Origin of the sequence: Mesorhizobium sp. M0217 (assembly GCF_040321955.1) — a bacterium.
Classification (GTDB): domain Bacteria; phylum Pseudomonadota; class Alphaproteobacteria; order Rhizobiales; family Rhizobiaceae; genus Mesorhizobium.
The window spans coordinates 451,204-507,005 of record NZ_JAMYSN010000002.1; the positions used below are offsets into that span (position 1 = coordinate 451,204).

At 64.1% G+C, this 55,802-nt stretch carries 56 protein-coding genes, 2 tRNA genes and 1 riboswitch (2 of these 59 only partly in view); of the genes, 24 read left to right on the forward strand and 34 right to left on the reverse strand.

Translation table 11 applies throughout. The annotated features are described in order from the left end of the window. Window positions 1-674 carry the 5' portion of a TauD/TfdA dioxygenase family protein gene (locus NKJ18_RS06715; protein ID WP_352758003.1) on the reverse strand. It extends 259 nt beyond the left edge of the window, so the window shows 674 of its 933 coding nt (coding positions 1-674); it begins with the start codon at window positions 672-674; its stop codon lies off the left edge, out of view. A 399-nt stretch (window positions 675-1,073) separates the two neighbouring features. Between NKJ18_RS06715 and NKJ18_RS06720 the strand changes: the two genes are divergently transcribed. Together NKJ18_RS06720 and NKJ18_RS06725 are read left to right on the forward strand one after the other, a co-directional pair. Beyond that, the gene (locus NKJ18_RS06720) at window positions 1,074-2,153 is read left to right on the forward strand and encodes a sensor histidine kinase (protein ID WP_352758004.1); all 1,080 of its coding nucleotides are present in this window, start codon (window positions 1,074-1,076) and stop codon (window positions 2,151-2,153) included. 234 nt (window positions 2,154-2,387) lie between these two features. Then, window positions 2,388-2,621: a GcrA family cell cycle regulator gene (locus NKJ18_RS06725; RefSeq protein WP_352519642.1), complete on the forward strand. Its 234-nt coding sequence runs from the start codon at window positions 2,388-2,390 to the stop codon at window positions 2,619-2,621. A gap of 197 nt (window positions 2,622-2,818) precedes the next feature. Here the strand turns inward: NKJ18_RS06725 and NKJ18_RS06730 are convergent. Beyond that, a tRNA-Leu gene (locus NKJ18_RS06730) sits at window positions 2,819-2,903 on the reverse strand. 338 nt (window positions 2,904-3,241) lie between these two features. Between NKJ18_RS06730 and lipB the strand changes: the two genes are divergently transcribed. Continuing rightward, on the forward strand, window positions 3,242-3,985 hold the full coding sequence (lipB, locus tag NKJ18_RS06735) for a lipoyl(octanoyl) transferase LipB (protein ID WP_352758005.1): 744 nt from the start codon (window positions 3,242-3,244) through the stop codon (window positions 3,983-3,985). A 21-nt stretch (window positions 3,986-4,006) separates the two neighbouring features. Here lipB and NKJ18_RS06740 read toward each other — a convergent pair whose 3' ends face one another. The 27 genes from NKJ18_RS06740 to NKJ18_RS06870 all read right to left on the reverse strand — a co-directional run bounded on the left by NKJ18_RS06740 (window position 4,007) and on the right by NKJ18_RS06870 (window position 30,357). Further along, entirely contained in the window at window positions 4,007-5,257 is a 1,251-nt protein-coding gene (locus NKJ18_RS06740) for a site-2 protease family protein (protein ID WP_352758006.1), read from the reverse strand. 462 nt (window positions 5,258-5,719) lie between these two features. Then, complete coding sequence (locus NKJ18_RS06745; protein WP_023685211.1) at window positions 5,720-6,403, reverse strand: ABC transporter ATP-binding protein; 684 nt, start codon at window positions 6,401-6,403, stop codon at window positions 5,720-5,722. Continuing rightward, window positions 6,400-7,638, reverse strand: coding sequence for a lipoprotein-releasing ABC transporter permease subunit (locus NKJ18_RS06750; protein ID WP_031194713.1), 1,239 nt, complete (start codon window positions 7,636-7,638; stop codon window positions 6,400-6,402). Before NKJ18_RS06750 ends, NKJ18_RS06745 begins: the two co-directional genes overlap by 4 nt. Window positions 7,639-7,742: 104 nt before the next feature. Beyond that, window positions 7,743-9,071 (reverse strand): proline--tRNA ligase, encoded by a 1,329-nt coding sequence (gene proS, locus NKJ18_RS06755; RefSeq protein ID WP_352595434.1) that lies wholly within the window; start codon window positions 9,069-9,071, stop codon window positions 7,743-7,745. 729 nt (window positions 9,072-9,800) lie between these two features. Further along, on the reverse strand, window positions 9,801-10,085 hold the full coding sequence (locus NKJ18_RS06760; RefSeq protein ID WP_023670803.1) for a DUF1467 family protein: 285 nt from the start codon (window positions 10,083-10,085) through the stop codon (window positions 9,801-9,803). After that, the gene (mce, locus tag NKJ18_RS06765) at window positions 10,082-10,486 is read right to left on the reverse strand and encodes a methylmalonyl-CoA epimerase (protein WP_023685207.1); all 405 of its coding nucleotides are present in this window, start codon (window positions 10,484-10,486) and stop codon (window positions 10,082-10,084) included. Before mce ends, NKJ18_RS06760 begins: the two co-directional genes overlap by 4 nt. Before the next feature lie 97 nt (window positions 10,487-10,583). Next, entirely contained in the window at window positions 10,584-12,257 is a 1,674-nt protein-coding gene (locus NKJ18_RS06770; RefSeq protein WP_352447589.1) for a ribonuclease J, read from the reverse strand. A gap of 32 nt (window positions 12,258-12,289) precedes the next feature. After that, window positions 12,290-13,111: a biotin--[acetyl-CoA-carboxylase] ligase gene (locus NKJ18_RS06775; RefSeq protein ID WP_023670806.1), complete on the reverse strand. Its 822-nt coding sequence runs from the start codon at window positions 13,109-13,111 to the stop codon at window positions 12,290-12,292. 4 nt (window positions 13,112-13,115) lie between these two features. After that, window positions 13,116-14,552 carry an NADH-quinone oxidoreductase subunit NuoN gene (nuoN, locus tag NKJ18_RS06780; protein WP_023706136.1) on the reverse strand — a complete coding sequence of 479 codons (1,437 nt, stop codon included), beginning with the start codon at window positions 14,550-14,552 and terminating at the stop codon, window positions 13,116-13,118. Window positions 14,553-14,570: 18 nt separating this feature from the next. Next, entirely contained in the window at window positions 14,571-16,076 is a 1,506-nt protein-coding gene (locus tag NKJ18_RS06785) for an NADH-quinone oxidoreductase subunit M (protein WP_023690959.1), read from the reverse strand. Further along, window positions 16,076-18,049, reverse strand: coding sequence for an NADH-quinone oxidoreductase subunit L (nuoL, locus tag NKJ18_RS06790; RefSeq protein WP_023833862.1), 1,974 nt, complete (start codon window positions 18,047-18,049; stop codon window positions 16,076-16,078). Before nuoL ends, NKJ18_RS06785 begins: the two co-directional genes overlap by 1 nt. Window positions 18,050-18,059: 10 nt before the next feature. Next, on the reverse strand, window positions 18,060-18,368 hold the full coding sequence (nuoK, locus tag NKJ18_RS06795) for an NADH-quinone oxidoreductase subunit NuoK (RefSeq protein WP_023670810.1): 309 nt from the start codon (window positions 18,366-18,368) through the stop codon (window positions 18,060-18,062). 1 nt (window position 18,369) lies between these two features. Next, entirely contained in the window at window positions 18,370-18,990 is a 621-nt protein-coding gene (locus tag NKJ18_RS06800; RefSeq protein ID WP_023690957.1) for an NADH-quinone oxidoreductase subunit J, read from the reverse strand. Between the two features lie 123 nt (window positions 18,991-19,113). Then, window positions 19,114-19,605 (reverse strand): NADH-quinone oxidoreductase subunit NuoI, encoded by a 492-nt coding sequence (nuoI, locus tag NKJ18_RS06805; RefSeq protein WP_023685203.1) that lies wholly within the window; start codon window positions 19,603-19,605, stop codon window positions 19,114-19,116. Continuing rightward, window positions 19,605-20,648 (reverse strand): NADH-quinone oxidoreductase subunit NuoH, encoded by a 1,044-nt coding sequence (nuoH, locus tag NKJ18_RS06810; RefSeq protein WP_023735918.1) that lies wholly within the window; start codon window positions 20,646-20,648, stop codon window positions 19,605-19,607. The genes nuoI and nuoH overlap by 1 nt, the downstream gene beginning before the upstream one ends. Before the next feature lie 2 nt (window positions 20,649-20,650). Then, window positions 20,651-22,732: an NADH-quinone oxidoreductase subunit NuoG gene (nuoG, locus tag NKJ18_RS06815; RefSeq protein WP_352758007.1), complete on the reverse strand. Its 2,082-nt coding sequence runs from the start codon at window positions 22,730-22,732 to the stop codon at window positions 20,651-20,653. Further along, window positions 22,732-23,013 (reverse strand): pentapeptide repeat-containing protein, encoded by a 282-nt coding sequence (locus tag NKJ18_RS06820; RefSeq protein WP_023690954.1) that lies wholly within the window; start codon window positions 23,011-23,013, stop codon window positions 22,732-22,734. The genes nuoG and NKJ18_RS06820 overlap by 1 nt, the downstream gene beginning before the upstream one ends. A gap of 11 nt (window positions 23,014-23,024) precedes the next feature. Further along, window positions 23,025-23,717 carry a helix-hairpin-helix domain-containing protein gene (locus tag NKJ18_RS06825; protein ID WP_023690305.1) on the reverse strand — a complete coding sequence of 231 codons (693 nt, stop codon included), beginning with the start codon at window positions 23,715-23,717 and terminating at the stop codon, window positions 23,025-23,027. Window positions 23,718-23,789: 72 nt separating this feature from the next. Further along, complete coding sequence (gene nuoF, locus NKJ18_RS06830; protein ID WP_023670819.1) at window positions 23,790-25,094, reverse strand: NADH-quinone oxidoreductase subunit NuoF; 1,305 nt, start codon at window positions 25,092-25,094, stop codon at window positions 23,790-23,792. Window positions 25,095-25,097: 3 nt separating this feature from the next. Then, window positions 25,098-25,301 (reverse strand): hypothetical protein, encoded by a 204-nt coding sequence (locus NKJ18_RS06835; protein WP_023712707.1) that lies wholly within the window; start codon window positions 25,299-25,301, stop codon window positions 25,098-25,100. Then, window positions 25,301-26,632 (reverse strand): NADH-quinone oxidoreductase subunit E, encoded by a 1,332-nt coding sequence (locus NKJ18_RS06840; RefSeq protein ID WP_352499750.1) that lies wholly within the window; start codon window positions 26,630-26,632, stop codon window positions 25,301-25,303. Before NKJ18_RS06840 ends, NKJ18_RS06835 begins: the two co-directional genes overlap by 1 nt. Beyond that, window positions 26,633-27,145 (reverse strand): DUF7674 family protein, encoded by a 513-nt coding sequence (locus tag NKJ18_RS06845; RefSeq protein ID WP_023700376.1) that lies wholly within the window; start codon window positions 27,143-27,145, stop codon window positions 26,633-26,635. Further along, window positions 27,145-28,335, reverse strand: a complete 1,191-nt coding sequence (locus NKJ18_RS06850) for an NADH-quinone oxidoreductase subunit D (RefSeq protein WP_023685196.1) — start codon at window positions 28,333-28,335, stop codon at window positions 27,145-27,147. The genes NKJ18_RS06845 and NKJ18_RS06850 overlap by 1 nt, the downstream gene beginning before the upstream one ends. A gap of 66 nt (window positions 28,336-28,401) precedes the next feature. After that, a complete protein-coding gene (locus tag NKJ18_RS06855; RefSeq protein ID WP_031193090.1) occupies window positions 28,402-28,779 on the reverse strand; it encodes a four helix bundle protein in 378 nt (125 codons plus the stop codon). 33 nt (window positions 28,780-28,812) lie between these two features. Beyond that, window positions 28,813-29,415, reverse strand: coding sequence for an NADH-quinone oxidoreductase subunit C (locus NKJ18_RS06860; protein ID WP_023685194.1), 603 nt, complete (start codon window positions 29,413-29,415; stop codon window positions 28,813-28,815). Window positions 29,416-29,419: 4 nt separating this feature from the next. Beyond that, a complete protein-coding gene (locus NKJ18_RS06865) occupies window positions 29,420-30,001 on the reverse strand; it encodes a NuoB/complex I 20 kDa subunit family protein (RefSeq protein ID WP_023670824.1) in 582 nt (193 codons plus the stop codon). After that, window positions 29,992-30,357: an NADH-quinone oxidoreductase subunit A gene (locus NKJ18_RS06870; RefSeq protein WP_352758008.1), complete on the reverse strand. Its 366-nt coding sequence runs from the start codon at window positions 30,355-30,357 to the stop codon at window positions 29,992-29,994. The genes NKJ18_RS06865 and NKJ18_RS06870 overlap by 10 nt, the downstream gene beginning before the upstream one ends. Window positions 30,358-30,684: 327 nt before the next feature. On the opposite strand from NKJ18_RS06870, the gene NKJ18_RS06875 reads away from it, so the two are divergent. From NKJ18_RS06875 to NKJ18_RS06910, 8 genes are all read left to right on the forward strand, one after another. Further along, entirely contained in the window at window positions 30,685-31,887 is a 1,203-nt protein-coding gene (locus tag NKJ18_RS06875) for a winged helix-turn-helix domain-containing protein (RefSeq protein ID WP_352758009.1), read from the forward strand. Between the two features lie 29 nt (window positions 31,888-31,916). Next, a riboswitch (cobalamin riboswitch) is annotated at window positions 31,917-32,121 on the forward strand. A 38-nt stretch (window positions 32,122-32,159) separates the two neighbouring features. Further along, window positions 32,160-32,585 carry a DUF1636 family protein gene (locus NKJ18_RS06880; RefSeq protein WP_023700378.1) on the forward strand — a complete coding sequence of 142 codons (426 nt, stop codon included), beginning with the start codon at window positions 32,160-32,162 and terminating at the stop codon, window positions 32,583-32,585. A gap of 2 nt (window positions 32,586-32,587) precedes the next feature. Further along, window positions 32,588-33,640: a cobalamin biosynthesis protein CobW gene (gene cobW / locus NKJ18_RS06885; RefSeq protein ID WP_023733810.1), complete on the forward strand. Its 1,053-nt coding sequence runs from the start codon at window positions 32,588-32,590 to the stop codon at window positions 33,638-33,640. Window positions 33,641-33,658: 18 nt separating this feature from the next. Continuing rightward, window positions 33,659-37,333, forward strand: a complete 3,675-nt coding sequence (gene cobN / locus NKJ18_RS06890) for a cobaltochelatase subunit CobN (protein ID WP_352758010.1) — start codon at window positions 33,659-33,661, stop codon at window positions 37,331-37,333. Next, window positions 37,330-38,808 carry a precorrin-3B synthase gene (gene cobG, locus NKJ18_RS06895; protein ID WP_352758011.1) on the forward strand — a complete coding sequence of 493 codons (1,479 nt, stop codon included), beginning with the start codon at window positions 37,330-37,332 and terminating at the stop codon, window positions 38,806-38,808. The genes cobN and cobG overlap by 4 nt, the downstream gene beginning before the upstream one ends. Before the next feature lie 2 nt (window positions 38,809-38,810). Then, the gene (locus NKJ18_RS06900) at window positions 38,811-39,443 is read left to right on the forward strand and encodes a precorrin-8X methylmutase (protein ID WP_352758012.1); all 633 of its coding nucleotides are present in this window, start codon (window positions 38,811-38,813) and stop codon (window positions 39,441-39,443) included. Next, entirely contained in the window at window positions 39,440-40,213 is a 774-nt protein-coding gene (locus NKJ18_RS06905) for a precorrin-2 C(20)-methyltransferase (RefSeq protein ID WP_352758013.1), read from the forward strand. Before NKJ18_RS06900 ends, NKJ18_RS06905 begins: the two co-directional genes overlap by 4 nt. Beyond that, entirely contained in the window at window positions 40,210-40,974 is a 765-nt protein-coding gene (locus NKJ18_RS06910) for a precorrin-3B C(17)-methyltransferase (RefSeq protein ID WP_023727701.1), read from the forward strand. Before NKJ18_RS06905 ends, NKJ18_RS06910 begins: the two co-directional genes overlap by 4 nt. Here the strand turns inward: NKJ18_RS06910 and NKJ18_RS06915 are convergent. Further along, window positions 40,938-41,705, reverse strand: coding sequence for a cobalt-precorrin-6A reductase (locus NKJ18_RS06915; RefSeq protein ID WP_023727702.1), 768 nt, complete (start codon window positions 41,703-41,705; stop codon window positions 40,938-40,940). The two genes, NKJ18_RS06910 and NKJ18_RS06915, sit on opposite strands and share 37 nt — an antisense overlap. A gap of 1 nt (window position 41,706) precedes the next feature. On the opposite strand from NKJ18_RS06915, the gene NKJ18_RS06920 reads away from it, so the two are divergent. The 8 genes from NKJ18_RS06920 (at window position 41,707) to NKJ18_RS06955 (ending at window position 48,521) form a co-directional block, all read left to right on the forward strand. Then, window positions 41,707-42,942: a bifunctional cobalt-precorrin-7 (C(5))-methyltransferase/cobalt-precorrin-6B (C(15))-methyltransferase gene (locus NKJ18_RS06920; RefSeq protein WP_023700384.1), complete on the forward strand. Its 1,236-nt coding sequence runs from the start codon at window positions 41,707-41,709 to the stop codon at window positions 42,940-42,942. After that, window positions 42,939-43,325, forward strand: coding sequence for a cobalamin biosynthesis protein (locus tag NKJ18_RS06925; protein ID WP_023700385.1), 387 nt, complete (start codon window positions 42,939-42,941; stop codon window positions 43,323-43,325). The genes NKJ18_RS06920 and NKJ18_RS06925 overlap by 4 nt, the downstream gene beginning before the upstream one ends. Continuing rightward, a complete protein-coding gene (cobM, locus tag NKJ18_RS06930; protein ID WP_352758014.1) occupies window positions 43,322-44,086 on the forward strand; it encodes a precorrin-4 C(11)-methyltransferase in 765 nt (254 codons plus the stop codon). The genes NKJ18_RS06925 and cobM overlap by 4 nt, the downstream gene beginning before the upstream one ends. Continuing rightward, on the forward strand, window positions 44,083-44,889 hold the full coding sequence (gene cobA / locus NKJ18_RS06935; RefSeq protein WP_023670838.1) for a uroporphyrinogen-III C-methyltransferase: 807 nt from the start codon (window positions 44,083-44,085) through the stop codon (window positions 44,887-44,889). Before cobM ends, cobA begins: the two co-directional genes overlap by 4 nt. After that, window positions 44,886-46,199, forward strand: a complete 1,314-nt coding sequence (locus NKJ18_RS06940) for a cobyrinic acid a,c-diamide synthase CobB (RefSeq protein ID WP_352758015.1) — start codon at window positions 44,886-44,888, stop codon at window positions 46,197-46,199. The genes cobA and NKJ18_RS06940 overlap by 4 nt, the downstream gene beginning before the upstream one ends. Next, a complete protein-coding gene (cobS, locus tag NKJ18_RS06945; protein ID WP_031194701.1) occupies window positions 46,196-46,963 on the forward strand; it encodes an adenosylcobinamide-GDP ribazoletransferase in 768 nt (255 codons plus the stop codon). Before NKJ18_RS06940 ends, cobS begins: the two co-directional genes overlap by 4 nt. 24 nt (window positions 46,964-46,987) lie before the next feature. Then, window positions 46,988-47,998, forward strand: a complete 1,011-nt coding sequence (gene cobT, locus NKJ18_RS06950; RefSeq protein ID WP_023744658.1) for a nicotinate-nucleotide--dimethylbenzimidazole phosphoribosyltransferase — start codon at window positions 46,988-46,990, stop codon at window positions 47,996-47,998. 250 nt (window positions 47,999-48,248) lie between these two features. Next, the gene (locus NKJ18_RS06955) at window positions 48,249-48,521 is read left to right on the forward strand and encodes a hypothetical protein (RefSeq protein ID WP_155923538.1); all 273 of its coding nucleotides are present in this window, start codon (window positions 48,249-48,251) and stop codon (window positions 48,519-48,521) included. A gap of 169 nt (window positions 48,522-48,690) precedes the next feature. Here NKJ18_RS06955 and NKJ18_RS06960 read toward each other — a convergent pair. Then, window positions 48,691-48,766 (reverse strand) — tRNA-Lys (locus NKJ18_RS06960). Between the two features lie 106 nt (window positions 48,767-48,872). Continuing rightward, window positions 48,873-49,781: a PhzF family phenazine biosynthesis protein gene (locus NKJ18_RS06965; RefSeq protein ID WP_352499738.1), complete on the reverse strand. Its 909-nt coding sequence runs from the start codon at window positions 49,779-49,781 to the stop codon at window positions 48,873-48,875. Between the two features lie 113 nt (window positions 49,782-49,894). Here NKJ18_RS06965 and NKJ18_RS06970 point away from each other — a divergent pair, with 113 nt between their 5' ends. From NKJ18_RS06970 to NKJ18_RS06985, 4 genes are all read left to right on the forward strand, one after another. After that, window positions 49,895-51,181, forward strand: coding sequence for an efflux RND transporter periplasmic adaptor subunit (locus NKJ18_RS06970; protein WP_023744656.1), 1,287 nt, complete (start codon window positions 49,895-49,897; stop codon window positions 51,179-51,181). A gap of 4 nt (window positions 51,182-51,185) precedes the next feature. Beyond that, a complete protein-coding gene (locus tag NKJ18_RS06975) occupies window positions 51,186-51,890 on the forward strand; it encodes an ABC transporter ATP-binding protein (RefSeq protein WP_023744655.1) in 705 nt (234 codons plus the stop codon). Continuing rightward, a complete protein-coding gene (locus NKJ18_RS06980; RefSeq protein WP_023685173.1) occupies window positions 51,887-53,104 on the forward strand; it encodes an ABC transporter permease in 1,218 nt (405 codons plus the stop codon). The genes NKJ18_RS06975 and NKJ18_RS06980 overlap by 4 nt, the downstream gene beginning before the upstream one ends. A gap of 129 nt (window positions 53,105-53,233) precedes the next feature. Further along, complete coding sequence (locus NKJ18_RS06985) at window positions 53,234-53,476, forward strand: hypothetical protein (protein WP_023744654.1); 243 nt, start codon at window positions 53,234-53,236, stop codon at window positions 53,474-53,476. Here NKJ18_RS06985 and NKJ18_RS06990 read toward each other — a convergent pair. After that, the gene (locus tag NKJ18_RS06990) at window positions 53,473-54,192 is read right to left on the reverse strand and encodes an NUDIX hydrolase (RefSeq protein WP_352758022.1); all 720 of its coding nucleotides are present in this window, start codon (window positions 54,190-54,192) and stop codon (window positions 53,473-53,475) included. The two genes, NKJ18_RS06985 and NKJ18_RS06990, sit on opposite strands and share 4 nt — an antisense overlap. A gap of 5 nt (window positions 54,193-54,197) precedes the next feature. After that, entirely contained in the window at window positions 54,198-55,310 is a 1,113-nt protein-coding gene (locus NKJ18_RS06995) for an endonuclease/exonuclease/phosphatase family protein (protein WP_023744652.1), read from the reverse strand. A 157-nt stretch (window positions 55,311-55,467) separates the two neighbouring features. Between NKJ18_RS06995 and NKJ18_RS07000 the strand changes: the two genes are divergently transcribed. Continuing rightward, on the forward strand, window positions 55,468-55,802 hold the 5' portion of the coding sequence (locus NKJ18_RS07000; RefSeq protein ID WP_023744651.1) for a BA14K family protein. It continues 259 nt past the right edge of the window; only the first 335 of its 594 coding nucleotides appear in the window; it begins with the start codon at window positions 55,468-55,470; its stop codon lies beyond the right edge, outside the window.

Below are 55,802 nucleotides of genomic sequence, written 5' to 3' on the forward strand. Positions count from 1 at the left end.
GTTTTGGAAAGACCGATCAGCCGTTGCACGAAATTGCCGAGCAGCAGCGAGCGCTCGCCTGTTTCGGGATGGACGCGGACAACGGGATGCTCGGTCTCGTAGATCGTCGAGGTGAAGATTTCCTCGAAGTGCTTCTTTTCCGCAGCACTCGCACGCGGCCGCACCGCGGCGTAATCGTAGGCGTTGCTGTGCACCGCCCAGAGACTGTCGGCCAGCAGCTTCAACGGCTCGGGCAGGTCCTGGTAGGCGGCCGCGGTGTTCGACCAGATGGTGTCGCCGCCGGCCGGCGGTATGACGACGCCGCGAAGAACGGAGAATTTCGGATAGGCGTCGACGAAGGTGACATCGGTATGCCATTGGTCGGCGCGACCGCCGCCACGGCTGGAATCGAGTTCGAGAATGGACGCCGTTCCCTTGACGGGACCTTGGGTCGGATGCGGGACGAGGTCGCCGAGACGCTGGGCAAAGCGCTCCTGCCCGGCATCGTCGAGATGCGCCTGGTCGCGGAAGAACACCACCTTGTGCCGCAACAGGATCTGGTTGATCGCCGCGACCGTCTGCTGTGGCAGGTCGCCGGAGAGCCGAATGTTCCTGATCTCTGCGCCGACGCGTCCGGTAAGCGGGACAATATCGGAAACCGGGATGATCTGCTCTACGGGGGTAAGTCTGGTCATGGGAACCTCTTCCTCTAAAGCCGCGGGCTGGTGGCAATGCTCCGCCGTCTGCCGGCCGCATAGCGATCGGCGGAGCAACTCCCTCATCGGGAGCCGACTTGCTTGGCAACGAGAGCACTGATCTCAACTCAGGAGGCGAAGGCCGCCAAGGCTTGCGAGCAGTACCGAGATCCCATTCAAAGCGTAATTCTACAAATTCCATAGACATTTCTTTTCAAAGTTCGGCGGCCCTGAGAAAAATGCCTTCTGTCCAATTCGTTCGTGAGCGGCAGGCGGTGGAGCGCTGCGCGACGCGGCCCGCACCAGTAGTGACGCTGTCGTATCCCCTTCGATATTGGAGATAGCGGGTGAATTGCATGCCTGATATTGATGGCTTCCACGCATCACGCAGGCCCCGAGATGACAGACTCCGAAAAGGCTGAGGCTGTCGAGCAATTGCTCGATACGCCTGACCTTGCCACCGCGCTGGAAAGCGACCAGTTCAAGAAATTTCTCGACCAGATGCCGATCGCGATCGCCGTCTCGGAATTGATCGCGAAGGAGCGTGTCGTCTACGCCAACCCCGAATTCGAGAAGCTCTCGGACCTCAAGGCGCCGAAGCTTGCGCGGGAAAACTGGGCGGCCCTTTCCGGCAGGGGGCTTCATCGGCAGAAGGACAGGCCGCTCGCCGAGGCTGTCGTTGAAGACACCGATTTCGTCGGCACATTTCGCCTCGAGCGCGGCGAGGACAAGCCGGCAATCGTCGACGTTTATTCCAACGTGATCGAGGACGACAACGGCAAGCTCTGCTTCCGGCTAGTGGCGCTTGTCGACGTCACGGCCCACGGCGAGACCGAGGACGCGCGACCCGCAGAGGAGCTAATCCGGGAGAAGGACACCCTGTTGCGCGAACTGCAGCACCGGGTGAAAAACAATCTGCAGATGATCACCGCTTTGATCCGGATGGAAACCCGCAACGCCACCGAACCGGACCAGAAGCGCTTCGAAAGGCTTGCCGGCCGGGTAGACGCATTGGCAATCCTCTACCAGACCTTGTCGGCTGACCAGCAGAAGGATGAGGTGGATCTTGGCGTGTACCTTAGCCAGATCGCGTCCGCCGTCATGGCGTCGCACGCAGTCGAAGGTATCCGCCTCGACCTTAAGGTGGATACCTATCCGGTATCCATCAACGTTGCCATGCCGACAGGCCTGGTCGTCAATGAGTTGCTGACCAACGCTCTCAAACATGCATTCGTCGGGCGCGACGGCGGCACGATCACGCTGCACAGCGTCGTCAGCGGCGATGGTTGCCGGGTGACTGTCGCCGATGATGGAATCGGTCTGCCGACGGGTGAGACCTGGCCCAGGCCAGGCAAGCTCGGCTCCCTGATCGCGCGGTCGCTGACCGAAAATGCCAAGGCGCAATTCGACGTCAAGTCGAGTGCCGGCGAGGGAACCAAGGTCACCATCGTCTTCAAGCGATCGGCGGCGACGGACTGAGGCTATGTAACGACGCGCCGGCAAATCCCGGCCGGACAGGTGCTTCGGGCGCTCGCGGGTGTGGCCTTAAGTCGCAAACGATTTGGCTGCAGAAGCGGGGCGCCGGGCTTCTTTGACGGTGCGATCAGCACCATATGTGGTCCACAGCCCTCCAAACGAGAGAAGCTAGCTCCGACGGGTCGCACCGCGGTCGTCAGCCGGCAATGGCTATGAACCAGGAAACTGAAAACCATCATGCGTGAAAATATCAGACCAGCGTCGAGAGACGTCCCCCTCATTCAGCTAGGCCTCAACCAGTGCCGCTTCCCGGTGAGCGAAGACCGCTCGGTACCCGGTGGCTACCGTTTTTGTGCCGGGCCGACGTCGCCGGATCGCGTCTACTGCGATCACCACCACACCGTCGTGACGGCCGTTGACCCTCGTCGAGCCCGTCCGGGTCTCCATTTCACGCAACGACGCGCCGCTTAGGTCACCCACATCCCTGCCCGCCACCGCCAAAGCCGGGGACTCGGGTGCAGGAGGCTGGCCGGTGCGAGCCAAGCGGCGTTCGCGTGCGGCTCTGCAACCTCTTGTTGCAACTCTGCTGGCCGGTTCAAGCGCCAAAGGCGATGATTTGGCGTCGACGGCCTGAGAAGTCGCAATGATTTCAATGGCCGAAAAATAACTGGTGCGGTCGAGAAGACTCGAACTTCCACGGGTTGCCCCACAGCGACCTCAACGCTGCGCGTCTACCAATTCCGCCACGACCGCCCGTGGTAGGAGCCGGAACGAACCGGCTCGCGGCGTGTAGCAAATCGTTTCCGGCGAAACAAGGGCGCGGCGCGCAATAATCGCCGCGAATTGGCATATCGGCCTCTACAGCGCCGCGCGTCCTGTGGGACGCGCAAAGGACGCTGCAGCACTTTGATTTGGCGCATGATCCTTTCCGAAGATCGTTCCTATCTTCGGGGTCGTGCGCGAAGGCCGAAATGCGTGGCGAACTGGACGTTTCAGCCGGATACCGCCATATGAAGGGCAAATGCATTTGGCCCCAGAGCGCAAGGCGGTTTCGCCAAGCCGGCGTGCATCACGCGAAAAACGAAAAAGCCATGACCGAACGCAGCCAGATCGCCACGTCGTTCCTGCCCTTGCCGGGTTCGGCGCCGGTCGAATGGCGCATCGAGCCCGGCCTGACCGGCTACACCGACGCGCTGGCCCTGATGGAAGCGCGCGCCGAGGCGATCCGCGCGGGTGCAGCCGCCGAGATGGTCTGGCTGGTCGAGCATCCGCCGCTTTACACCGCCGGGACCAGCGCCCGCATCGAGGACCTGATCGACCCCGACCGTTTCCCGGTCTTTGCCGCGGGGCGCGGCGGCGAATACACCTATCACGGGCCGGGGCAGCGGGTTGCCTATGTCATGCTTGACCTGAAGCGCCGGCGCGAGGATGTGCGCGCCTTCGTCGCCGCGCTCGAGCAGTGGATCATCGGCACGCTTGCCGCCTTCAATGTGCGCGGCGAACGCCGCGAGGACCGCGTCGGAGTCTGGGTGGTGCGGCCCGAGCGCCCGTCCCTGCCCGACGGCTCGCCGGCTGAAGACAAGATCGCGGCCATCGGCATCCGGCTGCGGCGCTGGGTGAGCTTTCATGGCATTGCCGTCAATGTCGAGCCGGATCTCAGCCATTTCAGCGGCATCGTGCCATGCGGCGTGCCGGACCACGGCGTCACCAGCCTCGTCGACCTCGGCTTGCCCGTGACCATGGCCGATTTCGACCTGGCGCTGAAGTCTTCCTTCGAGGATGTTTTTGGGTCAGCGGCGGGCATGGCTGCAGAGCCGGTCCGCAAGGCCAGTTGAGACCGCGCCTCGATCAAACGCTCACAGCAGCTTCGCCGACGCCCAAAACAGCCCATAGCCGTGAATGGCGAAGACCGCCAGCAGCGCGCCGGCGATGGCGAAACGATCGAAGGTGCGGATCGGTTTCAGTTCGTGGCGCGGCCTTACCCCGCTGCCCATGGTCAGCAGGCTGAGGATGGCAAAGACGGCGCCCGCCACCAGCAGAAAGCTTGGGGAAAAACCGGCCAGCCAGCCGATCGCCAGCAAGGCGGACAGCAAGGAAAACGAGGCCAGTGCCAGCATGATCGGACCAAGAAAGATCTGGCGCAGCACCTGACCGCCGTCGAATTTCCACACCGGCACCAGATTGGCGATGTTGAACAATGCGGTAAAGCCGGCGAGCGTCGCCAGAAGCGCCGCGGCGAGCCGATGTCCCTCGCCGGACGCGAGCCCGCTGGCGACGATCAGCAGCGGAACCAGGAACGCGGAAAAGCCGGCGCCCATCAGCGCCACGAAGGCGACCTCGAAGCGGCTGTCATAAGGCCGGCCGCCAATGGCGATGCCGCCGAGCAGCGGGATAAAGATCATCCGCGCCTTGCGATGGCCGGTTAGCCGAAAGGCCGCCATGTGGCCGAGCTCATGCAGGGCAACCACCGAGGTCAGGATCGCAGCCAGCGCCAGGCCGCCGAGATTGAGCCCGAAGAACGGCCAAAGGATGAAAGCCGAAAGAACGGCGAAACCGACCTGGCTCAGCGGATGCTCGAACCAGCCACCCTTGCGATACTGTCCGGTCCTCGCCCAGATCTCCAGCTTGCCGAGCTCGCGGCGCATGGCGAAGTAGCGGAACACCAGGAAGGCGACGCCGCGATAGCGATCGGTCTGGCTGAGCGTGACGCGCGTGCCGGCGCCTTCCGAGGTGAGTTCGGTGGTCTCGTAAAAATCCTTCCAGAACGACGCGTCGAGCGCGGTATCCTCGATGACCCGCATCGAAAAACGACTGCCTTCGACGACGTCCTCGAAGCGCGACCTGCGCTCGATCGGCTGGCCGTCGCGGCCTTCCCACGACAGCAGGATGCGGGCCGTGCCCTGCCCGTCCAGCGGCTGGGCCGAGAGTATCTCGCCGGACCAGCCGGCATCGCTGCCGAGCGGCCACAGCGCCTGCCAGAGGCGCTGCCGGTCCACGGCAACCACGCGGCTCAGCCGCACCGTGCGCAAACCGAGCGGCGCGGTCATCAGAAGGAAAATCAGTCCGAGATTACCGGCCACGAGAAGGGCCGTCACGATCGGCGACACCTGAGGTTTTTGCTCCCTGTCTTGGCGGGGCAGCCTAGCGTCATGGCGGCAAGAAAGGCTTAACGGCACAGCGCCTTCCTGCCCGCCTAAAACAGTGCGGCGAACCGCAGTTGCATCACATGGCGCCGATCCAGACAGCCATGGAAACCAGAAACGCACTCATGCACACCAACGAAACGACGTCCTGAACAAGATCGCTCATAACTCTCTCCTGTTGTTGATATGTTCGTATTTTGTTCTAACTTTGTTCGAAAGTCAATGAGCGGAAAGCGGCATGCCGACGAATCCTGACAGCCGGTTTGGGCAGGGTTAAGGAAAGGTTGACGGGGTGACGGCAGTGCTGACGCAGGGCGCATCGCATGCCTTTGCGATCGGCCGACACGCACCAATCAATTCGTCATCCTAGGGCGGAGCAAGGAGCGCAGCGACGCGGCGCAGACCCTAGGATGAGGAAGTTGGGGCCTACAGCGGAACGACCTTGCCATCCGCCAGCGTCACCCGGCGGTCCATGCGCGAGGCGAGTTCGTGATTGTGGGTGGCGATCAGCGCGGCAAGGCCGGACTGCTTGACCAGCGCGCCAAGCGCCTCGAAGACATAGGAGGCGGTGACCGGGTCGAGATTGCCGGTCGGCTCGTCGGCGAGCAGCAGCAAGGGCGCATTGGCGACCGCGCGGGCAATGGCGACGCGCTGCTGCTCGCCGCCGGACAACTCCGACGGACGGTGCGACGCGCGCTTGCCGATCTGCATATAGTCGAGCAGCTGTGCTGCGCGCTCCGACGCCTCCTTGCGCGAAAGGCCTTTGATCAGCTGCGGCATCATGATGTTTTCCAGTGCCGAAAACTCCGGCAGCAGATGATGGAACTGATAGACGAAGCCGACATCGTTGCGGCGGATTGCCGTGCGTTCGTCGTCGGAGAGCCGTCCGCAGGCGCGGCCGGCCAGAATGACGTCGCCGGCATCGGGGCGCTCGAGCAGGCCCGCCGTGTGCAGCAGCGTCGACTTGCCGGTGCCCGACGGCGCCACCAGCGCCACCATCTCGCCGCGCTTCAGCGAAAAGTCGGCGCCGTTCAAAATGGTGAGCTTGCGCGGCCCCTGGACATAGTGCCGCTCGACGCTCTTCAGCTCGATAATGATCTCGGACTTCATTCGTATCTCAAGGCCTCGACCGGATCGAGCCGTGCGGCGCGCCATGCCGGAAACACCGTTGCCAGGAAGGACAGGCCGAGCGCCATCAGGATGACATAGGTGGTCTCGCGCGGGTCCATCTTTGCCGGCAGCTGGCTGAGGAAATAGAGCTCCGGGTTGAACAGCACCTTGCCGGTCATCCAGGAGAAGAACTGGCGGATGGATTCGATGTTGGTGCAGATGAGCACCCCGAGCAGCACGCCGGCCAGCGTGCCGGTGACGCCGATCGCAGCACCCGTCATCAGGAAGATGCGCAGGATGGCGCCGCGCGAGGCGCCCATTGTGCGCAGGATGGCGATATCGTGGCCCTTGTCCTTCACCAGCATGATCAGGCCGGAGATGATGTTGAGCGCCGCCACCAGCACGATCAGCGTCAGGATCATGAACATGACGTTGCGCTCGACCTGCAGTGCTGAAAAGAACGTCTCGTTGCGCTGGCGCCAGTCGACCATGTCGATCGGCCGTTGCGCCGCCGCATCGACCAGCGGTTTCAGCGCGTCGACATTATCGGGATTGTCGACATAGATCTCGATCGTCTGCGCCCTGCCGTCCATGTTGAAATAGAGCTGCGCTTCGGAAAACGGCATGTAGACGATGGAGCTGTCATACTCCGACATGCCGACCTCGAAGATCGCCGCCACCTTGTAGCCCTTCAGCCGCGGCGTCGTGCCCATCGGCGTCACATCGCCGTCCGGCGAGATCAGCGTGATGGTGTCGCCGAGCACAAGGCCGAGATTCTCCGCCATGCGCTTGCCGATAGCGACGCCCTCGCCGGAGTCGAAGCCGTCAAGCGTGCCTTGCTTGACGTTTTGGGCGACGATGGCGATCTTGCCGAGGTCTTCGGCCCTGATACCGCGCACCAGCGCGCCCATGCCGCCGCCGACATTGCCCTGCGCCAGCACCTGGCCGTCGATCAGCGGGATCGCGTATTTGACGCCGGCCACGCCGTTGATGCGGGCTGCGACCTGCGCATAATCCTCAAGCGGCGAATCCAGCGGCTGCACGATCAGATGGCCGTTGACGCCGAGGATGCGAGTCAGAAGTTCGGCTCGAAACCCGTTCATGACAGCCATGACGACGATCAGCGTGGCGACGCCCAGCATGATGCCGAGGAAGGAGATCGAGGCGATGACCGAGATCACTGTCTCCTTGCGGCGCGACCGCAAATAACGCCAGGCGACCATGCGTTCGAACATGGAGAACGGGCCGGCGACCGGAGACTTGGTGACCGGAGACTTGGCGACCGGAGACTTGCCAACCGGAGACTGGGCTACCGAAGACTTCGCTGCCGCGGCTTCGCTCATGCGGTTGCACCGAAGCGTTTCCTGGCCTCCGCGACCGGCAGCGTCTCGCGCTCGCCGGTCCGGCGGTTCTTGATCTCGATCTCGCCGGCGGCCACGCCGCGCGGCCCGACGATCACCTGCCAGGGCAGGCCGATCAGGTCGGCGGTGGCGAACTTGCCGCCCGGCCGCTGGTCGGTGTCGTCGTAAAGCACATCCTTGCCGGCGCTGGTGAAGGCGGCGTAGAGCTCGCCGCAAACGCGGTCGCACTCGGCGTCGCCGGCCTTCATGTTGATCAGGCCGATGTCGAACGGCGTCACCGCTTCCGGCCAGATGATGCCGTTATCGTCATGGCTGGCCTCGATGATCGCTGCCACCAGCCGCGACGGACCGATACCGTAGGAGCCGCCGGAAACAAAATGATCCTTGCCGTCGGGCCCGGTCACCTTGGCGCCCATGGGCTTGGAATATTTGTCGCCGAAATGAAAGATGTGGCCGACCTCGATGCCGCGCGCCGAGACCCGGTCGGCCTCGCCAAGCTTGTCCCAGGCCGCCTCGTCATGCATCTCGTCGGTGGCGGCGTAAGGCATCGTCCACGTCTTGACGATGTCGGCGATCTCGCCGTCATTGCCGAAGTCGGTTTTCTCGCCGGGCACCTGCAGCGACAGATATTCGCGGTCGCAATAGACCTGGCTCTCGCCGGTGTCGGCCAGGATGATGAATTCATGGCTGAGATCGCCGCCGATCGGCCCGGTGTCGGCTCGCATCGGAATGGCCTGCAGCCCCATGCGCGTGAACGTTCGGAGATAGGATACGAACATGCGGTTATAGGCGGCTTTGGCTCCCTCGAAATCGAGGTCGAAGGAATAGGCGTCCTTCATCAGGAATTCGCGTGAACGCATGACGCCGAACCGCGGCCGCACCTCGTCGCGGAACTTCCACTGGATGTGGTAGAGGTTGAGCGGCAAATCCTTGTAGGACTTGACGTAGGCGCGCACGATTTCGGTGACCACTTCCTCATTGGTCGGACCGTAGAGCATGTCGCGGTCCTGCCGGTCCTTGATGCGCAACATCTCCTTGCCGTAATCGTCATAGCGGCCGCTTTCGCGCCACAGATCGGCCGACTGGATGGTCGGCATCAGGATTTCCAGAGCGCCGGCGCGGTTCTGCTCCTCGCGGATGATGCGGCAGACCTTGTCGAGCACCAGCTTGCCTAGCGGCAGCCAGGAAAAGCTGCCCTGCCCCTGCTGGCGGATCATGCCGGCACGCAGCATCAGCCGGTGCGAGACGATCTCGGCCTCGCGCGGATTTTCTTTCAGGATGGGCAGGAAAAACTGCGACAAACGCATGGACAGGTCCGTGAGAGAGGAGGCTGCGCCGGAATCGGCGCGGCTGGCTTGCTTGCCCCGGCTTCATAGCTATTTCGTGACGGAATGGAAACCCGACCGGTCGCATCGGTCCGAAATCGCAAAAATCGATTCTTCTTCCAAAGACCTTCGCACCGAAAACGATAATGCTTCTGACGCAAAGTGATCGCCTGACTGCAAAGTCCTCACACACGCTTTGCGCGTCCGGGCTACGCGGCACACCTGGCCCCATTAATGCGGCAGCCCCGGCGTTGTTCGTTTCGCAAGCAAAGCCTGCCGCACTATTGTGCACTGCAGCACAGATTGCCCGATTGCGGGCAAAATTCTGCGTGACAATTTCATCAGGGTTAGGCTAGTGTGCCCCGATAACCGAGAGGGTGGAGAAAAATCTGCTCTCCTACGCGGTCAAAGTCTTGGGAGGATGCGATCTAGGCGCGGTTACCCGCTGCCGCCGGAAACCGGAAAACAGATCGGAACGCGTTTAAATTGCAAGGCCTTGTGCCTTGCATTTTTTTTGCCCGATCATCTGGTTAGATCAACCTGTTCCCAAATCACGTGAGCTTGCGTCAGCCTGACACCAAGGCGTGATTCTAATGCGGGTGGGCCATGCCTGGCCGCCTATTGCGCATCGCAGGCTGGCGAGACAAAATTTGAGTTTGGCGCTCCGAAACAAACACAAACATCCCAGCCGATCTGCCGGCGGGAAAGTGGTTAGTTAGCCGGTGCCTGGCTGGCTTCGGGGATGATGTGCGGGACTTCGTCGAGGCTGTAGCCCAGCCCGTGCGTCAGGCTGTAGAAAACCCCCATGACGACAGCCGTGACGATGGTGGTGCGGATCACGGCGCGCAGCATATGCGGTCCGCGCGGCGCGCTCGCAACCGTGCCCAGCGTCACGTCCTGGTCGTCATCCTGCGTCTTGACGCTGAACGGCAGCACGATGAACAGCATCAGCCACCAGGTGATGAAGAACAGGGCGGCAAACGAAATCCAGCTCATGCCTGCTCCAGTTCGACCAGCGTGCCGAAGAAATCCTTGGGATGCAGGAACAGCACCGGCTTGCCGTGGGCGCCGGTTTTGGGATTGCCGTCGCCCAGCACGCGGGCGCCGCTCGCTTTGAGGTGATCGCGCGCGACAAGGATGTCGTCGACCTCGTAGCAGACATGATGCATGCCACCCGAGGGGTTCTTCGCCAGAAAGGCCGCGATCGGCGACCGTTCGCCCAGCGGCTCCAGGAGTTCGATCTTGGTGTTGCCGACATCGACGAACACCACGGTAACGCCATGCTCGGGCAGCGCTTGCGGCGCGGTGACCTTCGCGCCAAGCGTATCGCGATAGGCCGCAATCGCCGCGGCCAGGTCCGGTACGGCAAGTGCTACATGGTTCAGGCGTCCCAGCATGAAGTGCTCCACAAGTTAAGGGAGTAGGGAATAGGCAGCAGGCAGTAGTGATACATCTGCATTTTTCTCCACTGCCTACTGCCTACTGCCTATTCCCTCACCTCGTCACAAACACCGTCACCAGCGGCTTCTTGCCCCAGGCCTCGTTGGCGGGGCCGCGCACGGCGCGGCGCACCGCTTCCTGCACCAGATCGAGGTCCTTGCGGCGCTGGCGAGGGATCGAGTCGACCGCGCCGACGGCCGCGTCGAGCATCAGATCTTCCATGTTTTCGCCACGGGCATCGGCCTCGGCGACGCCGATGGCGACCAGATCGGGATCGCCGGCGAGCTCATATTTGTCGTCGAGCACGACATTGACCGCGACATGGCCGGCGAAGGATAGCTTGCGCCGGTCGCGTATGCCCATCGCCTGGTCGGTGCCGATCAGCCTGCCGTCCTTGTAGATGCGGCCGAACGGCACCTGGTCGATGATCGTGGCCGGACCCGGCGCCAGCCGCAGCATGTCGCCGTCGCGCACTTGCGCCACCTGGCCGATGCCGGAGGTCGACATCAGCGACCCCTGCGCCACCAGATGCGCGGCTTCGCCGTGCACGGGAACGCCGATCTGCGGCCGCACCCATTCATACATCCTGCGCAATTCGCTGCGGCGGGGATGGCCGGAGACATGCACAAGCGCGTCGCCATCCTCGATGATCTTGATGCCGAGGTCGATGAGGCGGTTCTTGATCTCGAGGATCGCCTTCTCGTTGCCGGGAATGGTGCGTGAGGAAAACACCACCGTGTCGCCGGCCGTCAGCGACACCGATTTCATCTCGTCGCGCGACAGTTTTGCCAGCGCTGCCAGCGCCTCGCCCTGGCTGCCGGTGCAGATGATGACCAGGTTCTCGCGCGGGATGAAGCCGAAATCCTCCTCGGCGATGAACTCCGGCAGCCCGTCCATGTAGCCGAGTTCGCCGGCGACATCGATGACCCGCTTCAGCGAGCGGCCGAGCACCAGGCACTGGCGGCCGGCATCGCGCGCCGCCTTGGCGATGGAGACGATGCGTCCGACATTGGAGGAGAAGGTGGTGACGGCGACACGGCCGACAGCGCTCTGGATGACGCCCCTGAGGCCTTCGCCGACCGCCACTTCCGACGGCGATTCGCCTTCCCTGAGCGCATTGGTCGAATCGCAGACCAGCGCCAGCACACCCTTGTCGCCATAGGCGCGAAACCGCGCCTCGTCGGTTTTCGGACCGATCGTCGGTTCCGGATCGATCTTCCAGTCGCCGGTATGGATGACGGTGCCGGCCGGCGAGGTGATCGCCAGCGACATCGGCTCGGGGATCGAGTGCGCCACCGGAATGGCCTCGATCGAGAACGGGCCGACAGTGAATGTTTCGCCTGCCCGGTAGATCGTCACCGGAATTTTCTTCGGCGCGCCCTGCTCGCCCTGGCGCTTGGCGTCCAGCAGGCCGGCGCTGAACGGTGTCATCCACACCGGCGCCTTCAGCTTCGGCCAGATGTCGAGCAGCGCCCCGTAATGGTCTTCATGCGCATGGGTGATGATGATGCCGCGCAGGCCGGCGAGGTTCTCCTCGATGAAGCGGGTATCGGGCAGGATCAGGTCGACGCCCGGGTGCGCTGCGTCGGGAAAGGTCACGCCGACATCGACGACGATCCACTCGCGCGCGCTAGGCGGCCCATAGCCGTAAAGGGCGAAGTTCATGCCGATCTCGCCGACGCCGCCGAGCGGCACGAAGACGAGTTCGGCGTTTTGCGCTTTCGCCATCAAATTTCCCTTCCCGGCCCTTGCGACCAGCCCTAAATCTTTGCCGACGCGACGGCGCCGAAATGCACGTCGCCGGCGGCTACCGTCACGACCGACCCCTCATCATCGCGGATCACGAAACGGCAGTCCGCGTCAATGGTCTCGAAGGTACCGCGCACCACATTCCCGTCAATCCTGACAGCAACCTCGCCGCCAAGCCCCGCCGCGCGCGCCAGCCAGCGACGCCGGATGGCGTCGAGCCCGCGTCCGTCGTCCCACAGCCGGGCATTGTCGGTCCAGGCATCGGACAGCGCCAAGAACAGCGTTTCGGCGTCGCATGTCGCGCCCAGTGCCTGAAGCGATGTCGCCGGATACGGCAAATCCGGCGGATGCGCCACCACATTGACGCCGATGCCCACCGCCACCGCGAAACGGCCGCCATCGAGAATGGCCGATTCCAGCAGGATGCCGGCCAGCTTGGCGCCGGAGGCCAGCACATCGTTCGGCCATTTCAGCTCGAAGCGGTTCTGCCCCTGGCTGGCGCCGTCGAGGCCGATGGCGATCCTGCCCTTCGGCACCACGGCGTCGAGCGCATCGGCCAGCGACAGGCCGGCGACGAAGCCCAGCGTCGCCGCCAGACGCAACTCACCGCCGGTGATGACCAGCAATGTCGCCGCCAGATTGCCCTCGGGCGATACCCAGGCCCTGCCGCGGCGGCCACGGCCGCTTTCCTGCTTCTTGGAAACGACCCACAATTTGCCGGGATCGCCTGCCCTTGCATGGTCCAGCGCCAGCGTGTTGGTGGAACCCACACTGTCATGCGCCTCGAGCCGGAACCCTTCCGTCTCAGAGGTTGGAGCCAGCCGAAATGCCATCCGGTCAGAAAAATGTCTTGGCGGCGGCTTCGGCGTAGGTCGCGATCGGACCGCCGATCAGCACATAGAACAGCACGAAAGCGCCGGAGACACCAAGCACGAGGCGCAGCTCAACCGCCATCGGCACGAAGCCGCCGGCCGGTTCGTCGAACCACATGATCTTGATGATGCGCAGATAGTAGAAAGCGCCCACCACAGAGGCCAGCACGCCGATGATCGCCAGCGCATAGAGGTTGGCGTTGATGGCGGCGAGGAACACGTACCATTTCCCCCAGAAACCGGCGAGCGGCGGGATGCCGGCCAGCGAGAACATCAGGATGGTCAGGATCGTCGCCATGATCGGGTTGGTCGACGACAGACCGGCGAGATCGCTGATCTGCTCGACATTGCCTTCCTTGCGCCGCATGGCGAGGATGAAGGCGAAGGTGCCGAGCGTCATGACCAGATAGATCAGCATGTAGATGGCGACGCCGCGCACGCCGGCCTGGCTGTTGGCGGCAAGGCCGACCAGCGCGTAGCCCATATGGCCGATCGAGGAGTACGCCATCAGCCGCTTGATGTTGGTCTGGCCGATGGCGGCAAAGGAGCCGAGCGCCATCGAGGCGATCGAGATGAAGACGATGATCTGCTGCCAGTCGGAAGCGATCGGCTTGAAGGCGCCCATGGTGACGCGCACGATCAGCGCCATCGCCGCCATTTTGGGGGCAGCCGCCAGGAAAGCGGTGACCGGCGTCGGTGCGCCCTCGTAGACATCGGGCGTCCACATATGGAACGGCACCGCCGAAATCTTGAAGGCGAGGCCGGCCAAAACGAAGACCAGGCCGACGACGAGGCCGAGCTGGCGCTCACCGCTGCCAAGCGCCGAGGCGATTTCCTGGAAGCCGACATTGCCGGTGTAGCCGTAAATGAGGCTGATGCCGTAAAGCAGCATGCCCGACGACAGCGCGCCCAGCACAAAATACTTCAAACCGGCCTCGGTCGAACGCAGATTGTCGCGGTTGATCGCGGCCAGCACGTAGATCGCCAGCGACTGCAGCTCGAGGCCGAGATAGAGCCCGATCATGCCGTTGGCCGAGATCATCAGCATCATACCGAGCGTGCAGAGCAGGATCAGCACCGGGTATTCGAACTTGTCGAAATGCTCCTGCCTGGCGAAGCGCATCGACATCACCAGCGTCACCGCCGAACCGATCAGCGACAGCACCTTCATGAAGCGGGAGAACGGATCCTGGATGAAGGCGTTGCCGTAGGCTGCGCCCTGTCCCGTGGGAAAGATCAGCCATAGGCCTGCGATCACCAGCACGGCGACGGCAAGGACAGTCACCAGAATGGCAGTGTTGGCGCGCGAATAGGCGCCCACCATCAACAGCGCCAGCGCGCCGATGGCGAGGATCAGCTCCGGCGTCGAGAGCGAAAGGCTGGAATAAAGGTCCGGCGTCATGGTTCGCAAAACCTCTGGTCAGTTCGCCGCCGCGGTCTGCGCGGCGCCGATGGATGCGGTGACATTGGTGACGAGCGCCTTGACCGACTGGGCCGTGGCATCGAAGACGGGAGCGGGATAGACGCCGAAGAAGATGACCAGCACGACCAGCGGGTAGATGATCGCCTTCTCGCGCGTCGACAGATCGAGCAGGCCCTTCAGGCTTTCCTTGGTCAGCGCGCCGAAGATCACCCGGCGGTAGAGCCAGAGCGCGTAGGCCGCCGACAGGATGACGCCGGTGGCGGCGAAGAAAGCCACCCAGGTGTTGACCCGGAACACGCCGAGCATGGTCAGGAACTCGCCGACGAAACCTGACGTGCCCGGCAAGCCGACATTGGCCATGGTGAAGATCAGGAACACCGTGGCGTATTTCGGCATGTTGTTGACCAAGCCGCCATAGGCGTCGATCTCGCGCGTGTGCATGCGGTCGTAAATGACGCCGACGCACAGGAACAGCGCGCCCGAGACGAGGCCGTGGCTCAGCATCTGGAAGATCGCGCCCTGCACGCCTTCCTGGTTCATGGCGAAGATGCCCATGGTGACGAAGCCCATATGGGCGACGGAGGAATAGGCGATCAGCTTCTTCATGTCCTCCTGCATCAGCGCCACCAGGGAGGTGTAGATGATGGCGACGACCGACAGCGTAAACACCAGCGGCGCGAACATTTCCGAGGCCAGCGGGAACATCGGCAGGGAAAAGCGCAGGAAGCCGTACCCGCCCATTTTCAACAGGATGCCGGCCAGGATCACCGAGCCCGCCGTCGGCGCTTCGACGTGGGCGTCGGGCAGCCAGGTGTGCACCGGCCACATCGGCATCTTCACCGCGAAGGAGGCGAAGAAGGCCAGAAATAGCCATGTCTGCATGTGGGCCGGGAAGTTGTGGGTCAGCAGCGTCGGGATGTCGGTGGTGCCCGCCTGGAAGAACATCGCCATGATGGCGAGCAGCATCAGCACCGAGCCGGCCAACGTGTAGAGGAAGAACTTGAACGAGGCATAGACGCGGCGCTTGCCGCCCCAGACGCCGATGATGATGAACATCGGGATCAGGCCGGCCTCGAAGAAGACGTAGAACAGCACGATGTCGAGCGCGCAGAACACGCCGATCATCAGCGTTTCCAAGAGCAGGAAGGCAATCATGTAGGCCTTGACGCGCTTGTCGATCGCTTCCCACGACGCCAGGATGCAGAGCGGCATCAGGAACGTCGTCAGGATGACGAACAGCATCGAAATGCCGTCGACGCCCATATGGTAGGAGATGCCGGAATCCAGCCAGGCAAACTTCTCGACGAACTGGAAGCCGGCCTGCGAATTGTCGAATCCGGTCCAGATGAACAGCGAGATGATGAAGGTGGCCGCCGTCGTCGTGAACGCGATGGCGCGGATGTTGCGACGCGCATTCGGGCTGTCATCCCTGATGAACAGGATCATCAGCACACCTACGAGCGGCAGGAAGGTGACCAGCGAGAGGATTGGCCAGGCGGTCATCAGAGCATCATCCAGGTGACGAGTGCGGCCACGCCGATCAGCATGGCGAAGGCATAGTGATAGAGATAGCCGGTCTGCAGCTTGACGACGCGGTCGGTGACGTCGACGACACGCGCCGAAATGCCGTCAGGGCCGAGCCCGTCGATGATGGTGCCGTCGCCGGTCTTCCACAAGAACCTGCCCAGCGCCTTTGCCGGCCGCACGAACAGGACGTCGTAGAGCTCGTCAAAGTACCATTTGTTGAGCAGGAAGGCATAGAGCAGCCGATGGTTGGCGGCGACGCTCCGGGGCAGTTCCGGCGAGCGGATGTAGAACTTCCAGGCGACGGCAAAGCCGATGATCATGGCGACGAACGGTGCCAGCTCGACCCACAGCGGCAATTCATGGATCTCGTGCAGGATGTGGTTGTCCGGCAGCGTGAACAGCGAGGCCTTCCAGAATTCGGCATAGGCTTCGCCGATGAAGGCACCATGGAAGATAACGCCGGCAAACAGCGCGCCCGCGGCCAGGATGAACAGCGGCACCAGCATCACCGGCGGCGATTCATGGACATGGTGCATGACGTCGTGGCTCGCCCGCGGCTCGCCGTGGAAGGTCATGAAGATCAGCCGCCAGGAGTAGAAGGAGGTGAAGCAGGCGGCGATGACCAGCAGGACAAAAGCGAGGCCGGCGACCGAATTGTGGCCGGCAAAGGCAGCCTCGATGATGGCATCCTTGGAGAAGAAGCCGGCGGTGCCGATGACGGTCACCGGAATGCCGACGCCGGTCAGCGCCAGCGTGCCGATCACCATCATCCAGTAGGTCTTCGGAATGAGCTTCCGCAGGCCGCCCATCTTGCGCATGTCCTGCTCGTCGGAGACGGCATGGATGACCGAGCCGGAGCCCAGGAACAGCAGCGCCTTGAAGAAGGCATGCGTGAACAAATGGAAGATCGCCGCGCCATAGGCGCCGACGCCGAGCGCGACGAACATGTAGCCGAGCTGCGAGCAGGTCGAATAGGCGATGACGCGCTTGATGTCGTTCTGGACCAGGCCGACGGTCGCCGCGAAGAAGGCGGTGAAGGCGCCGATGAAGGTCACCACCGTGAGCGCCGAATGCGACAGTTCGAAGAGCGGCGACAGCCGCGCCAGCATGAACACGCCGGCCGTCACCATGGTGGCGGCATGGATCAGCGCGGAAACCGGCGTCGGGCCTTCCATCGCGTCCGGCAGCCAGGTGTGCAGCGGCACCTGCGCCGACTTGCCCATGGCGCCCATGAACAGCAGCAGGCAGACGATGGTCATGGCCGCCTGCTTGTCCAGCGCATAGCCGAGGAAGGTCAGCACGGCGGCCCCTTGCGGCGCGCCTTCAGCCGGAATGAACGTCGCGGCATTGGCGAAGATGGTGCCGAGATTGACCGAGCCGAACAAAACGAAGACGCCGAAAATGCCGAGCGCGAAGCCGAAATCGCCGACGCGGTTGACGACGAAGGCCTTGATGGCAGCGGCATTGGCCGACGGCTTCTTGTACCAGAAGCCGATCAGCAAATAGGACGCGAGACCCACCCCTTCCCAGCCGAAGAACATCTGCACCAGATTGTCCGCCGTCACCAGCATCAGCATGGCGAAGGTGAACAGCGACAGATAGGCGAAGAAGCGCGGCCGGTTCGGATCGTGGTGCATGTAGCCGATCGAATAGATGTGGACCAGCGCCGACACCGTGTTGACCACCACCAGCATGACCACCGTCAGCGTATCGATCCTGAGCGCCCAGGACGCGTCCAAGCCGCCGGATTGGATCCAGCGCAGTACCGGCACGGTGAACACCTCGCCTTCGCCGAAGCCGACGGAGAAGAAGGCGACCCAGGACAGCACGGCCGAGATCACCAGGAAGCCCGAGGTGATATATTCCGATGCCTTGGCGCCGAGCGCATTGCCGAACAGGCCGACAATCAGGAAGCCGAGCAGCGGAAGGAAGACGATCGCTTGATACATGTTAGCCCCGTCAACCCTTCATCTGGTTCACGTCTTCGACCGCGATCGAGCCGCGGTTGCGGAAGAAGACGACGAGAATGGCAAGACCGATGGCCGCTTCGGCGGCCGCGACCGTCAGCACGAACAGGGCAAACACCTGGCCGACGAGATCGCCCAATGCCGCCGAGAAGGCGACGAAATTGATGTTGACCGCCAAAAGGATCAGCTCGATCGACATCAGGATGACGATGATGTTCCTGCGGTTCAGGAAGATGCCGAACACGCCGAGCGTGAACAGGATCGCCGATACGGTCAGGTAATGTGCGATGCCGACGACCATCTCAGAGCCCCTCGCCCGACTTGACCTTGCGGATTTCCATGCCTGTCGCCGGCGTGCGGCCGACCTGGGCGGCGATCGACTGCCGCTTGACCCCTTCCTTGTGGCGCAGCGTCAGGACGATGGCGCCGATCATGGCGACCAGCAGGATGAGGCCCGAAATCTGGAAGTAGTAGAGGTAGTCCGTATAGAGGATGTCGCCGAGTGCTGCGGTGTTTGTCCGCGCGGCAAGATCCGGGATGGGTTTGGAGACCGTCGAGGCCAGTTGCGGCGCGAAGGTGTAGCCGCCGAGCACCACGATCAGCTCGGCCGCCAGGATCAGCCCGACCAGCGCGCCGATCGGCGCATATTGCAGGGCGCCTTCCTTCATCTCGGCGAAGTCGACATCGAGCATCATGACGACGAACAGGAACAGCACCATGACCGCGCCGACATAGACGACAAGCAGGATCATCGCCAGGAACTCGGCGCCGGTCAGCATGAACAGGCCGGCGGCGTTGAAGAAGGTCAGGATCAGGAACAGCACGGAATGCACGGGGTTGCGCGACGAAATGACCATGAAGGCCGACGCCACCGCGACAAAGGCGAAGAGGTAGAAAAAGGCCGCCTCTAGTCCACTCAGCATTGGGGATCCCCCGGGTTCCTGTCCAAACAGGACATCCGTCCTGTTTGATTTCTGCGACCGCCTCCGGCCGGCAAGTTGCGTTGTCCTTAGACGAGGCCCCTCGCCCCGTCCATGCGTCAAATGTCAGCGGTAGGGCGAGTCCAGCGAGATGTTGCGCGCCAGTTCGCGCTCCCAGCGGTCGCCATTCGCCAGCAGCCTGTCCTTGTCGTAGTAAAGCTCTTCGCGCGTCTCCGTCGCGAACTCGAAATTCGGCCCCTCGACGATGGCGTCGACCGGGCAGGCTTCCTGGCAGAAGCCGCAATAGATGCACTTCACCATGTCGATGTCGTAGCGCACGGTGCGGCGAGTGCCGTCATTGCGGCGCGGGCCGGCCTCGATGGTGATCGCCTGCGCCGGACAGATCGCTTCGCACAATTTGCAGGCGATGCAGCGTTCCTCGCCATTGGGATAGCGGCGCAGCGCATGCTCGCCACGGAAGCGCGGGCTGGTCGGCCCTTTCTCGTGCGGATAGTTGATCGTTTCCTTCGGCGCGAAGAACTGGCGCATCGACAGGAAGAAGGCGCTGACGAAATCCTGCAGCAGCAGCGATTTTGCGGCCTGGCCAAAAGCGGACATCACGCAAACCCCGTGATTTTGAGGAAGGCCGCGGTGGCAACGACCATGAACAGGGAGATCGGCAGGAACACTTTCCAGCCCAGCCGCATCAGCTGGTCGTATCGGTAGCGCGGCACGAAGGCCTTCACCATGGAGAACATGAAGAACATCAGGCAGATCTTGAGCACGAACCAGATCACGCCGGGCACCCAGGTGAAGGGGGCGAAGTCGAAGGGCGGCAGCCAGCCGCCGAGGAACAGGATGGTGGCCAGCGCGCACATCATCACCACGGCGACATATTCGCCGAGGAAGAACAACAGGAACGGCGTCGAGGAGTATTCGACCATATGGCCGGCGACGAGTTCCGACTCGGCTTCCACCAGGTCGAAGGGCGGGCGGTTGGTCTCGGCCAGCGCCGAGATGAAGAAAATGACGAACATCGGGAACAGCGCCAGCCAGTGCCAGTCGAGGAAGCTGTTGGGCAGGCCAAGCTTGGTGCCCAGCCCATCCTGCTGCGACAGCACGATGTCCGACAGGTTGAGCGAGCCGACGCAGAGCAGCACGGTGACGATGACGAAGCCGATCGAGACTTCGTAGGACACCATCTGCGCCGCCGAGCGCAGCGCGCCGAGGAACGGGTATTTCGAGTTGGACGCCCAGCCGCCCATGATCACGCCGTAGACCTCGAGCGAGGAGATGGCGAAGACGTAGAGGATGCCGACATTGACGTTGGCGATCCCCCAGCCCGCATTGACGGGAATGACCGCCCAGGCCGAGATTGCCAGCACGGCCGACACCAGCGGCGCCAGCAGGAACACGCCCTTGTTGGCGCCGGACGGAATGACCGGTTCCTTGAAGACGAATTTCAGCAGATCGGCGAAAGCCTGCAGCGTGCCCCACGGGCCGACGACGTTCGGGCCGCGGCGCAATTGCACCGCCGCCCAGATCTTGCGGTCGGCGTAAAGCAGGTAGGCAACCCCGATCAGCAAAACGACGATCAGCACGACCGACTTTAAAAGGATGATCAGCGTCGGCACCACATAGAAGGAGAAGAAAGTGTCCATGTCTACTCTGCCGCCTGCCTGAAGCCGTTTTTCGCCAGCGCCGAGCATTCCGCCATGACGGCGGAGGCCCGCGCGATCGGGTTCGTCAGATAGAAATCCGTGACCGGCGAGGTGAAAGTGCCCTTGTTCAGCCGCCCGCCGAGCTTCGCCACCCTGGCGATGTCGTCGGGGTTGCCTGAGACAACATGATCGATGCGGGCGAGATGCGGGTATTCGCCATAGAGTTTGGCGCGCAACTGCTGCAGCGAATCGAAGGGTAGTTTCTTGCCCAGCACATCGGACAATGCCCTCAGGATCGCCCAGTCCTCGCGCGCATCGCCCGGCGCGAAGCCGGCGCGGTTGGTCTGCTGCACGCGTCCCTCGGTGTTGACATAGGTGCCGGACTTTTCGGTGTAGGCGGCTCCCGGCAGGATGACATTGGCGCGGTGCGCACCGGCGTCGCCATGCGTTCCGACATAGACAACGAAGGCGCCGCCGGTCTTGGACATGTCGATCTCGTCGGCGCCGAGCAGGAACAGAACCTCGCTCTCCCCCAGCATGCCGGCAACGTTCTTGCCGCCCTTGCCAGGCACGAAGCCGACATCGAGACCGCCGACGCGCGCGGCCGCAGTGTGCAGCACGGCAAAGCCGTTCCAGTCGGCGCGGGCAGCGTTCACGGCCGTGGCGAGTTTCGCCGCCTGGCCGAGCACCGCCGCGCCGTCGGCACGCGATAGTGCGCCCTGGCCGACGATGATCAGCGAATGCGTCGCCTTCTTCAGCACCTGGAAGAACTTGCCGTTGCCATCGGCCAAGTCTTTCAGCGACTCCGGACCGGCGCCGAGCTGTTCATAGTCGTAACGCGTGTCGCCGACCTCGCCGATGACGCCGACCGGCAGATTGCCGATCCGCCAGCGCTTGCGGATGCGGGCATTGAGCACCGAGGCCTCGAAGCGCGGATTGCCGCCGATGATCAGCACCGCGTCGGCCTGCTCGATGCCCTCGATGGTGGGGTTGAAGATGTAGCTGGCGCGGCCGAGCGCGGGATCGAGTGCGGCGCCGTCCTGGCGGCAATCGGTGTTCTTCGAGCCCAACGCAGCCATAAGCTGCTTAAGCGCGTAGATTTCCTCGACGGCGGCAAGATCGCCCGCAATCGCGCCGATTTTCTCGGGCGCCGCATTCGACACCGCATCCCTGATCGCAACGAACGCTTCGGCCCAGCTGGCCGGCGCCAGCTTTCCGTCCTTGCGGACATAGGGGCGGTCGAGGCGCTGCGTGCGCAATCCGTCCCAGATGAAGCGGGTCTTGTCGGAAATCCACTCCTCGTTCACCGCTTCATTGACGCGCGGCAGGATGCGCATCACCTCGCGGCCACGGCTGTCGACGCGGATTGCCGAGCCGACGGCGTCCATGACGTCGATGGATTCTGTCTTGGTCAGCTCCCACGGCCGCGCCTGGAAGGCGAACGGCTTCGACGTCAGCGCGCCGACCGGGCAGAGGTCGATGACATTGCCCTGCAGCTCCGAGGTCATGGCGCTTTCGAGATAGGTGGTGATCTCGGCATCCTCGCCGCGGCCGATCAGGCCAAGCTCGGAAATGCCCGCAACTTCCGTGGTGAAGCGAACGCAGCGCGTGCAGTGGATGCAGCGGTTCATAACCGTCTTGACCAGTGGGCCGATATACTTGTCTTCGACCGCGCGCTTGTTCTCGTGATAGCGCGAGGAATCGACGCCGAAGGCCATCGCCTGGTCTTGCAGGTCGCATTCGCCGCCCTGGTCGCAGATCGGGCAATCCAGCGGATGGTTGATCAAAAGGAATTCCATCACGCCTTCGCGGGCCTTCTTGACCATCGGCGTGTTGGTGAAGATTTCAGGCGCCTCGCCATTCGGACCCGGACGCAGGTCGCGCACATTCATGGCGCAGGAGGCCTGCGGCTTCGGCGGCCCGCCCTTCACCTCGATCAGGCACATGCGGCAATTGCCGGCGATCGACAGCCGCTCATGGAAGCAGAAGCGCGGCACTTCCGCGCCGGCGTCCTCGGCCGCCTGCAGCAGCGTGTAGTGGTCGGGTACAGTGATCTCTTTCCCGTCGACCTTGAGCTTTGCCATCAATTGCCCCCGGCGGTCTGCGCCGTCTCATATGCCTGAAACAGATCGCTCAGCCTGATGCCATTGATCATCATGCCGGCGACTTCAGCGTTTTCTATCTTCAAATTGCTCATATTCACATTGCTGAAAAACGCGTCCGAGAGGTTCGCGTCGTCCACAACGGCCGCCGACAGGTCGACGTTGTGAAACTGCGTGTTCGACAAGTTCACATCGTCAAATCTGGAGTTGCTGACGATGGCATTGCGCACATCGAGAACATCGCTCCTGTCGTGGATCTCCATGCCTGCCACCCCTACTTCTTCGCCTTGGCGGCCAGCGTCAGCGCCGCGGCCTGGCGGGTCCACTCGTCGCGGCCGATTCGGCCGGTGAGCGACAGGTAGTCCTCGACCCAGGCGATCTCTTCCGGCGTCCACGCCGCGATCTGGGCAAAGGTCCAGATGCCGAGGCCGTTCAGCACTTTTTCCAGCTTCGGTCCAACGCCGGTGATCGCCTTGAGATCCGACGGCTTGGCCGGACGAGCCACGGCCTTGGGCTGTCTGAAATCCTCCGGCATCAATCCGATCGTCGCGCCTTCGGCGACGGCATCGGTCTTCTCCGGCTCGGCATCGACGGTGCGAGCGGCAATATCGGTCACATCCTGGGCAAAACTCTGCGCCTCGGCGATCAGGGTTCTGGTCGCCGCGCGCGCCTTGGTGGCCGGCGCGGTCTCGGAGAACTCTTGGGTGCGCTGCTCGAAATCGTCGATGATCGGCTGGAAAATCCGCTGCGATGCCTCGGCAGCACCCGACAAGGCGCCTAGCCACACGCCAAAGGCATGGTTGGCAAGGCCGAAGCCCAGCGCCGACATGGCGGCGGCACCCGCGACAGGATGCGCGAGAAGGTTGACGGCGCTGGCCATCTCCTTCGGCATCATCCTTGTCAAATCCTGGTTCATCTTCTCAAGCTGGTCCAAATTGGGCATCAAAGGGTTCGAATAGGGCGCCATAGACATCTCCTGGTCGTTTCTTCGTCAGCCCCGCCCCTATATTTCCGTCCGGGGCTTGCGCCCGATTTCAATCTACTCAGCAGCCACCATCACCGGTTCGGCCCGGTGCGCGTTGCGCGAAAACTCGTCGATGCGCCGCTCCACCTCGCCGCGGAAATGCCGCATCAGGCCCTGGATCGGCCATGCCGCGGCATCGCCCAGCGCGCAGATCGTATGACCCTCCACCTGTTTGGTGACGTCGAGCAGCATGTCGATCTCGCGCTTCTGCGCCTCGCCGCGCACCAGCCGCTCCATCACCCGCCACATCCAGCCGGTGCCTTCGCGGCATGGCGTGCACTGGCCGCAGCTCTCATGCTTGTAGAAATAGGAAAGCCTGGCGATCGCCTTCACGATATCGGTCGATTTGTCCATGACGATGACAGCCGCCGTGCCAAGGCCGGATTTCAGGTCGCGCAAAGCATCGAAATCCATCGGCGCATCGATGATCTGCTCGGCCGGCACCAGCGGCACCGAAGCGCCGCCCGGAATGACCGCCAGGAGATTGTCCCAGCCGCCGCGAATGCCGCCGCAATGGGTTTCGATCAGCTCGCGGAACGGGATCGACATCGCCTCCTCGACGGTGCACGGATTGTTGACGTGGCCGGAGATGCAAAACAGCTTGGTGCCGACATTGTTGGGCCGGCCGAAGGACGAGAACCAGGCGGCGCCACGGCGCAAAATGGTCGGCGCGACCGCGATTGACTCGACATTGTTCACGGTAGTCGGACAACCGTACAAGCCGACATTGGCCGGGAATGGCGGCTTCAGCCGGGGCTGGCCCTTCTTGCCTTCGAGGCTTTCCAGAAGTGCTGTTTCCTCGCCGCATATATAGGCGCCGGCGCCGTGATGCATGTAGATGTCGAAATCGTATCCGGACGTGTTGTTCTTGCCGATCAGCCTGGCCTCGTAGGCCTCGTCGATGGCGCGCTGCAGCGCTTCGCGCTCGCGGATGAACTCGCCGCGCACATAGATGTAGGCGGCGACCGCGCCCATGGCGAAGCCGGCGATGAACGAGCCCTCGACCAGCGTGTGCGGATCGTTGCGCAGGATATCGCGGTCCTTGCACGTGCCGGGCTCGGATTCGTCGGCGTTGACAACGAGATAGCTCGGCCTTCCGTCGCTCTGCTTGGGCATGAACGACCATTTCAGCCCGGTCGGGAAGCCGGCGCCGCCGCGGCCGCGCAGGCCTGACGCCTTCATCTCGTTGACGATCCACTCGCGCCCCTTGGCGATGATGCCGGGCGTGTTGTCCCAGGCGCCGCGCGCCATCGCGCCGGCCAGCGACTTATCGAACAGGCCGTAGATGTTGTTGAAGATGCGGTCTTTGTCAGCCAGCATGACTTACCTCTTTCCCCGCAAGACGATCGAGAACCACACCAGCACGCCCATGCCGGTCGCGGCCATCGATTCCAGGGTATCCGAAAACGGCAATTCGACGAGGCGCCGAAGCCCCTCCAGAAGGATGTTGGCAGCAGCGATGCAGACAACGCCGATGACAATGCTGCGCAGCGACAGCAAAGATCCGGTGCTTTGCGCTTCAGCCATCAACGTGGCTCCTTGCCGAAGACGCGGATGTATTCGGCGACGCCGCCCTTGGCGAGCGCCTTGGCCTGCTTGCCCCAGTCGTCGCGCTCGATGCGACCCTGGAAAGCGAGATATCCATCCACCCAGTCGCGCTCGGCCTTATTCCAGGATGCGACCTGTGTGAAGGTGAAGATGCCAAGCGAATGAAGGATGCCCTCGATCTTCGGGCCGATGCCCGAGATCAGCTTGAGATCGTCGGCCGCAGCCGGCCTGTCGATTCCGGCTGGACGGTTCTTGTCCTCGAGCGACGGCTTTGCGGGCCTGGCTGCCGGCGCCTTGACGGCCGGGGCCACCGCGGCCTTGGCCGCTGGCGCCTTGAATTCCGGAGCGATGAAGGCAGCTGCCGGCGTGGCGGTGGTCTTCGGGCCATTACGCTGCTTGGCGACCTTCTCGACTTCAGGCGCCGCGGTGTTGGCGTTGGCGGCAGAATGCAGGGGCGCCGGGACGCTCGCCGCTTTTTCCGCCGCCGGTGCAACCTTGGCCCTGGAGGGCGACTTCAACGCCGAGCTGGTTTCCGGCGCATCGGTTTTCGGTTTGCCGGCGTTGGATGGCGCGACCGGGGCGGCCGCTGCAGGAGCGGCAGGCGCCGGAACAGGCGCTGCAATGATCGCGTCGGGCGCCGCGTGGGCAGCCTTGCTCGCCGCCCTGGCTTCCTTGTCGCGCGTCGCTTTGAGGATCGCCTTTTCGCTCTTCAGCGTCGTCAGGCCAGGCGCCGGCTCCGAGCCGGTTCTGCCATTTTGCGGTCCCGTGGGAACCGAGGCGCCCTTGCCTGCATCATAAAGATCGATGATTTCGGCCAGCCGCTCAGGCGTCAGATCCTCGAACGTGTCCTTGAAGACCATCACCATCGGCGCGTTGACGCAGGCGCCGAGGCATTCGACCTCCTCCCACGACAGCGTGCCCTTGTCGTTGGTGTGGAACTGGTCGTGATGGATTTTCGAGCGGCACACATCCATCAGCGCTTCCGAGCCGCGCAGCATGCAGGGCGTGGTGCCGCAGACCTGGACATGCGCGCGCGTGCCGACCGGATTGAGCTGGTACTGCGTGTAGAAGGTCGCGACTTCGAGCCCGCGAATGCGCGGCATGCCGAGCATGTCCGAAATCGTCTCGATCGCCGCCTTGGTGACCCAGCCTTCCTGCTCCTGCGCAATCATCAGCAAGGGAATGATCGCCGACTGCTCCCGGCCCTTCGGATATTTCTTGATCCATTGCTTCGCAACCGCCGCATTCGCCCGGTTGAAGGCGAAGGAGGCTGGCTGGACGCTTGCTTCTGCGAGACGGCGGACTGACATTTAGCGATCGGGCCCCTGCTCTGCTACGAGAGCTATTGCGGTTTCACATTCTTTCTGATGAGAAAACGGAATGCGTTCGGCAGATCGAGCAACACTCGCAAATCGCTCTGCGGGCAACATGTATTGCCACAGCCCCAGAACAGTTTGCCTTACTTGAGGCGAGATCCATGCCATGACCGCATCAGCGTCGATGTCATCGTCGAACAAGTGCTCGTAAAAAGCGACACCAGCCGCATTCCAAATCTGTTTGTTCGGGTGAACGGCAGCCCATTGGGCGAACCCGTGCATTCTACCCAGCTTGTCGACGTCATTGTCGCGGTGGGCAAGGCGCGTCTTGGGTAGCAGGGTAAAAAAGAAGTCATAGATCGAACAGTGCTGAGTCGAGTTGTAAGAAGCCTCTGCGAACTCGACCGGCAGCATGGCTTTTGCCAATTCGCGCCACCGCGGTAGGGCAGCGTCGGCATTCCCTCGAACACCGACCTGAGAGCGCACTGTAGGATTGGCTGCCGCCATCACCGATCAACCTCCCCGAAGACGATATCGAGGGAACCCAGGACGGCAGTGACGTCGGCCAGCATGTGGCCGCGGCAGAGGAAATCCATGGCTTGCAGATGCGCGAAGCCGGGCGCGCGCAGCTTGCAGCGATAGGGCTTGTTGGTGCCGTCGGAGACGAGATAGACGCCGAACTCGCCCTTCGGCGCCTCGACGGCAGCATAGACCTCGCCGGCCGGCACGCGATAGCCCTCGGTGTAGAGCTTGAAATGATGGATCAGCGCTTCCATCGAGCGCTTCATCGCCTGGCGCTTCGGCGGCACCACCTTGCCGTCGAGGTTCGACACCGGCCCGGTGCTCTCCTTGCCGAGCAGAAGGTCGACGCACTGGCGCATGATTTTCGCCGACTGGCGCATCTCTTCCATGCGCACGAGATAACGGTCGTAGCAGTCGCCGTTCTTGCCGATCGGGATGTCGAAATCCATCTCGGAATAGCATTCATAAGGCTGCGACTTGCGCAAATCCCAGGCCGCACCCGAGCCGCGCACCATGACGCCGGAAAAGCCCCAGGCCCAGGCGTCGGCAAGCGACACGATACCGATATCGACATTGCGTTGCTTGAAGATGCGGTTGCCGGTAAGCAGCCTGTCGAGGTCGTCAAGCGACTTCAGGAACGGGTCGATCCACTTGCCGATGTCCTCGACCAGCTTCGCCGGCAGATCCTGGTGCACGCCGCCGGGACGGAAATAGGCCGCATGCATGCGCGAACCGGAAGCGCGCTCATAAAACACCATCAGCTTTTCGCGTTCGACGAAACCCCACAGCGGCGGCGTCAGCGCGCCGATATCCAGCGCCTGCGTCGTCACATTGAGGATGTGCGACATGATGCGGCTGAGCTCGGAATAGAGCACGCGGATCAACTGGCCGCGCTTCGGCACTTCGATGCCGAGCAACCGCTCGGTGGCGAGCGCGAAGGCATGCTCCTGGTTCATCGGTGCGCAATAGTCGAGCCGGTCGAGATAGGGCACTGCCTGCAGATAGGTTTTGTGCTCGATCAGCTTTTCGGTGCCGCGATGCAGCAAGCCGATATGCGGATCGACGCGGTCGACCACCTCGCCGTCAAGCTCCAGCACAAGACGCAAAACACCGTGCGCCGCAGGGTGCTGCGGTCCGAAGTTGATGTTAAAGTTGCGGACGGAGGTTTCAGCCATTCTGGCGCCTCTGGCGAAGAGTCAGTAGTGAGTAGTGAGTAGTGATCATCAATCTCAATGCCTGCTTCATTCCGCCTGCTTGGCCTGCACCGTTCGGATAAGAGATCTCATCATTTTTCCAATCTCTTCGCATCGCAGCAGCAGCTCAATCTCATTGTCTTTTCGCAGCAGGCCAACCCGACATGCCAGCAGTATGTGTGTCTCCAGTTCCTTCAACGAGCCTTGCGCCATGCGCAAAAATTGAACGAACGACCCTCTGTTCTCCCGACCGTATCCCTCCGCGACGTTCGCTGCGACCGAAACCGCCGATCGGCGCATCTGAGAGGTCATGCCGTAAATCTCATCCCTCGGAAACTCTTTGGTGAAACGGTAGCAATCCTCAGCAAGCGTCATCGCCGATTGCCACACCTTCAAGTCGCGATAAGATTCGATCCGTTGCTCCAAATCTTTTGCTACTGACTACTCACTACTTCCTACTCACTGTTTCGCCTTCTCATCGCCCGGCAGGACGTAGTCCGTCCCTTCCCATGGCGAGAGAAAATCGAAGTTCCTGAATTCCTGCTTCAATTCCACCGGCTCGTAGATCACGCGCTTGGCTTCGTCGTCGTAGCGCACCTCGACGAAACCGGTCAGCGGGAAGTCCTTGCGCAGGGGATGGCCCTCGAAACCGTAGTCCGTGAGGATGCGGCGCAGGTCCGGATGGCCGGAGAACAGCACGCCATAGAGATCGTAGGCCTCGCGCTCATACCAGTCGGCGCCGGGATAGACAGCGGTGAGCGACGGCACCAGCGTCTCTTCGTCGGCCTGCACCTTGATGCGGATGCGCAAATTCTGCTTCGGCGAAAGCAAATGATAGACGACATCGAAACGCTTGACGCGCGACGGGTAGTCGGCGCCGCAGATATCGATGATCGAAATGAACTGGCAGCCCGAATTGTCACGCAGGAAGCTTGTCACCTCGATCAGATTGTCTGTAGCAACCGAGATCGTCAGTTCGCCATAGGCAAGCACCGCATCGGTGACGCGGCCCGGCAGCTTTTCGCCGAGATAGGTCGACAGTTCGCTCAGGGATGCGGCCATGGGTCTACCGTTCGATCGTGCCGGTGCGGCGGATCTTCTTCTGCAGGAGAAGAATGCCGTAGAGCAGCGCTTCGGCGCTCGGCGGGCAGCCGGGCACATAGATGTCGACCGGCACGATGCGGTCGCAGCCGCGCACCACCGAATAGGAATAGTGATAATAGCCGCCGCCATTGGCGCAGGAGCCCATCGAGATGACGTAGCGCGGCTCCGGCATCTGGTCGTAGACCTTGCGCAAAGCGGGGGCCATCTTGTTGGTCAGCGTTCCCGCCACGATCATTATGTCCGACTGGCGCGGCGACGCGCGAGGAGCCACGCCAAACCGCTCCGAATCATAGCGCGGCATCGAGGTGTGGATCATCTCGACGGCACAGCAGGCGAGACCGAAGGTCATGAACATCAGCGAGCCGCTGCGTGCCCAGGTGATCAGCGCCTCGGTCGAGGTGACCAGAAAACCCTTGTCGGCCAGTTCATTGTTGATCTCGAGGAAGAACGGATCGTCGGAACCGACCGGACGTCCGGTATTGGGGTCGATCAGGCCTTTGGGCTTCGGCGCGACGAGCGTTCCGGAACTGTCGTTCAATCCCATTCCAGCGCTCCTTTTTTCCACTCATAGGCAAAGCCGATGGTCAGCACCGCCAAAAACACCATCATCGACCAGAAACCGAGCATGCCGATCTTCGAGAACGACACCGCCCACGGAAACAGGAAGGCCACTTCCAGATCGAAGATGATGAACAGGATCGACACCAGGTAGAAGCGGATGTCGAATTTCATCCGGGCATCGTCGAACGAGTTGAACCCGCACTCGTAGGCGGAAAGCTTCTCCGGATCGGGATTGCGATAAGCCACCAGGAACGGCGCGATGATAAGCGACAGGCCTACAACTGCGGCCACGGCGATGAAGAGGACGATGGGCAGGTATGAACTGAGGAGTACGTTCATGCTCGGCTTTCCGTTGGCGGCCAATCCACTTTGATTACAGCAACCAACCCTAATGCGGAAGCGCGACAGTTTAACCGCTGAACCGTTTTAGGTGCCTTTGCTGCAACGCGGCGAGGGTTAGCGCACGGCTTTCAGCGAAGCAAGTCAAACCTTGTTCAAAAGACAGTGCTGGACGGCAGGCCGGGAAAAACTGGTCCGATCTCCTCCTGTTTGATTTCCTTCATCTTTCACTCCACTTTTGTCTCCTGACACATCTCCCGCCATTTGCCTGCTAGCATGACCGGAATCGCCGGCTAAAGTCGGGAAAATGGTTCGAGGCAAGACACTTTGACGAAGGACAAAATCTCACTCCCCGCGGCCAGGCGCATCGCGCTCGCCGCGCAAGGATTTCTCGATCCCCGCCCGGTCGGCACGCCCGATCGCCGCCACCTCGCCCGCGTGCTGTCGCGCACCGGCTTGCTGCAGATCGATTCCGTCAGCGCGGTGGTGCGCGCCCACTATATGCCGCTCTATTCGCGGCTTGGCCCCTACCCGCTGGCTTTGCTCGACAATGCGGCCATCACCCGCAAACGCACGGTGTTCGAATACTGGGCGCATGAGGCCTCGTTCCTGCCGGTCGAGACCTACCCGCTGATGCGCTGGCGCATGCAGCGGGCCGAGCAAGGCGACGAAATGTATCTCGGCCTCGCCAAATGGGGCCGCGAGCACGCCGCCTATATCGAAGAGATCTACCGCGCGGTCGCCGAGCGCGGCCCGATTGCCGCTTCGGCACTGGAAGGCCAGAAAGGTTCGGGCGGCTGGTGGGGCTGGAGCCACGCCAAGCACGCCTTCGAATGGCTCTTCTGGGCCGGACGCATCACCACGGCGCACCGCCGTGGCTTCGAACGCTTCTATGACCTGCCCGAGCGCGTGCTGCCGCAGGCGATCCTCGATCTGCCGGTGCCGACCGCCGAGGACGCGCACCGCGAATTGCTGCGCATTTCTGCCCGCGCCCACGGCATCGCGACGTCGGGTGACCTGCGCGATTATTTCCGCTTGTCGCCGGCCGACATGAAGGGCCGGTTGGAGGAACTGGTCGAGATGGGCGAGTTGCTGCCGGTAAACGTCGAAGGTTGGGACAAGCCGGCTTACCTCTATAGGGACGCCCGCCTGCCGCGAAAGATCGAGGCCCGCGCCTTGCTGGCCCCCTTCGATCCGGTGGTCTTCGAGCGCGCGCGCACCGAGCGTCTCTTCGATTTCCGCTACCGCATCGAGATCTACACCCCGGCCGACAAGCGGCAATATGGCTATTACGTGCTGCCTTTCTTGCTCGGCGACAAGATCGTCGCCCGCGTCGACCTCAAGGCCGACCGGCCTGCGAGTGTCTTACGCGTCCACGCCGCCTATGCCGAAGCAGGCGCACCGCCTGAGACCACCGCACAGCTTTTCGAGGAACTAAAGGAGATGCAGGGCTGGCTTGGCCTTGAGCGCATCGAAGTGACGCCGGCCGGCAATCTGGGGAAACCCCTGGCCGACATCGCCATGTCGTAGCCGTGCGTTGACACCGCCGCCCGCAAAAGCCTAAATCCGCTGCAGACGGTCCCCTGCCCGCAACGGCAAGGGCCAAGAGGGAATGCGGTGCGGGATTTCGGTCCCAAATCCGCGGCTGTCCCCGCAACTGTAAGCGACGAGCCAAGGCCGAAAGCCACTGGGTAACACCGGGAAGGCGGCTAACCAAGGCGACGACCCGCGAGCCAGGAGACCTGCCGTCTGAGACAAAGTATCCGATCGCCTGGCGGGTTTCCGGGCAAGGAGCACGGTTTTTGGACCAGAACAGCAGTTTTTCGGCTGGCACAGCGGACATTGCGTCCGGCGACAACGACGCCCTGACCGGCGTGACCGTCATCGTCTGCGCCTCCTGCCGCGATGAGACCGGTTCCGACGCCCATCCGCGCGCCGGCGAATTGCTGGCTGAGGACACACGCCGCGCCGCTGCCGGCGATATCCGGGTCCGCACCGCCGAATGTCTCGGCAATTGCAAGCGCCGCCTCAGCGCCGCGATCCTGCGCGATGGCTGCTGGAGCTATGTCTTCGGCGATCTGACCGCAACCAGCGGCGCCGACCTCGTTACCGGCGCAAAGCTCTTCGCGACTTCGGCCGACGGCCTCATCCCGTGGCGCGGCCGGCCCGATAGCCTCAAGCGCGGCCTCGTTGCCCGCATCCCACCCCTCGACATGCTGAAGGACTGACGATGAACGCTTCAAACCCGGCCGCCAACCTCTCCCGTGTTCCCTGCACTGTCGTTACAGGCTTCCTCGGCGCCGGCAAGACGACGCTGGTCCGCCATCTCCTGGAAAATGCCGGCGGCAAGCGCATCGCCATCATCGTCAACGAGTTCGGCGACATCGGCATCGACGGGGAAATCCTGAAAGGCTGCGGCATCGACACCTGCCCCGAGGAAAACATCGTCGAACTGGCCAATGGCTGCATCTGCTGTACAGTCGCCGACGATTTCGTGCCCGCCCTCGACAAGATCCTCGCGCTGACACCGAAGGTTGACCACATCCTGATCGAGACCTCGGGCCTGGCTCTGCCCAAGCCGCTGGTCCAGGCGTTCCAGTGGCCGAGCGTGAAGAGCCGGGTAACCGTCGACGGTGTCATCGCCGTGGTAGACGGCCCGGCGCTGGCCGAAGGCCGCGTCGCCAACGACATGGACGCTTTGCAGGCACAGCGCGCTCAGGACGAGACGCTCGACCATGACGATCCTGTCGAAGAAGTGTTCGAGGACCAGATCGCCTGCGCCGATTTGATCATCCTGTCGAAGAGCGATCTGATGGACGCCCCCGGTTCGGCCCGCGCCAACGCCATCATCAATGAACATTCCGCCCGCGCGGTAAAAATCGTGCCGACTGCGCATGGCAAGGTCGACCCGTCGGTGCTGCTTGGCCTCGGTCTCGCCGTCGAAGACGACATCGAGAACCGCAAGTCGCATCACGACGGCGCTTTCGATCATGAGCATGACGATTTCGACACCTTCATCGTCGACATCCCCTCGATCGCCAATCCCGACGACCTGGCCAAGCGCGTCGCCACCGCCGCCGAACAGGAAAACGTGTTGCGTGTAAAAGGCTTCGTCGATGTCGGCGGCAAGCCGATGCGGCTTTTGCTGCAGGCCGTCGGCCCACGCGTCAACCATTACTATGACCGCGCCTGGACGGCCGAGGACGATCGCCGCTCGCGTCTCGTCGTCATTGGCCTGAAGGGGCTGAACCGTCCGGCGATCGAGCGTATACTCGCCGGTTGATCTCAGGCACGAGCCGCGATGCATATACTCGCCACGACCTCCGCCTCGCTCGACGATCTCGCCGAGCCAGTTGATCTCCGGCAGACGCCGGCGGATATCGTGGCGCTGTCCTTCACCGACAGCGACCTCGCCGGCCTCGCGGCGGCCTGGAAGGCCGATGCCGTCCGCCTGCCGTCGATGCGGCTGGCGGCGCTGCGCGACCTGCGCCATCCCATGTCCGTGGACCTCTGGATCGACAGCGTCGCCCGCCACGCCAAGGTGATTTTGGTGCGCATCCTCGGCGGCTACGACTGGTGGCGCTATGGCTGCGACCAGCTTGCCGCGACTGCCGGTGCGAACGGCATCAAGCTGGCGCTGCTGCCGGGCGAGAGCCACGACGAGGATCTCAGGCTGATCGAAGCCTCGACGCTGCCGCGCGAGGATCTGGACGGCCTGCTTGGTTATTTCCGCGAGGGTGGCCCGGAGAATATGACGGCGCTGGTGCAAAGATTGGCGGGGCTGGCGGGACGGGATGCGGGGGCGGCTGACCCGGTCAGCGTGCCGAAAGCTGGCTACTACGAGCCTGGCCGCGGCGTCGTAGGCAAGTTGAATTTTGCCGATGTCGGCGTTCCTTCACACCCCCCTCTGTCCTGCCGGACATCTCCCCCGCAAGGGGGGAGATCAGCCGTTACCAAAGGCGGCTCCTCTCCTGCTCCTTTGGAGATCTCCGCAAGGTCTGCGATTGGCGAAAACATTTATGAGAGCACAATCTGCCCCCTTGCGGGGGAGATGTCCGGCAGGACAGAGGGGGGTGGGCCGGAACTCGGCGCAGACAACATCAACCTTCCCATCATCCCCATCCTATTCTACCGCTCGATGCTGCTGGCCGCCGATGTCGCGCCAATCGATGCCCTCTTTGATGCACTCCGCCAGCGCGGCATGAGACCGATCCCGATCTTCGTCTCCAGCCTCAAAGACCCGACCTCCCTGGCCTTCGTCGAAACCGCACTGGCCTCGCTCAACCCCGCCGCCATCATCACCGCAACCGCCTTCGCCTCCGGCGCCGAACCCGGCGTCCAAACCCTGTTCGACCGCGCCGGCGTGCCGGTCTTCCAGGTCATCGTCGCCACCACCCGCCGCAACGTCTGGGACAACAACCAGCGCGGCCTGGCGCCCGCCGACCTCGCCATGCATGTCGTGCTGCCCGAACTCGACGGCCGTATCCTTGCCGGCGCAATTTCCTTCAAGGGCGAGAGCGAGACCGACCCGGCGCTCGGCCACCGCGCTTTCGCCAACCGCCCGGAACCGGATCGCGTGGCGCAAGTGGCGGACAGGCTAGCGGCGTTCACACGGTTGCAGCAGACGCCCCGCGCGACGCGTAAGTTGGCGATCCTCATTCCGGACTATCCGAGCGCGCCCGGCCGCACTGGCTATGCAGTGGGCCTGGATGTGCCGTCCAGCGTGCTGGCCATGCTGCATGACCTGAAGGAGCAGGGCTATCGCGTTGACGGGATTCCAGAAACGCCGCGTGCGCTGCTGGACGCGTTGGAGCGGAGCGATGGTGGGCTGGGGCTGGATGAGTATCTGGACTTCTCAAAGGATTTGCCGGCTGAGGCACTGGCTGCAGTCGAGGCGGCATGGGGCGCTCCTTCACCCTCCCCCTTGTGGGGAGGGTCGGTTCGCGACATTCGCGAAGCGGATAGCGCGAAACGGGGTGGGGGTAGCGGTGCACCACCCCCACCCGGCGCTGCGGGCCACCCTCCCCACAAGGGGGAGGGTAAGAGCGGCTTCCCCTTCCGCGCCGCCACCTTCGGCAACATCACTGTCGCTCTCGCCCCCGACCGTGGCCGCTCGGCCGACCGCCGCGCCGATTACCACGACCCGACGCTCCCTCCCCGCCACAACCTCATCGCCTTCGGCCTGTGGCTGCGCAAATCGCTCCGCATCCATGCTCTCATCCATGTCGGCGCTCATGGCACGCTGGAATGGCTGCCCGGCAAGACGGTAGCGCTCTCACAAAACTGCTTCCCCGAGATCGTCACCGGCTCGCTGCCCGTCATCTATCCCTTCATCGTCTCCAATCCCGGCGAGGCGGCGCAAGCCAAGCGGCGCATAGCAGCCGTCACGCTTGGCCATCTGCCGCCACCACTGGCAGCTGCTGGCCTTGATGAAGAGCAGCACAAGCTCGAGCGCCTCGTCGACGAATACGCCCAGGCCGACGGCCTCGACCGCCGCCGGCGCGATCGTCTGGCCAAGCTGATCGTCGACACCGCGCAAAAGACCGGCCTCGCCTCCGAAGCCGGCGTCGCCAAAACCGACGCGCCCGACGAGGCGCTGCGCCGCATCGACGCCTGGCTCTGCGACCTCAAGGATTTCGCCATCAAGGACGGCCTGCACATCTATGGCCGCGCTCCCGACGACGAGCCCGACGCCATGCGCCGGCAAAGCGCCGAAGCCGAGAAGGCCGCGCTGCTGGCGGCGCTCGACGGCCGTCACATCAAGGCGGGTCCGGCGGGCGCACCGGCGCGTGGCCGCTCCGACGTGCTGCCCACCGGCCGCAACCTGTTCACCTCCGACCCGCGCACCATGCCGACGCCGACCGCCTACGATCTGGGAAAGGCGGCGGCAGAAGAAGTCGTGCGCGGCTATATGCAGTCGCATGGCGACTGGCCGCGCTCGCTGGTCATCGACCTCTGGGGCTCGGCCTCGCTGCGCACCGGCGGCGAGGAGATCGCGCAAGGCCTGGCGCTGATGGGCTGCCGGCCGCAATGGGATTCGGCCACCGGCCGCATCACCGGCATCGAAGTGCTGCCGCCGGCCACGCTCGGTCGCCCGCGCATCGATGTCACCTGGCGGATTTCGGGTCTGTTCCGCGACATGTTCCCGACCCAGATCGCGCTGATCGACGCCGCCGCCAACGCCGTTGCCGCGTCCGACGAGGACGATTCGGAAAACCCGCTCGCCGCCAGAACCCGTGCCGATGGCAAGATCGGCCCGCGCATCTTCGGCACCTCGCCCGGCACCTACGGCGCCGGCGTCGAGGACCTGCTGTCCAGCGGCGACTGGGTCGGGCGCGAAGAAATCGGCCGCGCCTATCTCGATGCGACATCACATGCTTATGGCGGCGCAGAGGGCGAAGGCATCGCCTCCCCCGGCGCTTTCGAGACCCGCGTCGCCGAGGCCGATCTGCTGGTCCACACCGGCGACGATCCCGGCCGCGACATTCTCGAGGGCTCCGCCGACGTCGCCTTCATCGGCGGCTTTTCGGCCGCCCTTGCGGCATTGGGCCGAAATGCCGACGTCATCGTGCTCGACACCACCGACCCGCAAAAGCCGAAGCCGCGCTCGGTCGGCGAGGCTGTGTCGCGGGTTGTGCGGGCGCGAGCCGTCAATGCGCGCTTTATAGCCGGCCAGATGCGGCATGGTCCGCGCGGCGCTTCCGAGTTTGCCGAAACCGTCGACCGCCTCATCGGCTTTGCCGAAACCACGCACGCCATTTCGGGCGCGTTGATCGAGGCCGTGCATGACGCCTATGTCGGCGATCCCGATGTCCGCGCCTTCATCCTGCGTGAAAATCCGGCCGCTGCCAAAGTCATCGCCGAGCGCTTCCTGTCGGCGCGCCGGCGCGGTCTCTGGCATCCCTTGCGCAACGCGATCGACGACGATCTCGCGGCGTTGATCGCCGAGGCCGAGGCGCTCGGGGTCGCGGCATGAACGCCTTCTCGCGCCGCGGCGCCTGTCCGGCTCTCTCGGCGCCGATGCAGACCGGCGATGGCCTGCTGGTGCGGCTCAACCCGGTTGCTGGAGGGCTTTCCCCCAAGTCGCTGATCGGACTCTGCGAATCCGCCTTGAAGCGCGGCAACGGCATCATGGAAGTGACCGCACGGGGCAGCCTGCAGATACGCGGCCTGACGGCGGAAAGTGCCGTGCTGTTGGCGGCGGAGGTCGATGCACTGGGGATTGCAGTGCGTACCGGCGTGCCGGTCGAGACCGGGCCGCTGGCCGGCATCGATCCGCGGGAGATTGCCGATCCGCGAGCTTTGGCTGAGCGGATCAGGGCTGCGGTCGAGGAAGCTGGGCTGACGCCAAGGCTCGGACCGAAGGTGTCGGTGGTTGTCGATGGTGGTGGGCAGCTGACGATGGAGGGGGTGACGGCCGATGTCAGGCTGAAGGCGGTGCGGGACGGCGGCAACGTTATGTGGGCTTTGTCTGTTGCCGGCGATGGCCAAAGCGCGAGGCCGCTTGCGACGGCCGATGAGGATGCAGCGCGCGATATTGCGGTTGCTGCCCTCAGGATGACCGCGGAGAAAGGCCGGGAGGCACATGCGAGGGATTTGTCGGAGAGGCAGCTAGCGTCTCTCGCAGGTTGGCATTCCTTCGCGCCCCCCTCTGTCCTGCCGGACATCTCCCCCACAAGGGGGGAGATCAGCAGCTTCGCTGTCAGCTCTTCGCCTTCGACGTTGAAAACTGGCGAAACCGGCGGCGACAGCACAATCTCCCCCCAAGTGGGGGAGATGTCCGGCAGGACAGAGGGGGGCGCCGTAGAGCGCTCTCGCTCGCCGATTGGCCTCTTCGACTTGAACACCGGCCACGCCCTCGGCATCGGCCTGCCCTTCGGCAGCATGCCAGCGCAAAACCTTATCGACCTTGCCAGCCGAGCGTCGAACCTCGGCACCGCCGAAATCCGCCTCGCCCCCGGCCGCGCCTTGCTGTTCCTCGGCCAACCGTCGTCCGCAAACCACCCCCTGCGAGCCACCGCCGCCGCCCTTGGCTTCGTTACCACCGCCGCCGACCCGCGCACCCGCATCGCCGCCTGCCCCGGCACTCCTGCCTGCGCATCCGGCCGCATCACCACGCGCGATATTGCCGAGACAATCGCCGCCGAAAACGCTGATATCCTCGACTTCACACTGCACATTTCCGGCTGCGCCAAGGGCTGCGCTTACTCCGGCTCTGCCGCGCTAACAATCGTCGGCGGCGAAAACGGAGCCGGACTTGTCGTGAACGCGACGGCAAAGGCCCTTCCTGCGGGGTACAGGCCGGGCTATGACGCCGCACGCGGCGTCAGTCGCGTCGCGGCGATGGTCCGCAGCGCACGATTTCAGGGCGAAACCGCCGCCGCCTGCCTGACAAGGCTCGGACCGGCGGCAATCGCCAAGGCTTACCGACAAACTGAACAACGGAAATGAGCATGGCCGCCTACGACTACATCCATGACGGCAACGCGATCTATGAACGTTCCTTCGCCATCATCCGCGCCGAGGCCGACCTGTCCCGGTTCTCCGAGGCGGAAGCCGACGTCGCCATCCGCATGATCCATGCCTGCGGCCAGGTCGAAGCATCAAGTCATTTTGTCTTCTCCAGCGATTTCGTCGCCGCTGCCCGCAGCGCTTTGGCGGCCGGCGCACCGATCTTCTGCGACGCCGAAATGGTCTCGCATGGCGTCACCCGCGCCCGGTTGCCGGCCGGCAACGAGGTGATCTGTACCTTGCGCGACCCGCGCACGCACGACATCGCCAAGCAGATCGGCAACACCCGCTCGGCTGCGGCAATCGATCTGTGGGGCGAGCATATGGCCGGTTCGGTGGTCGCCATCGGCAATGCGCCGACGGCCCTGTTCTATCTCCTGGAAAAGTTGCGCGACGGCGCGCCGAAGCCGGCCGCCATCATCGGCATGCCGGTCGGCTTCGTCGGTGCCGCCGAATCCAAGGATGCGCTGGCCGAGAATTCCTATGGCGTACCCTACGCCATCGTGCGCGGCAGGCTTGGCGGCAGCGCCATGACCGCAGCCGCGCTCAATTCGCTGGCGAGGCCCGGCCTGTGAACGCAGCCGTCAAAGAAGATCTGGCAAAAGGCCGTCTTGTCGGCGTCGGCACGGGGCCTGGCGACCCCGAGCTGCTGACGCTGAAGGCCGCGCGCGTTCTGGCCGAGGCCGATGTCGTCGCCTACTTCGCCAAGCGCGGCAACAACAGCAACGCGCGCGCCATCGTCGAGGCGCGTTTCCGGCCGGATATGCTGGAACTGCCGCTGCTCTACCCCGTCACCACCGAGATCGACAAGGATCACGACGACTACCGTTCGCAGATCACCGATTTCTACGAGGAGTCGGCCGAGAAGGTCGCCGAACACCTCGAAGCCGGCCGCATGGTCGCCGTGCTCTCCGAAGGCGACCCGCTGTTCTACGGCTCCTACATGCACCTGCATGTCCGCCTCGCCCATCGCTTCCCGACCGAAGTCATCCCCGGCGTCACCGCCATGTCGGGCTGCTGGTCGCAGACCGGCGTGCCGATCGTCCAGGGCGACGATGTGCTGACGGTTTTGCCCGGCACGATGAGCGAGTTCGAGCTGACGCGCCGTCTCGCCGACACCGACGCCGCCGTCATCATGAAGGTCGGCCGCAACCTGCCCAAGATCAGGCGGGCGCTGGAGGCCACCGGCAAGATCGCCCGCGCCGTCTATGTCGAGCGCGGCACCATGGCCGGTAGCATCTCGATGAAGCTTGCCGACAAGCCGGACGACAAGGCCCCCTATTTCGCCATCGTGCTGGTCGCCGGCTGGTCCGGCCGGCCTGGCGTTATGGGAGCCAAGCCATGAGCGGCCGCCTCACCGTCATCGGCCTTGGGCCCGGCAATGCCGATCAGGTGACGCCGGAGGCGAGCCGGGCCGTGGCGCAGGCAAAATTCTTCTATGGCTACAAACCTTATCTCGACCGGCTTGATCTTCGCACCGACCAAACCCGCGTCGCCTCGGACAATCGCGAGGAACTCGCCCGCTCCAAGGACGCGCTGGTCAAGGCCGCCGAGGGCCATGACGTCGCCGTCGTTTCCGGCGGCGATCCCGGCGTCTTTGCCATGGCCGCCGCGGTCTGTGAGGCGATCGAGGCCGGTCCGGCCGAGTGGCGCGCGGTCGATGTCGCCGTCGTGCCGGGCATCACTGCGATGCTGGCTGTCGCCGCCCGCATCGGCGCCCCGCTCGGCCATGATTTCTGCGCCATCTCGCTATCCGACAATCTGAAGCCGTGGGAGCTGATCGAACTGCGCCTGCTCGCTGCCGCCGGCGCCGGCTTCGTCATCGCGCTCTACAATCCGATCAGCAAGGCGCGCCCCTGGCAGCTCGGCCGTGCCTTCGAATGCCTGCGCGCCATCCTGCCCGGCACCACGCCGGTCATCTTCGGCCGCGCCGCCGGCCGCCCGGACGAGCGCATCGAGGTTTTTCTGTTGGCCGATGTCGAGGCGGAAAGGGCCGACATGGCGACCTGCATCATCATCGGCTCGCCGGAGACACGGATCATCAAGCGCGGTGACAAACCGGCGCTGGTCTACACACCGCGTTCCGCGACGGGGTCGAGACCATGATCGATCATCGCGGCCAATGCTTCGACAGTTTCGGCCGACGGCACCTCCGGCAGGATGGGCCTGCGCACCATCACCACCTCGATACCGAGCGCCCGCGCCGCCGCGATCTTGCCGTAGGTGGCCTCGCCGCCGCTGTTCTTGGATACGACGACATCGATGCGGTGCTCCTCGAGCAGCGCGCGTTCATCCGCCTCGCGAAACGGCCCACGCGCCAGCAGGTAGGTCGCATCCGGCACCGCCAGTTTCGGCTCGACCGGATCGACGCTGCGGACAAGGTAATGATGCTGCGGCGCCGCCTCGAAAGCCGCGACCTCCTGCCGGCCGAGCGCAAGGAAGGCACGGCGCGGCGGCGATCCAAGCGCGTGCACCGCATCGCCTGTCGTATCGACCTGCGTCCAGCGGTCGCCGTCGACAGGCTTCCAGCCGGGACGGCGCAGCGCCAGGATCGGCACACCGGTCAGGCGCGAGGCTTGCGCCGCATTGGCGGATATCTGCGCCGCATAGGGATGCGTCGCGTCGATCAGCAGGTCGATGCCCGCCTCCCTGAGATAGGCGGCCAGCCCGTCGGCGCCGCCAAATCCGCCGCTGCGCACCGGCACGCCTTGCGCGACCGGGCTTTCGGTACGGCCGGCCAGCGACAGAGTGACAGACAGATCGCTCCGCGCGGCCAGCTTTCCCGCCAAGTGCCGGGCTTCGCTGGTGCCGCCAAGGATCAGAATGCGGTGGGTCATCATGCCTGCTGAGAGTAAGCGCGGCGCCAAGCCGAAATGGCTGACGGTGATCGGCATCGGCGAGGACGGTTTAGCGGGTCTCGGCGACGAGGCCAAGCGGCTGATCGCCGAGGCCGAATTCGTCTTCGGCGGCAAGCGGCATCTGGCGCTGGTGGCTTCGCTCATCAAGGGTGAGCAGCGCCCATGGCCGGTGCCATTCGATGCCGGCATGGCAGACGTGCTGGCGCTGGCCGGCCGGCGCGTCTGCGTGCTCGCCTCCGGTGATCCATTCTTCCACGGGGTCGGCGCCACCCTTGCCCGCAAGGTCAAGCCTGAAGAGATGCATGTCATCCCCGCGCCATCGGCGATTTCGCTGGCTGCCGCCCGGCTCGGCTGGGCGTTGCAGGACATCGAGACGATCTCGCTGCATGGAAGGCCGCTCGACCTGATCCGGCCGCTGCTGCATCCCAGGGCGCGCATCCTGGCGCTGACATCGGACGGCGACGCACCAGCGACAATAGCGCGCCTGCTCGTAGAGCTCGACTTCGGCGGTTCGCGGCTGACCGTTCTGGAAGCGCTGGGCGGACCGAACGAGAAGCTTCGCTCGGCACGTGCCGACGCTTTCGATCTCAGAGACATCAATCCGCTCAACGTGCTGGCGCTTGAGCTTGAATCGACACAAGAGGCCCGCATCCTGCCGCTGACCGTTGGCCGCGCCGACCATCTGTTCGAGCACGACGGCCAGATCACCAAGCACGACATCCGCGCCATCACGCTTGCGGCGCTGGCGCCGAGGCGTGGCGAATTGCTGTGGGACATCGGCGCCGGTTCCGGCTCCATCGGCATCGAATGGATGCTCGCTCACCCCTCGATGCGCGCCATCGCCATCGAGGCCAACACCGACCGCGCCGCCCGCATCGTCCGCAACGCCGCGCATTGCGGCGTGCCCGGTCTTGTCGTGGTGGAAGGGTCGGCGCCCAAGGCACTGGCCGGGCTGGACACGCCGGATGCGATCTTCATCGGCGGAGGTGGCAGCGACGCCGGCGTACTGAACGCCGCCATCAAGGCGCTGCCATCCCGTGGCCGTCTCGTTGCCAATGCGGTGACGCTGGAGATGGAGGCGCTGCTTCTCGCGGAGCACATCAAGCGCGGCGGCGACCTTACCCGCATCACCATTTCCCGCGCTTCTCCTGTCGGTTCGATGCAGGCCTGGCGCCCGGCCATGCCGGTCACCCAGTGGAGCTGGGTGAAGCCATGATGGTGGCGGGCATCGGCAGCCGGAAGGGCGTGAGCGTCGAAGACGTGCTCGCGGCGATCGAAACCGCCCTCGAAGCGCACGGGCTGGCGATAACGGCGCTGTCGGCCTTGGCGACCGCCGCGCTCAAGAAAGACGAAAAAGCGATCTCTGCCGCTGGCCGCACGCTCAACCTTCCCGTCATCATCGTTGATGACGCAGCACTTCAGGCCGTCTCGTCGGAGGCACTCAGCAAATCCGATCTCTCGCAGGATCTCGCCGGCACACCCTCCGTCTCAGAAGCCTCCGCCCTTGCCGTTGCCGGCCCCGGTGCAAAGCTGCTTGGTCCACGCACCGTGCTCGGCCCGGTCACCTGCGCCATCGCCATCAGCGGAGACGCGCCATGACCGTGCATTTCATCGGCGCCGGTCCCGGCGCCGCCGCCCACATCACACTGCGCGGCGCCAAGCTGCTGGCAAGCTGCCCGGTCTGTCTGCATGCCGGCTCGATCGTCGCGCCGGAATTGCTGCAACACTGCGCACCGGGGACCAAACTGATCGATACGGCGCCGATGTCACTCGACGAAATCGAGGTCGAATATGTGACAGCCCACCAGGCCGGCCACGATGTCGCCCGCCTGCATTCCGGCGACCTCTCGGTGTGGAGCGCCGTGGCCGAGCAGATCCGCCGGCTGGAAAAACACGGCATTCCTTACACGCTGACGCCGGGCGTTCCCTCTTTCGCCGCCGCAGCCGCAGCCCTTCGCCGCGAACTGACCATTCCCGAGGTGGCGCAAAGCCTGGTGCTGACCCGCGTCTCCGGCCGCGCCTCGAAAATGCCGCCGGGCGAAACGCTGGCCGGCTTCGGCCGCACCGGCGCCACACTGGCCATTCATCTCGCCATCCACGCCATCGATCGCGTCGTCGCCGAATTGTCGCCGCATTATGGCGGCGATTGCCCGGTGGCGATCGTCTTTCGCGCTTCATGGCCGGACGAGCGCGTGCTGACCGGCACGCTAGCGACCATCGAGGCGCTGCTCGCCGCCGATCCCATGGAGCGCACGGCGATCATCTTCGTCGGCCGCTCGCTGGCAGCGGAAGGTTTTGGCGAGAGTTCATTGTACGACGCCCACTACCAGCGGCGTTTTCGCGGGCGGGACGGATTGTGAGCGGTAAAAGCGAAAACACCACGCTCGAACAGGCCCTTGCCCGGCTGAACTTCAAGCCGCGCCGGCTTGAGCCGGGCCATGTCTGGCTGGCCGGCGCCGGCCCCGGCGATCCCGGCTGCCTGACGCTGGAAGTGCTGGCGGCTTTAGCCGAGGCAGATGCGCTGGTCTACGACGCGCTGGTCTCGCCCGACGTCGTCGCTGTCGCGGAAAAGGCCGAACTGTTCTTTGCGGGAAAGCGCGGCGGCAAGCCGTCGATGAAGCAGGACGACATCACCGCTCTGCTGGTGCGGCTGGCGCGCGATGGCCGCCGCGTCATCAGGCTGAAGGGTGGCGATCCCTATATTTTCGGCCGTGGCGGCGAAGAGGCGCTGGCGCTGGCGCGCGAAAAAATCCCGTTCCGCGTCCTGCCCGGCCTGACATCGGGGCTGAGCGCGCTGGCCGCCACCGGCATTCCCGCAACCATGCGCGGCATCAACAAGGCGATCATCCTGGCGACAGGTCATGCCGCCGGCACAGATGACGATCTCGACTGGGGCGCGATCGCCCGCACCGGCCAGCCGGTGGTCATCTATATGGGCATGGCCAATCTGCCTGTTATCGCCGCGTCGCTGCTCGAAGGCGGGCTGGCGCCGTCGACGCCGGCGGCTGTCATCGTTTCGGCGACGACACCGCAGGAGCGGACCGTCGTCGCGACACTCGCCACCATTTCCGAAGCGGCCGCCGCGGCGGAATTGGCCTCGCCGGCCCTCATTGTCGTCGGCGGCATCGTCGCCATGCGCGCAGCACTGGCGGGTAACGCATGACCCGCGCCATCATCATCGGCGCGCCGCGTTCCGGCTCCGGCAAGACCAGCGTCACCATCGGCATTTTGCGCGCGCTCGCCCGGCGCGGCATCAAGGTGCGCGGCGCCAAGTCCGGCCCCGACTATATCGATCCGGGTTTTCATACCGCCGCCACTGGCCTGTCCGGCGTCAACCTGGACAGCTGGGCGATGTCGCCTGACCTGCTCAACGCGTTGGCCGGCAATGCCACCGAGGACGCCGATTTTATCTTCCTCGAAAGCGCCATGGGCCTGTTCGACGGCATCCCGGCCGGACAAGGCCGCACCGGCTCGGCCGCCGATCTGGCGCGGCTCTACCACCTGCCGGTGCTTTTGGTGCTCGACGTCTCGGGACAGTCGACGCCGGCGGCCGCCGTCGCCAAGGGCTTTGCCACCTATGATCCCGATGTGCGCATGGCCGGAATCGTGCTCAACCGCCTCGGCAGCGAGCGCCACCGCAAGCTGTGCAGCGAGGCTATCGAAGCGCTCGGCCTGCCGGTCGTCGGCGCCATCCTGCGCGATCCCACGCTCAATTTGCCGGAGCGCCATCTCGGCCTCGTCCAAGCCGGCGAATATGCCGACCTGATGACGCATCTCGACCGCCTCGCCGACATGGTCGAGAAATCCCTCGACCTTGACGCCATCATGGCGCTGGCCGCGCCGTTTTCGCCGTCACCGGGCAGTTTCGAAAATGCCTTGCAGCCGCCCGGCCAGCGCATCGCACTCGCCGAAGATGCCGCTTTCACCTTCCTCTATCCGCACGTCGCCGCCCACTGGCGTCAGGCCGGCGCCGAGATCGTGCCGTTCTCGCCGCTCGCCGACGAAGCACCGGCGCAGGATTGCGATGTCTGCTGGCTGCCCGGCGGCTATCCCGAGCTTCACGCCGGCCGCCTCGCGGCGGCGACCAATTTCCGAGCTGGCATGGCAAGGTTTGCCGAGACCAAACCCATCCATGGCGAGTGCGGCGGCTTCATGGTGCTGGGCGAAGCGCTGGAGGACGCGGCCGGCGAGACGCACGCCATGCTTGGCCTGCTCGGCCATTCTACCAGCTTTGCCAAGCGCAAGATGAACCTCGGCTACCGCGAGGCACGCCTGCGCGCCGCCTGTCCGCTGGGGCCGCAAGGCGCGCTGATCCGTGGCCATGAATTCCACTATGCGCAGATGATCGCCACCGGCAATGACGAGCCGCTGGCCGACCTAGCCGATGGCCAGGGCAATCCGCTCGGCGCCTCCGGCTATCGCCGCGGCCTTGTCAGCGGCACCTTCTTCCACGCCATTGCGAGGAGTGCATGACCGCCGTGCCCTCACCCCGGCAAGCGCTCGACGACGTCGCGCTTTGCCTCGTCTTCTTCACCCGGCTGCCGCTGCCGGTCTTCGACTTTCGTGGCCGCAGCCTGGCCGATGCGATCTGGGCGGCGCCTGCCGCCGGCCTCGCGGTCGCTTTGGTCGGCGCCGTCGTCTACGCCATCGGGGTAAAGCTCGGTCTCGCCGCTGGGCCGGCGGCCGCACTTGCGCTTGCAGCAACCCTGCTCGCCACCGGCTGCCTGCATGAGGATGGGCTGTCGGATGTCGCAGATGGCTTTGGCGGCGGCAAGACGCGCGATAAAAAACTCGAGATCATGCGCGACAGCCGTATCGGCGCCTATGGCGCTTCGGCGCTTGGCCTGTCGATGCTCATTCGCTGGAGCGCGCTGTCGCAACTGGCCGATCCGACAAGCGTTCTCTTCGCGCTGATCGCCGCCCATGCCGCCTCGCGAGGCCTGCTCGGCGCGTTCATGCATCTGGCGCCGGCGGCGCGCAGTGACGGCCTGTCTGCCGGCGCCGGGACCGTCTCGACCCAGACAGCTGTTCTCGGCGCCGTGCTCGGGGCCATCCCGCTTCTGACTCTGGGGCTCGGCGGCGCCTTTGCCGCACTGATCCTGCTCGCTCTCGTGTTCAGCGCCTTGCGCGCGCTCTGCCTCAACCAGATTGGCGGCCACACCGGTGACACGATCGGCGCCCTGCAGCAGCTGGGCGAGATCACTGTCCTGCTCGTCGCTTCCGTTTCCCTGTCCTGATTCTTCCCCGGAGATTCCTTCCCCATGCCATTCAAATCATTCGACGAACTGCGCGCCGCCTGTCTCGATCTGCCTGCCGGCAGCGATACCGCCGCCAACGCCGTCGCCCGCCGCCAGGACACGCTGACCAAGCCTCAAGGCAGCCTGGGCCGGCTGGAAACTCTCGCCGCCTGGCTGGCGCGCTGGCAGGGTCGCGACATGCCGAAACTCGACCGCGTCAAAGTCTTCGTGTTCGCCGGCAACCACGGTGTGACGGCGCAAGGCGTTTCAGCCTTTCCCTCGGAAGTGACGGTGCAGATGGTGGCGAATTTCGCCGGCGGCGGCGCCGCCATCAACCAGCTTGCCCGCATCGCCGGCGCGGAACTCGACGTCATCCCGCTCGATCTCGATCATCCGACCGGCGACTTCACTGACGTGCCGGCAATGGACGAAAAAAACTTCCTCGCCGCCGTCTCGGCTGGCTATGACGCGGTGACGAAAGACCTCGACCTCGTCTGTTTCGGCGAGATGGGCATCGGCAACACCACGCCGGCGGCCGCCATCTCGACCGCCCTGTTCGGCGGCGGCGCTGAAAAATGGACCGGGCGCGGCACCGGCGTCGACGATGCCGGGCTGAAGCGCAAGGTCATCGCCATTGAATCCGGCCTCAAGCGCCATGCCGACGCGCTGTCCGACCCGCTGAAGATCGCCGCCGCCCTTGGCGGACGAGAACTCGCCGCCACCTTCGGCGCCACGCTCGCCGCCCGCCGCAACAATGTCCCGGTGCTGCTCGATGGCTTCGTCTGCACGGCCGCGGCAGCGCCCTTGGCGCGGCTGCACCCGTCTGGCCTCGCCCACACCATCGCCGCCCATGTCTCGGCCGAATCCGGCCACCGCCGCCTGCTCGAAGTGCTCGGCCTGCCGCCGCTGCTCGACCTCGGCATGCGGCTCGGCGAAGGCTCCGGCGCCTGCCTAGCCGTCAACATCGTCCGCTCGGCGCTGGAGTGCCACACGGGCATGGCGAGCTTTGCCGAGGCTGGTGTTTCGGAGAAGTAGCTAGAGCGATTTGACGGGAGGGCGCCGGCCCGAACCTTCACTGACCATCGTCGGGCCGATCACTGGCATTCCGGGCTGGTGGCTCGAACAGCACGGCCGCTGAAAGATTCCCCACCTGGGGGTTGGCCCGCTGCTTCTGTGGTGGGCTCTTTTTACTGGCACTATTCGCCGCCGTTGCCGACAAAATGTGATTGACGTAACGGTGACCAGGCGCAATCATTACGGATTGGGCAGGGTGAGGGCGTTTTCAATGAAACTCGTTGTCTTTGGCGTAGCAATAGTATTGGCCGCTACCGGAGCAGCTGCTGCGAAAGAGAAGAAAAAGGTGGCCACCGCTCAGGCTACAACCTCGTGTTCTACAGCTCATAAGAAGGCTGGCAGCAAGCCGACCGCGAAACCGGATTGCAAATCGACGGGCACCGTGGTTGCGCGACCGTCAAATAGGGCCGAAAACTTCCTGGATCATTATAATCCGCGCTTAGGGTATGACACCAGTCCGTGGTTTCAAACTGGCTTTAATTGATGGCGGCTTCGGCTTCCGGGCTTTTCTTAATCCAGCGCGGCCTTCACTCCTTCGCCAAATAGCGCACCGGCTTACCGGCCGCCGAGTTTAAGGCAAACCTGCCCCAGCATGTCGAGGCGCGTCAACGCGTCCGGCATTCCAAGGTCTTCCACCAACTCTTCTAGAAATTTGGTGGGTGCGCACAGGATTGAACTGTGGACCCGCTGATTAAGAGTCAGCTGCTCTACCAACTGAGCTACGCACCCACTCGACCGGTAAAACCGGCGTTGGCGGGCATATAGCCGCCGATACCGGTCCTGTCCAGCCCTGCCGGAATCATTTCCCGACAAATCGCTGAACTGCCGCAGGCGGTCACACGAACAGCCTGCCTTCCGCCACCTTGATGGCATGGCCGCCGATGCGCGCGGAGGCCAGTTTTCCGCCTTCCACAGTGAGTTCCAAGCGGATACGTGACGGGCGGCCCATCTCCAGCCCCTGCTCGATCCACAGCTGCGAAATGCCGTCGGTGGGCGCATCGAAATGCATGATGGCGCCGGCAAAGGCGGCTGCCGCCGAACCGGTCGCCGGGTCTTCATAGGACGGCGTGCCCGGCACGATCATGCGGACATGGAAGGCGCTGTCATGGTTCACCGTCTGGCGGCAATAGACATACGGGCTGGCGAAAGCCCATTCGCTCTTGCGCGGCGCCAGTTCGGACCAGGCCTGGTTATCGAGCTTGACCCGGGCCGCAGCCTCCAGATTGGCGACCGGGATGGTGACGTAAGGCACGCCTGCCGACCAGAACGACACCAGGTGATTCTCGAAGCCGATCTCGTGCGGCGCCAGCCCGAGGGCGGCGCCGATCGCCTCCGGGTCGGCATCGAGCTTCAGCGGCTCCGGCAGCTTCGCCAGGTCGAACTCGGCAAAGGTGGCGCCATCGTGCCGGCTGACGGCGCAGCGCACCGGGCCGATATTCTCCTCCAGCACGAAGATGCCGGCTTCGCCCTCGCCTGTCAGTTCGGCCAGCGCGATCGCGGCGCCAACTGTCGGATGTCCGGCGAACGGCATCTCATAGTCGGGCGTGAAAATGCGGATGCGGTTGCGATGTTTTGGATTGTCCGGCGGCAGCACGAAGACCGATTCGGACAGGTTGAACTCGCGCGCAATGGCCTGCATGGCGGCTGTATCCAGCCCTTGGCTGTCGAGTACGACAGCCAGCGGATTGCCGGCCAGCCGCTCCGTCGTAAACACATCGTAGAGCAAGTAATTGCGGGTCTGCATCTTGAAAAACCTTCCGCCTCAATCCGAACATGGCCGAAATTTAATTTGATATTCGAACCACCAAGCCTGATCTGTGCACAACTAGGGACATTACGCTTTCATAGGGGTCCGGCGTGGACCAGCTTGTCAATCTGCCAAAGACGGAATCGGATTCCGCCATCGAGGCGGCGCTCGGGCTTGATCAGAGCGGCGTGCGCAAGACGCGCCGCCGGGGCTGGCTTTACGCGCTGCTGGCGCTGATCGCACTTGCCGCCGGGTTGGCTGGCTACCAGTGGTTTGCCGGCTCCCCGGCCAAGATCGACTACACCACCACGCCGGCTACCATTGCCGACCTCACCGTCGCGGTTTCGGCGACCGGCACGCTGCAGCCCCTCACCCAGGTCGACATTTCAAGCGAGCTGTCCGGTATCATCCGCTCGGTCTCGGCCGAAGAGAACCAGCAGGTCAAGAAGGGCGACGTGCTGGCGACGCTCGACACGGTGAAACTCGAGGTCCAGATCGAACGCGCCGAAGCCTCGGCCAAGGCCGCTGCCGCCAATGTCGAGGACGCCACGGTAACCCTGAAGGAGAACGAAAGCGCCCTCACCCGCGCGGCCGAACTGACCAGGCGTGGCATGGCGACCGATCAGTCGCTCGAGGCGGCGACTGCCACGCGCGACCGCTCCAAGGCGGCGCTCGATAGTGCGCAGGCCAATCTCGCCATCGCCCAGGCCGATCTCAAGGCGCAGCAGACCGACCTTGCCAAGAGCACCATCTATGCGCCGATCGACGGCATCGTCTTGACGCGTTCCGTCGACCCCGGCCAGACGGTCGCCTCCTCGCTGCAGGCGCCGGTTCTGTTCATCATCGCCGCCGATTTGAGGAACATGGAATTGGTGGCGGCGGTCGACGAGGCCGATATCGGCGCGGTCAAACCAGGCCAGCATGCACGCTTCACCGTCGATGCCTTTCCCGAGCGGCCGTTCGACGCCGAGATCCGCGACATCTCCTACGCCTCGGTCACCACCGACGGCGTCGTCACCTACAATGCACGGTTGGAAGTCAACAATAACGAGCTTTTGCTGCGGCCCGGCATGACCGCCACGGTTTCGGTCGTCACCAGGCAGGCCAAGAGCGTGCTCACCGTGCCTTCAACAGCGTTTCGCTATCGGCCATCGGCACCTGCTGCCCGCGCGTGGAGCCTCAGCGATCTGTTCACCGGCCGCATGGGCCGTGGCGGCAACCGCCGCCAGCCGGTGAAGGCGCCCACCGACGGCTCACGCACGCTCTATGTGCTGGAGAACGGCCGGCCGCACCCGGTCAACGTGAAGATCGGCTCCACCGACGGCGAACTGACCGAGATCACCTCCGGGCTGGATGAAGGTGCAGAGGTTATCACGACCTCGCAGCTGCGGAGCTGACGCCATGGCCGCGGGCCTCATCGGTTTCGACTCGGTCTGGAAGAGCTATGGCCAGGGCGAAGCCAAGGTCCATGCGCTGGCCGGCGTCGACCTCGCCATCCAGCGTGGCGAATTCGTCGCCATCATGGGCCCGTCCGGTTCGGGCAAATCGACCGCGATGAACATCATCGGTTGCCTCGACACGCCGACGGCCGGAACCTACTCCTTCATGGGCATCGACGCCGGGCGGCTCGACCGCAACCGCCGGGCGCTTCTGCGCAATCTCTATATCGGCTTCGTCTTCCAGGGTTACAATCTGTTGCCGCGCACCACGGCGGCGGAAAATGTCGAGCTGCCGCTGATCTATCGCGGCGCGCCGGCCCGCGAGCGCCGCGATCTTGCCATGCAGGCGCTGGCGGAGGTCGGCCTGGTCGGGCGCGAACACCACACGCCGGCCGAACTCTCCGGCGGCCAGCAGCAGCGCGTGGCGATCGCGCGCGCCATCGTCACCAGGCCTACGCTGCTCGTCGCCGACGAGCCGACCGGCAATCTCGACACCGCCCGCACGCATGAGATCATGGAGTTGTTGACGCGGCTGAACCGGGAGCTCGGCTTGACCATCGCCATGGTCACCCACGAGGCCGATGTCGCCGATTATGCCGAGCGCACCATCCGCTTCCTCGACGGCCACGTCGCGTCCGACACGGCCAAGTCGGAGTTGGCGTCATGATCTGGGAAACCGTCCGCCTCTCTCTGCGCTCCATCCGCCGCAATGTGCTGCGCTCGTTCCTGACGCTGCTCGGCATCGTCATCGGTGTCGCCGCCGTCATCGCCATGCTGACCATCGGTTCGGGCACCACGGCCAAGGTCAAGTCGGACATCGCCAAGCTCGGCTCGAACCTGCTCGTCGTCCGTTCCGGCCGCCCGGCAGGCACCGGCGGACCAGGCGGGCTCGACCAGGCGGTACGGCCTCTGGCCGACAAGGATGTAGCCGCCCTCGTAGCCCACCTGACCGGAGCGCGCGCCATTGCGCCGGCGTCGCAGAAACAAGTCCGCGTCATTTTCGGCACCGAGAGCCTGACCTCGGGCGTCACCGGCACCGACAGCGCCTATCTCGACGCCCGCGACTGGAAGCTGGTGTCGGGCCGCCCGTTCTCGGATTCGGAAACACGCTCCGGCACCGGCGTCTGCCTGATCGGCGAAACGGTGCGCCAGCAATTCTTCGGCGCCGGCGAACCCGAGGGCGAGATCATCCGCGTCAACCGCACCTCGTGCAAGATCATCGGCCTGCTCGAACCCAAGGGCTATACCGGCTTCGGCCAGGACCAGGACAATGTCGTCTTGATGCCGCTTGCCGCCTATCAGCGCCGCATCGCCGGCAACCGCGACATCGACAACATCTACGTCGCCGCCGACGATCGCACCCCGACCACCGAATTGCAGCCGCGAGTCGAGGACATTTTGCGCGACACCCGCCGCATCACGCCGGACCGCGAAGACGATTTCTCAATCCGCGACATGACCCAGATCGCCGACGCCATGGCCAGCGCCACCACCACCATGACCGGCATGCTGGGCGCCGTCGCGGGCGTCAGCCTGCTGGTCGGCGGCATCGGGATCATGAACATCATGCTGGTCTCGGTCACTGAGCGCACCCGCGAGATCGGCATCAGGCTCGCCATCGGCGCGCATGAAAAGCACATCCTCATCCAGTTCCTGGTCGAGGCGACGGTGCTGTCGCTGCTCGGCGGCATTATCGGCATCCTGATCGGCCTGGCGCTGGCCGGCCTCGCCTCGGCAACGCTGGCCATACCGTTTGCGCCGAGCCCGGCGGTCATCCTGCTCGCCGTCGGTTTTTCGGCGCTGATCGGCATGGTGTTCGGCTTCTTCCCGGCGCTGCGCGGCGCCAGGCTCGACCCGATCGACGCGCTGCGCCACGAATAAGCGCCAGATCAGCTCCACCGCAACCAACCGCTATCCACAAGGATGGGTGCTTGTCGACATCGGCAATACTTGTTGTCGTCCGGTCTGCGATGCTAATTTTAGAGCAAAGCATCTGGTCAAGGAGTGGCAATGAGCAAGAAGGCGCGGCTGATTCTGACGATGGTGATCATCGAAGGCGCCCTTGCGGGACTTTGGTGGTATCTCGCCCGCTACGGCATGGCCAATCCCGATCGTGTCACCGCCGATTTTCAGGCAGTCGTCGGCCAGACGATGGGCATGGTCATGGGTGGATTGCTGGGCATCGGCGTCATCCTGTTCCTCGTCGCCGCCCGCAACAACCGCAAGGCGGCGCAGAACAATCCGCGCCGTTAGCCCCCGCCACCGCCAAAATGCCACTCGACCAGCGGCTTCATATGCGGCGCCAACCCTTCCGGCAGGTCGGCGGCGTGGCGGATGATCACCGGCCCCTCGATCTCCGGCTCGGTCTCGGTCGCGACGAAGGCGCCGATGCGCCGCGCAATCTCGTCGGCCGGCGCATCGACGTGGTAGCGGCGGAAGAGGACCGTGCCGGTCGAAGTCGACAGCGCATGGTAGCGCTTGCCGCGCGCAGCGCCTGTCAGGTCAAGCCCGGTCTCCTCGCGCACTTCACGGATCATGTTGAAATCGACATCGACGCGGCCATCGCGAAAATCGATCGGCTCGAACGAGCCGGCAGCGAAGTAGACACTGCCGGCCGGGACCGTGTGCGCGCCCATGCGGATCGCCACCAGGGCGTTGTCGCCGGCGACCAGCATGGCGTGGCCATAGGCATGCTCGGCGCCCGTCCCCTGCCGGTTCTTTCGCCACAGCAGGAAGGTCGAGTACTTCACCGCGTGACAACGCCCGACGATCCGGTTGTCGCGCCAGGCGAGCGCCGAGAGCAGCACCACCGTGCCGTCGAACAACGCCGGATTGGCCGTGACCTCGCGCCGCCAGTTGTCAGTGATCGCCTGCGCGTTGTCGCGCTCGAACGGATGCGGGCCGGGGTCGAGCCGGACGTCGATTTCGTCGACGGGCACGATGACGTTGCGCGGCAGGTTGAAGCTCACCGTGCTCAAGCCATGTCCAGGGTAATTGCGACGGGACAATGGTCCGACGCCTTCGGCCGGTCCCAGCCGGCGCGCGGAAAGCGCTCCACCGCCTGTCCGGCCGGAAAGATGGTGCGCCAGGGCTGGCCGTTGCGGATGATGTCGGGAACCGCCGTCGCATTCTTCGCCGCCAGCCCTTTCGACAGCAGGATGTAGTCGAGCTGGCACAGATGCCGCTCCTTCGGCCCGCGCGTGTGGTAGAAACTCCAGCGGTCCATCTCCGGCCGGCGTTCGACGACATTCTCGCAAAAGCCGCCGGCGGTGAGCACATCGATACAGGACTGGCTCTCGTCGATCACCTGGAAGCGGTAGCCGTCGATAGCGTCGCCCTCGATCTTCACCCGCTGGCGGTAGTCGTTCATGTCGCCGCAGATCGCCCAGTTTTTGTCGGCTGCGTGCTCTTTGCCGAAGCGCTCCTCGATAATGCGGCGCACGGCTTGCGCCTCGGCGATGCGCACCGGCATCGTCGCCTCGCGTCCGTCGAGCCCGTTGCGCGGCGAGCCCATCGATTTGAAATGGACGAGATAAAGCGTCAGCGGCACGCCGCCGACCTTGATGTCGACCTCCAGGCAATCGCGCCGGAAGATGCGTTCATTGGCCAGGTTGCCGAGCGCCTCGAGTTCGGGCGTGTGCAGCCCGAACTGCTCGAACGTGACATAGGCATGGCTGGTCATGCGCACGAATTCGATCGGCTGACCTTGCGCTGTCTCGTTGCGCATCATCACGGCAACGTCGATGCCGCGCGAATCATTGCCGGCGGTGGTGTATTTCTGCCGGTAACCCTCGCCCACCATCTTGAAGAGATAGCCGTACTCGAAGGCCTTCAGCGCCTCGATGTTGTCGACCTCCTGCATGCAGATGATGTCCGCACGGGTGGCGGCAATGGCGAGCGCGGTCAACTGGCGCGTATCGTCGGATTGCGCGATGGCGCGCGCCTGCTCCAGCATCCGGTATTCGGCTTCGCTCTGAATGTCGAAAAGCGCCAGCGTGCGGTCTTCGTTGAGCTGGTTGCGGAAGCCCGAGTAATCGAACCTGTTCATCAGGTTTTCGACATTGAAAGTGGCGAGGCGCAGCGACATGGACTGACCTTTGCCCGCAAGCGCCAATGAAAACAAGGGCTGCTCGTCATGGCTGATGGAACCTTTCTGTTCATCCTCCGTTCAGACGCCAAGGTCCATCAATAGGCCACTTCCCTGGGGTATCCGGGCGTGGGGCCTGTATCACTTGGAGAGTGCAATGAGCTCGCTCTTTTCGTCCACAGTCAAATCCGGGCTGTTAGCGCTCGGTCTTTTCTCGGGTCTCACGGCGCCATCCGCCGCGGGCCCGATCCTGCAGCCGGACTTGTCGATGCCGGCAAGCACCGCATTGTCTGACATCACACCGGTTCGCGACAGCTGGGCGGGCGGCAATGACCGCCGCTCCTTCAACGATTGGCAGTGGCGCCGCCACGACAGCCGTCGCTTTGCCCGGTCAGGCAACTGGAACAACGGCAATTGGAATGGCGGCAACTGGAACGGCGGCGACAACTGGCGCTGGCGCCATCACCGCCACCATCGCGGCCGTGATTTTGA

Bases quoted from the DNA above. Each gene is read 5' to 3' on its own strand.
- cobG (WP_352758011.1), top strand. From the start codon at position 37,330: ATGAACGCCTTCTCGCGCCGCGGCGCCTGTCCGGCTCTCTCGGCGCCG.
- nuoF (WP_023670819.1), bottom strand. From the start codon at position 25,094: ATGCTGGCTGACAAAGACCGCATCTTCAACAACATCTACGGCCTGTTC.
- NKJ18_RS06980 (WP_023685173.1), top strand. From the start codon at position 51,887: ATGATCTGGGAAACCGTCCGCCTCTCTCTGCGCTCCATCCGCCGCAAT.
- NKJ18_RS06775 (WP_023670806.1), bottom strand. From the start codon at position 13,111: ATGGCATTTCGGCTGGCTCCAACCTCTGAGACGGAAGGGTTCCGGCTC.
- NKJ18_RS06770 (WP_352447589.1), bottom strand. From the start codon at position 12,257: ATGGCGAAAGCGCAAAACGCCGAACTCGTCTTCGTGCCGCTCGGCGGC.
- nuoN (WP_023706136.1), bottom strand. From the start codon at position 14,552: ATGACGCCGGACCTTTATTCCAGCCTTTCGCTCTCGACGCCGGAGCTG.
- NKJ18_RS06825 (WP_023690305.1), bottom strand. From the start codon at position 23,717: ATGGCGCCCTATTCGAACCCTTTGATGCCCAATTTGGACCAGCTTGAG.
- NKJ18_RS06850 (WP_023685196.1), bottom strand. From the start codon at position 28,335: ATGGCTGAAACCTCCGTCCGCAACTTTAACATCAACTTCGGACCGCAG.
- NKJ18_RS06940 (WP_352758015.1), top strand. From the start codon at position 44,886: ATGACCCGCGCCATCATCATCGGCGCGCCGCGTTCCGGCTCCGGCAAG.
- nuoG (WP_352758007.1), bottom strand. From the start codon at position 22,732: ATGGCAAAGCTCAAGGTCGACGGGAAAGAGATCACTGTACCCGACCAC.
- NKJ18_RS06995 (WP_023744652.1), bottom strand. From the start codon at position 55,310: ATGTCGCTGCGCCTCGCCACTTTCAATGTCGAAAACCTGATGAACAGG.
- NKJ18_RS06745 (WP_023685211.1), bottom strand. From the start codon at position 6,403: ATGAAGTCCGAGATCATTATCGAGCTGAAGAGCGTCGAGCGGCACTAT.
- cobT (WP_023744658.1), top strand. From the start codon at position 46,988: ATGCCATTCAAATCATTCGACGAACTGCGCGCCGCCTGTCTCGATCTG.
- NKJ18_RS06900 (WP_352758012.1), top strand. From the start codon at position 38,811: ATGGCCGCCTACGACTACATCCATGACGGCAACGCGATCTATGAACGT.
- cobS (WP_031194701.1), top strand. From the start codon at position 46,196: ATGACCGCCGTGCCCTCACCCCGGCAAGCGCTCGACGACGTCGCGCTT.
- NKJ18_RS06840 (WP_352499750.1), bottom strand. From the start codon at position 26,632: ATGTCAGTCCGCCGTCTCGCAGAAGCAAGCGTCCAGCCAGCCTCCTTC.
- cobW (WP_023733810.1), top strand. From the start codon at position 32,588: ATGAACGCTTCAAACCCGGCCGCCAACCTCTCCCGTGTTCCCTGCACT.
- NKJ18_RS06785 (WP_023690959.1), bottom strand. From the start codon at position 16,076: ATGACCGCCTGGCCAATCCTCTCGCTGGTCACCTTCCTGCCGCTCGTA.
- NKJ18_RS06870 (WP_352758008.1), bottom strand. From the start codon at position 30,357: ATGAACGTACTCCTCAGTTCATACCTGCCCATCGTCCTCTTCATCGCC.
- NKJ18_RS06750 (WP_031194713.1), bottom strand. From the start codon at position 7,638: ATGTTCGAACGCATGGTCGCCTGGCGTTATTTGCGGTCGCGCCGCAAG.
- NKJ18_RS06955 (WP_155923538.1), top strand. From the start codon at position 48,249: ATGAAACTCGTTGTCTTTGGCGTAGCAATAGTATTGGCCGCTACCGGA.
- cobM (WP_352758014.1), top strand. From the start codon at position 43,322: ATGACCGTGCATTTCATCGGCGCCGGTCCCGGCGCCGCCGCCCACATC.
- NKJ18_RS06820 (WP_023690954.1), bottom strand. From the start codon at position 23,013: ATGGAGATCCACGACAGGAGCGATGTTCTCGATGTGCGCAATGCCATC.
- cobN (WP_352758010.1), top strand. From the start codon at position 33,659: ATGCATATACTCGCCACGACCTCCGCCTCGCTCGACGATCTCGCCGAG.
- NKJ18_RS06865 (WP_023670824.1), bottom strand. From the start codon at position 30,001: ATGGGATTGAACGACAGTTCCGGAACGCTCGTCGCGCCGAAGCCCAAA.
- nuoI (WP_023685203.1), bottom strand. From the start codon at position 19,605: ATGTCCGCTTTTGGCCAGGCCGCAAAATCGCTGCTGCTGCAGGATTTC.
- NKJ18_RS06965 (WP_352499738.1), bottom strand. From the start codon at position 49,781: ATGCAGACCCGCAATTACTTGCTCTACGATGTGTTTACGACGGAGCGG.
- NKJ18_RS06920 (WP_023700384.1), top strand. From the start codon at position 41,707: ATGCCTGCTGAGAGTAAGCGCGGCGCCAAGCCGAAATGGCTGACGGTG.
- NKJ18_RS06975 (WP_023744655.1), top strand. From the start codon at position 51,186: ATGGCCGCGGGCCTCATCGGTTTCGACTCGGTCTGGAAGAGCTATGGC.
- mce (WP_023685207.1), bottom strand. From the start codon at position 10,486: ATGCTGGGACGCCTGAACCATGTAGCACTTGCCGTACCGGACCTGGCC.
- nuoH (WP_023735918.1), bottom strand. From the start codon at position 20,648: ATGGACACTTTCTTCTCCTTCTATGTGGTGCCGACGCTGATCATCCTT.
- NKJ18_RS06915 (WP_023727702.1), bottom strand. From the start codon at position 41,705: ATGACCCACCGCATTCTGATCCTTGGCGGCACCAGCGAAGCCCGGCAC.
- NKJ18_RS06835 (WP_023712707.1), bottom strand. From the start codon at position 25,301: ATGGCTGAAGCGCAAAGCACCGGATCTTTGCTGTCGCTGCGCAGCATT.
- NKJ18_RS06910 (WP_023727701.1), top strand. From the start codon at position 40,210: ATGAGCGGCCGCCTCACCGTCATCGGCCTTGGGCCCGGCAATGCCGAT.
- NKJ18_RS06860 (WP_023685194.1), bottom strand. From the start codon at position 29,415: ATGGCCGCATCCCTGAGCGAACTGTCGACCTATCTCGGCGAAAAGCTG.
- NKJ18_RS06845 (WP_023700376.1), bottom strand. From the start codon at position 27,145: ATGGCGGCAGCCAATCCTACAGTGCGCTCTCAGGTCGGTGTTCGAGGG.
- NKJ18_RS06800 (WP_023690957.1), bottom strand. From the start codon at position 18,990: ATGCTGAGTGGACTAGAGGCGGCCTTTTTCTACCTCTTCGCCTTTGTC.
- NKJ18_RS06720 (WP_352758004.1), top strand. From the start codon at position 1,074: ATGACAGACTCCGAAAAGGCTGAGGCTGTCGAGCAATTGCTCGATACG.
- lipB (WP_352758005.1), top strand. From the start codon at position 3,242: ATGACCGAACGCAGCCAGATCGCCACGTCGTTCCTGCCCTTGCCGGGT.
- NKJ18_RS06925 (WP_023700385.1), top strand. From the start codon at position 42,939: ATGATGGTGGCGGGCATCGGCAGCCGGAAGGGCGTGAGCGTCGAAGAC.
- nuoK (WP_023670810.1), bottom strand. From the start codon at position 18,368: ATGGTCGTCGGCATCGCACATTACCTGACCGTATCGGCGATCCTGTTC.
- proS (WP_352595434.1), bottom strand. From the start codon at position 9,071: ATGCGTTTGTCGCAGTTTTTCCTGCCCATCCTGAAAGAAAATCCGCGC.
- NKJ18_RS06760 (WP_023670803.1), bottom strand. From the start codon at position 10,085: ATGAGCTGGATTTCGTTTGCCGCCCTGTTCTTCATCACCTGGTGGCTG.
- nuoL (WP_023833862.1), bottom strand. From the start codon at position 18,049: ATGTATCAAGCGATCGTCTTCCTTCCGCTGCTCGGCTTCCTGATTGTC.
- NKJ18_RS06985 (WP_023744654.1), top strand. From the start codon at position 53,234: ATGAGCAAGAAGGCGCGGCTGATTCTGACGATGGTGATCATCGAAGGC.
- NKJ18_RS06725 (WP_352519642.1), top strand. From the start codon at position 2,388: ATGCGTGAAAATATCAGACCAGCGTCGAGAGACGTCCCCCTCATTCAG.